Source organism: Paractinoplanes maris (assembly GCF_023544465.1).
Taxonomy (GTDB): Bacteria; Actinomycetota; Actinomycetes; order Mycobacteriales; family Micromonosporaceae; genus Actinoplanes; species Actinoplanes maris.
In genome coordinates, this window is record NZ_JALPVL010000001.1 from 1 (window position 1) to 56,254 (window position 56,254).

55 protein-coding genes (1 of these 55 cut by a window edge) are annotated in these 56,254 nt (G+C 70.2%); 23 read left to right on the forward strand and 32 right to left on the reverse strand.

Going from position 1 to position 56,254, the window contains the following annotated elements; translation table 11 throughout:
- Both NAG42_RS00005 and NAG42_RS00010 read left to right on the forward strand, forming a co-directional pair.
- Window positions 1-618, forward strand: a 618-nt coding sequence (locus NAG42_RS00005; protein WP_250027125.1) for an RNA polymerase sigma factor, incomplete at its 5' end; no start/stop codon positions are given.
- A 245-nt stretch (window positions 619-863) separates the two neighbouring features.
- A complete protein-coding gene (locus NAG42_RS00010; RefSeq protein WP_250001587.1) occupies window positions 864-1,103 on the forward strand; it encodes a DUF7455 domain-containing protein in 240 nt (79 codons plus the stop codon).
- Window positions 1,104-1,302: 199 nt separating this feature from the next.
- On the opposite strand, the gene NAG42_RS00015 is transcribed toward NAG42_RS00010, so the two are convergent.
- From NAG42_RS00015 to NAG42_RS00035, 5 genes are all read right to left on the reverse strand, one after another.
- On the reverse strand, window positions 1,303-1,551 hold the full coding sequence (locus NAG42_RS00015; protein ID WP_284044671.1) for a helix-turn-helix transcriptional regulator: 249 nt from the start codon (window positions 1,549-1,551) through the stop codon (window positions 1,303-1,305).
- The gene (locus NAG42_RS00020) at window positions 1,551-2,042 is read right to left on the reverse strand and encodes a hypothetical protein (protein ID WP_250027127.1); all 492 of its coding nucleotides are present in this window, start codon (window positions 2,040-2,042) and stop codon (window positions 1,551-1,553) included. Before NAG42_RS00020 ends, NAG42_RS00015 begins: the two co-directional genes overlap by 1 nt.
- A gap of 58 nt (window positions 2,043-2,100) precedes the next feature.
- The gene (locus NAG42_RS00025) at window positions 2,101-3,825 is read right to left on the reverse strand and encodes a DEAD/DEAH box helicase (RefSeq protein ID WP_250027128.1); all 1,725 of its coding nucleotides are present in this window, start codon (window positions 3,823-3,825) and stop codon (window positions 2,101-2,103) included.
- Between the two features lie 89 nt (window positions 3,826-3,914).
- On the reverse strand, window positions 3,915-4,529 hold the full coding sequence (locus NAG42_RS00030) for a trimeric intracellular cation channel family protein (RefSeq protein WP_250028286.1): 615 nt from the start codon (window positions 4,527-4,529) through the stop codon (window positions 3,915-3,917).
- Window positions 4,526-4,744: a DUF3039 domain-containing protein gene (locus tag NAG42_RS00035; RefSeq protein WP_250027129.1), complete on the reverse strand. Its 219-nt coding sequence runs from the start codon at window positions 4,742-4,744 to the stop codon at window positions 4,526-4,528. Before NAG42_RS00035 ends, NAG42_RS00030 begins: the two co-directional genes overlap by 4 nt.
- Window positions 4,745-4,917: 173 nt before the next feature.
- Here NAG42_RS00035 and NAG42_RS00040 point away from each other — a divergent pair, with 173 nt between their 5' ends.
- Window positions 4,918-5,868 (forward strand): pseudouridine-5'-phosphate glycosidase, encoded by a 951-nt coding sequence (locus NAG42_RS00040; protein WP_250027130.1) that lies wholly within the window; start codon window positions 4,918-4,920, stop codon window positions 5,866-5,868.
- On the forward strand, window positions 5,868-6,746 hold the full coding sequence (locus tag NAG42_RS00045) for a carbohydrate kinase family protein (protein WP_250028288.1): 879 nt from the start codon (window positions 5,868-5,870) through the stop codon (window positions 6,744-6,746). The genes NAG42_RS00040 and NAG42_RS00045 overlap by 1 nt, the downstream gene beginning before the upstream one ends.
- Before the next feature lie 233 nt (window positions 6,747-6,979).
- Here NAG42_RS00045 and NAG42_RS00050 read toward each other — a convergent pair whose 3' ends face one another.
- The 4 genes from NAG42_RS00050 to NAG42_RS44760 form a co-directional block, all read right to left on the reverse strand.
- Complete coding sequence (locus NAG42_RS00050; protein WP_250027131.1) at window positions 6,980-7,393, reverse strand: DUF3099 domain-containing protein; 414 nt, start codon at window positions 7,391-7,393, stop codon at window positions 6,980-6,982.
- A 127-nt stretch (window positions 7,394-7,520) separates the two neighbouring features.
- A complete protein-coding gene (locus tag NAG42_RS00055) occupies window positions 7,521-8,087 on the reverse strand; it encodes an HhH-GPD-type base excision DNA repair protein (RefSeq protein ID WP_250028289.1) in 567 nt (188 codons plus the stop codon).
- Window positions 8,088-8,272: 185 nt separating this feature from the next.
- On the reverse strand, window positions 8,273-8,920 hold the full coding sequence (locus tag NAG42_RS00060; RefSeq protein WP_250027132.1) for a response regulator transcription factor: 648 nt from the start codon (window positions 8,918-8,920) through the stop codon (window positions 8,273-8,275).
- Window positions 8,917-10,167, reverse strand: a complete 1,251-nt coding sequence (locus NAG42_RS44760) for a sensor histidine kinase (protein ID WP_250027133.1) — start codon at window positions 10,165-10,167, stop codon at window positions 8,917-8,919. The genes NAG42_RS00060 and NAG42_RS44760 overlap by 4 nt, the downstream gene beginning before the upstream one ends.
- Before the next feature lie 121 nt (window positions 10,168-10,288).
- Between NAG42_RS44760 and NAG42_RS00070 the strand changes: the two genes are divergently transcribed.
- From NAG42_RS00070 to dtd, 5 genes are all read left to right on the forward strand, one after another.
- Window positions 10,289-11,023, forward strand: a complete 735-nt coding sequence (locus NAG42_RS00070; RefSeq protein WP_250027134.1) for an ABC transporter ATP-binding protein — start codon at window positions 10,289-10,291, stop codon at window positions 11,021-11,023.
- Window positions 11,017-13,398 carry an ABC transporter permease gene (locus NAG42_RS00075; RefSeq protein WP_250027135.1) on the forward strand — a complete coding sequence of 794 codons (2,382 nt, stop codon included), beginning with the start codon at window positions 11,017-11,019 and terminating at the stop codon, window positions 13,396-13,398. Before NAG42_RS00070 ends, NAG42_RS00075 begins: the two co-directional genes overlap by 7 nt.
- A gap of 158 nt (window positions 13,399-13,556) precedes the next feature.
- Window positions 13,557-13,907: a hypothetical protein gene (locus tag NAG42_RS00080; RefSeq protein WP_250027136.1), complete on the forward strand. Its 351-nt coding sequence runs from the start codon at window positions 13,557-13,559 to the stop codon at window positions 13,905-13,907.
- Window positions 13,908-14,139: 232 nt separating this feature from the next.
- Window positions 14,140-14,808: a phosphotransferase gene (locus tag NAG42_RS00085; protein WP_250027137.1), complete on the forward strand. Its 669-nt coding sequence runs from the start codon at window positions 14,140-14,142 to the stop codon at window positions 14,806-14,808.
- A 138-nt stretch (window positions 14,809-14,946) separates the two neighbouring features.
- Window positions 14,947-15,369 carry a D-aminoacyl-tRNA deacylase gene (dtd, locus tag NAG42_RS00090; protein ID WP_250027138.1) on the forward strand — a complete coding sequence of 141 codons (423 nt, stop codon included), beginning with the start codon at window positions 14,947-14,949 and terminating at the stop codon, window positions 15,367-15,369.
- A gap of 7 nt (window positions 15,370-15,376) precedes the next feature.
- On the opposite strand, the gene NAG42_RS00095 is transcribed toward dtd, so the two are convergent.
- Window positions 15,377-16,150, reverse strand: coding sequence for a sporulation protein (locus NAG42_RS00095; RefSeq protein WP_284044672.1), 774 nt, complete (start codon window positions 16,148-16,150; stop codon window positions 15,377-15,379).
- Window positions 16,151-16,411: 261 nt separating this feature from the next.
- On the opposite strand from NAG42_RS00095, the gene sigB reads away from it, so the two are divergent.
- Window positions 16,412-17,413, forward strand: coding sequence for an RNA polymerase sigma factor SigB (gene sigB / locus NAG42_RS00100; RefSeq protein WP_438872329.1), 1,002 nt, complete (start codon window positions 16,412-16,414; stop codon window positions 17,411-17,413).
- A 199-nt stretch (window positions 17,414-17,612) separates the two neighbouring features.
- On the opposite strand, the gene NAG42_RS00105 is transcribed toward sigB, so the two are convergent.
- Window positions 17,613-20,159, reverse strand: a complete 2,547-nt coding sequence (locus NAG42_RS00105) for a bifunctional acetate--CoA ligase family protein/GNAT family N-acetyltransferase (RefSeq protein ID WP_250027140.1) — start codon at window positions 20,157-20,159, stop codon at window positions 17,613-17,615.
- 52 nt (window positions 20,160-20,211) lie between these two features.
- Entirely contained in the window at window positions 20,212-21,396 is a 1,185-nt protein-coding gene (locus NAG42_RS00110) for an acetoin utilization protein AcuC (RefSeq protein ID WP_250027141.1), read from the reverse strand.
- Between the two features lie 223 nt (window positions 21,397-21,619).
- Between NAG42_RS00110 and NAG42_RS00115 the strand changes: the two genes are divergently transcribed.
- Window positions 21,620-22,336 (forward strand): iron-dependent transcriptional repressor DtxR, encoded by a 717-nt coding sequence (locus NAG42_RS00115; RefSeq protein WP_250027142.1) that lies wholly within the window; start codon window positions 21,620-21,622, stop codon window positions 22,334-22,336.
- Between the two features lie 22 nt (window positions 22,337-22,358).
- Here NAG42_RS00115 and NAG42_RS00120 read toward each other — a convergent pair whose 3' ends face one another.
- On the reverse strand, window positions 22,359-22,916 hold the full coding sequence (locus NAG42_RS00120; protein WP_250027143.1) for a hypothetical protein: 558 nt from the start codon (window positions 22,914-22,916) through the stop codon (window positions 22,359-22,361).
- A gap of 116 nt (window positions 22,917-23,032) precedes the next feature.
- Here NAG42_RS00120 and NAG42_RS00125 point away from each other — a divergent pair, with 116 nt between their 5' ends.
- Window positions 23,033-23,527 carry a hypothetical protein gene (locus tag NAG42_RS00125; RefSeq protein ID WP_250027144.1) on the forward strand — a complete coding sequence of 165 codons (495 nt, stop codon included), beginning with the start codon at window positions 23,033-23,035 and terminating at the stop codon, window positions 23,525-23,527.
- On the forward strand, window positions 23,517-24,416 hold the full coding sequence (locus NAG42_RS00130; RefSeq protein WP_250027145.1) for an alpha/beta fold hydrolase: 900 nt from the start codon (window positions 23,517-23,519) through the stop codon (window positions 24,414-24,416). The genes NAG42_RS00125 and NAG42_RS00130 overlap by 11 nt, the downstream gene beginning before the upstream one ends.
- A 7-nt stretch (window positions 24,417-24,423) precedes the next feature.
- Here the strand turns inward: NAG42_RS00130 and NAG42_RS00135 are convergent, their stop codons facing one another.
- Window positions 24,424-24,828 carry an SRPBCC family protein gene (locus tag NAG42_RS00135; RefSeq protein WP_250027146.1) on the reverse strand — a complete coding sequence of 135 codons (405 nt, stop codon included), beginning with the start codon at window positions 24,826-24,828 and terminating at the stop codon, window positions 24,424-24,426.
- Between the two features lie 41 nt (window positions 24,829-24,869).
- The gene (locus NAG42_RS00140; protein WP_250027147.1) at window positions 24,870-26,057 is read right to left on the reverse strand and encodes an MFS transporter; all 1,188 of its coding nucleotides are present in this window, start codon (window positions 26,055-26,057) and stop codon (window positions 24,870-24,872) included.
- Between the two features lie 182 nt (window positions 26,058-26,239).
- On the opposite strand from NAG42_RS00140, the gene NAG42_RS00145 reads away from it, so the two are divergent.
- Entirely contained in the window at window positions 26,240-27,196 is a 957-nt protein-coding gene (locus tag NAG42_RS00145) for a carboxypeptidase regulatory-like domain-containing protein (RefSeq protein WP_250027148.1), read from the forward strand.
- A 457-nt stretch (window positions 27,197-27,653) separates the two neighbouring features.
- Here the strand turns inward: NAG42_RS00145 and NAG42_RS00150 are convergent, their stop codons facing one another.
- The 3 genes from NAG42_RS00150 to NAG42_RS00160 form a co-directional block, all read right to left on the reverse strand.
- Window positions 27,654-30,566 (reverse strand): vitamin B12-dependent ribonucleotide reductase, encoded by a 2,913-nt coding sequence (locus NAG42_RS00150; protein WP_250027149.1) that lies wholly within the window; start codon window positions 30,564-30,566, stop codon window positions 27,654-27,656.
- Window positions 30,567-30,791: 225 nt separating this feature from the next.
- The gene (gene nrdR / locus NAG42_RS00155) at window positions 30,792-31,304 is read right to left on the reverse strand and encodes a transcriptional regulator NrdR (protein ID WP_250027150.1); all 513 of its coding nucleotides are present in this window, start codon (window positions 31,302-31,304) and stop codon (window positions 30,792-30,794) included.
- Window positions 31,305-31,575: 271 nt separating this feature from the next.
- Complete coding sequence (locus tag NAG42_RS00160) at window positions 31,576-31,884, reverse strand: LysM peptidoglycan-binding domain-containing protein (RefSeq protein WP_250027151.1); 309 nt, start codon at window positions 31,882-31,884, stop codon at window positions 31,576-31,578.
- A 462-nt stretch (window positions 31,885-32,346) separates the two neighbouring features.
- Here NAG42_RS00160 and lexA point away from each other — a divergent pair, with 462 nt between their 5' ends.
- Window positions 32,347-33,132 (forward strand): transcriptional repressor LexA, encoded by a 786-nt coding sequence (lexA, locus tag NAG42_RS00165; protein ID WP_438872330.1) that lies wholly within the window; start codon window positions 32,347-32,349, stop codon window positions 33,130-33,132.
- A 10-nt stretch (window positions 33,133-33,142) separates the two neighbouring features.
- Here lexA and NAG42_RS00170 read toward each other — a convergent pair whose 3' ends face one another.
- Both NAG42_RS00170 and hflX read right to left on the reverse strand, forming a co-directional pair.
- Window positions 33,143-35,278 (reverse strand): hypothetical protein, encoded by a 2,136-nt coding sequence (locus tag NAG42_RS00170; RefSeq protein WP_250027152.1) that lies wholly within the window; start codon window positions 35,276-35,278, stop codon window positions 33,143-33,145.
- Window positions 35,279-35,361: 83 nt separating this feature from the next.
- Complete coding sequence (hflX, locus tag NAG42_RS00175; RefSeq protein ID WP_250027153.1) at window positions 35,362-36,777, reverse strand: GTPase HflX; 1,416 nt, start codon at window positions 36,775-36,777, stop codon at window positions 35,362-35,364.
- Between the two features lie 174 nt (window positions 36,778-36,951).
- On the opposite strand from hflX, the gene NAG42_RS00180 reads away from it, so the two are divergent.
- A complete protein-coding gene (locus NAG42_RS00180) occupies window positions 36,952-38,415 on the forward strand; it encodes an NAD-dependent malic enzyme (protein WP_250027154.1) in 1,464 nt (487 codons plus the stop codon).
- A 42-nt stretch (window positions 38,416-38,457) separates the two neighbouring features.
- Here the strand turns inward: NAG42_RS00180 and NAG42_RS00185 are convergent, their stop codons facing one another.
- Genes NAG42_RS00185 through miaA form a run of 3 tightly spaced genes read right to left on the reverse strand, consistent with a single transcriptional unit; the run spans window position 38,458 to window position 40,948 of the window.
- A complete protein-coding gene (locus tag NAG42_RS00185) occupies window positions 38,458-39,180 on the reverse strand; it encodes a glycerophosphodiester phosphodiesterase (protein WP_250027155.1) in 723 nt (240 codons plus the stop codon).
- The gene (gene dapF / locus NAG42_RS00190) at window positions 39,180-40,010 is read right to left on the reverse strand and encodes a diaminopimelate epimerase (RefSeq protein WP_250027156.1); all 831 of its coding nucleotides are present in this window, start codon (window positions 40,008-40,010) and stop codon (window positions 39,180-39,182) included. Before dapF ends, NAG42_RS00185 begins: the two co-directional genes overlap by 1 nt.
- Before the next feature lie 8 nt (window positions 40,011-40,018).
- Window positions 40,019-40,948, reverse strand: a complete 930-nt coding sequence (gene miaA, locus NAG42_RS00195; RefSeq protein ID WP_284044675.1) for a tRNA (adenosine(37)-N6)-dimethylallyltransferase MiaA — start codon at window positions 40,946-40,948, stop codon at window positions 40,019-40,021.
- Between the two features lie 160 nt (window positions 40,949-41,108).
- Between miaA and NAG42_RS00200 the strand changes: the two genes are divergently transcribed.
- On the forward strand, window positions 41,109-42,317 hold the full coding sequence (locus tag NAG42_RS00200) for a DUF349 domain-containing protein (protein WP_250027158.1): 1,209 nt from the start codon (window positions 41,109-41,111) through the stop codon (window positions 42,315-42,317).
- Between the two features lie 185 nt (window positions 42,318-42,502).
- On the opposite strand, the gene miaB is transcribed toward NAG42_RS00200, so the two are convergent.
- Window positions 42,503-43,987 (reverse strand): tRNA (N6-isopentenyl adenosine(37)-C2)-methylthiotransferase MiaB, encoded by a 1,485-nt coding sequence (gene miaB, locus NAG42_RS00205; protein ID WP_250027159.1) that lies wholly within the window; start codon window positions 43,985-43,987, stop codon window positions 42,503-42,505.
- Window positions 43,988-44,026: 39 nt separating this feature from the next.
- A complete protein-coding gene (locus tag NAG42_RS00210) occupies window positions 44,027-44,452 on the reverse strand; it encodes a hypothetical protein (RefSeq protein ID WP_250027160.1) in 426 nt (141 codons plus the stop codon).
- A gap of 140 nt (window positions 44,453-44,592) precedes the next feature.
- On the opposite strand from NAG42_RS00210, the gene NAG42_RS00215 reads away from it, so the two are divergent.
- The 5 genes from NAG42_RS00215 (at window position 44,593) to NAG42_RS00235 (ending at window position 48,424) form a co-directional block, all read left to right on the forward strand.
- On the forward strand, window positions 44,593-45,336 hold the full coding sequence (locus NAG42_RS00215) for an amino acid ABC transporter ATP-binding protein (protein WP_250027161.1): 744 nt from the start codon (window positions 44,593-44,595) through the stop codon (window positions 45,334-45,336).
- Between the two features lie 37 nt (window positions 45,337-45,373).
- Complete coding sequence (locus NAG42_RS00220; RefSeq protein ID WP_250027162.1) at window positions 45,374-46,234, forward strand: glutamate ABC transporter substrate-binding protein; 861 nt, start codon at window positions 45,374-45,376, stop codon at window positions 46,232-46,234.
- Between the two features lie 61 nt (window positions 46,235-46,295).
- On the forward strand, window positions 46,296-46,970 hold the full coding sequence (locus NAG42_RS00225; protein ID WP_250027163.1) for an amino acid ABC transporter permease: 675 nt from the start codon (window positions 46,296-46,298) through the stop codon (window positions 46,968-46,970).
- Window positions 46,967-47,860 carry an amino acid ABC transporter permease gene (locus tag NAG42_RS00230; RefSeq protein ID WP_250027164.1) on the forward strand — a complete coding sequence of 298 codons (894 nt, stop codon included), beginning with the start codon at window positions 46,967-46,969 and terminating at the stop codon, window positions 47,858-47,860. The genes NAG42_RS00225 and NAG42_RS00230 overlap by 4 nt, the downstream gene beginning before the upstream one ends.
- Before the next feature lie 63 nt (window positions 47,861-47,923).
- Entirely contained in the window at window positions 47,924-48,424 is a 501-nt protein-coding gene (locus NAG42_RS00235; RefSeq protein WP_250027165.1) for a DinB family protein, read from the forward strand.
- Here the strand turns inward: NAG42_RS00235 and rny are convergent.
- From rny to NAG42_RS00270, 7 genes are all read right to left on the reverse strand, one after another.
- Complete coding sequence (gene rny / locus NAG42_RS00240) at window positions 48,398-50,200, reverse strand: ribonuclease Y (protein WP_250027166.1); 1,803 nt, start codon at window positions 50,198-50,200, stop codon at window positions 48,398-48,400. The two genes, NAG42_RS00235 and rny, sit on opposite strands and share 27 nt — an antisense overlap.
- 379 nt (window positions 50,201-50,579) lie before the next feature.
- Window positions 50,580-51,602 (reverse strand): hypothetical protein, encoded by a 1,023-nt coding sequence (locus NAG42_RS00245; protein WP_250027167.1) that lies wholly within the window; start codon window positions 51,600-51,602, stop codon window positions 50,580-50,582.
- Between the two features lie 325 nt (window positions 51,603-51,927).
- Window positions 51,928-52,692, reverse strand: a complete 765-nt coding sequence (locus NAG42_RS00250; protein WP_250027168.1) for a regulatory protein RecX — start codon at window positions 52,690-52,692, stop codon at window positions 51,928-51,930.
- A gap of 15 nt (window positions 52,693-52,707) precedes the next feature.
- Entirely contained in the window at window positions 52,708-53,754 is a 1,047-nt protein-coding gene (recA, locus tag NAG42_RS00255; protein ID WP_250002052.1) for a recombinase RecA, read from the reverse strand.
- A 201-nt stretch (window positions 53,755-53,955) separates the two neighbouring features.
- Complete coding sequence (locus tag NAG42_RS00260) at window positions 53,956-54,156, reverse strand: DUF3046 domain-containing protein (protein WP_250027169.1); 201 nt, start codon at window positions 54,154-54,156, stop codon at window positions 53,956-53,958.
- Window positions 54,157-54,165: 9 nt separating this feature from the next.
- Window positions 54,166-54,948 carry an ABC transporter permease gene (locus NAG42_RS00265; RefSeq protein WP_250027170.1) on the reverse strand — a complete coding sequence of 261 codons (783 nt, stop codon included), beginning with the start codon at window positions 54,946-54,948 and terminating at the stop codon, window positions 54,166-54,168.
- On the reverse strand, window positions 54,945-55,889 hold the full coding sequence (locus tag NAG42_RS00270) for an ATP-binding cassette domain-containing protein (RefSeq protein ID WP_250027171.1): 945 nt from the start codon (window positions 55,887-55,889) through the stop codon (window positions 54,945-54,947). Before NAG42_RS00270 ends, NAG42_RS00265 begins: the two co-directional genes overlap by 4 nt.
- A gap of 78 nt (window positions 55,890-55,967) precedes the next feature.
- Here NAG42_RS00270 and NAG42_RS00275 point away from each other — a divergent pair, with 78 nt between their 5' ends.
- A protein-coding gene (locus NAG42_RS00275) for a TetR/AcrR family transcriptional regulator (RefSeq protein WP_250027172.1) crosses the window boundary here: on the forward strand, window positions 55,968-56,254 show its 5' portion. 475 nt of this gene lie beyond the right edge of the window; 287 of the gene's 762 nt are visible here — the first part of the coding sequence; it begins with the start codon at window positions 55,968-55,970; the stop codon falls past the right edge of the window.

Here is a 56,254-nt window from a genome sequence, read left to right on the forward strand (position 1 = left end):
GGCAACCTGGGCCTCATCCGCGCGGTCGAGAAGTTCGACTACACCAAGGGCTACAAGTTCTCCACGTACGCCACCTGGTGGATCCGCCAGGCCATCACCCGCGCCATGGCCGACCAGGCCCGCACCATCCGCATCCCGGTGCACATGGTGGAGGTCATCAACAAGCTCGGCCGCATACAGCGTGAGTTGCTCCAGGACCTAGGGCGCGAGCCCACTCCTGAGGAGCTGGCCAAGGAAATGGACATCACGCCGGAAAAGGTGCTGGAGATCCAGCAGTACGCGCGTGAGCCGATCTCGCTCGACCAGACGATCGGCGACGAGGGCGACAGCCAACTGGGTGACTTCATCGAGGACTCCGAGGCAGTTGTCGCGGTCGACGCGGTATCGTTCTCACTCCTGCAGGACCAGCTCCAGCAGGTGTTGCAGACGCTGTCCGAGCGCGAGGCGGGCGTGGTGCGGCTGCGGTTCGGCCTGACCGACGGCCAGCCGCGCACACTGGACGAGATCGGTCAGGTGTATGGGGTCACCCGTGAGCGCATCCGCCAGATCGAGTCCAAGACGATGTCCAAGTTGCGACACCCGTCCCGCTCCCAAGTCCTGCGTGACTACCTGGACTAGGGGCATTCGGTCAACAATGCGTGTCCGAATGGTCACCACCCGTACATCATCGGGTGGTGATCAGACCGTTGTGCAGAAGTGATCGTTGACGTGGCACCCTTGGATCACGGCACACTTAGAGCCCAGCACGTGTGACCTCGGTCCCCCCGGGGCACAGTGGGAAGGCCGCAACGGTGCAGGGTGTTGCACGATGGTGAGCAGTAGCCGAGGAACATGTTCATCGGTTCGAACAGAGGAGGAAGGCGATGACCCCGACTCTCACGCCGCCGGCGGGAAGTGTGGCCGGCACCGCAGCCGATGAACGGTGCGACCGCTGCAATGCAGCCGGAAAGCTCCGTTTGACCCTGGCTGGTGGCAGTGAGCTGGTGTTCTGCGGACACCACGCCAACCGTTACGCCGAGGACCTGGTGAAGATCGCAGTGCAGTTCACCGCCGACCCGGAGTTCACCTGGCGCGGCGCCGACATGATGCCCAGCTCCAACTAGTCCCCTATTACCCCCGACTCAGACTTACCGAAGGGGCGCCCACGGTGTGGGGCGCCCCTTTTCCATGCCCGACTTTCCATGCCCGGCTTTTCCATGCCCGGCCGGCTCGCCGGCTAAGCCTCATCCGCCGGCTCCAGGCCCGCCGCTCGCCAGATTCGGGCCCGCCGCCCGCTGTGAGCGACGCTGGCGGGGTGTGGCGTCACAGTGGGGGTTCGGTGTCCCAGAGCTGCTCCACGGTGGCGTGGAGGGCCTTGGCGACCTTCAGCGCCAGATAGACCGAAGGCGCGTAGTCGCCCGTCTCCATCGCGATGATCGTCTGGCGGCTGACCTGCACGGCGCTCGATAGCCCCTGCTGGGTCAATCCGGCTTCCTTGCGGGCGGCCCGGATGCGGACTCCTGCGTCTCCGCTTGCCTCCGGGGCACGCACCGGGCCCGCGGGTGGCGCCATCAGTCCTCGTCCACGGCTAGGGCCTCAGCACGGCGCTTGCGCCGGCTCTGGGCGACCTGAACCACCAGACCGATCACGCCGCCGAACACGCCACCCACGGCCGCGCCCTTCCACGTCGACCCGGCCGGATCGAAGGCATAGAGCGCGCCGACCAGGAAGACCGCGTAGGGAATGCCGCCGACCACCCCCCAGAAGACGCGCTGGGCGTTCCACGAGCGGGGAAGCGTCTCGACGCGGCGCCGCCGCACGTAGAGGTTGCAGATCCACATCGGGATGATCATGAACACCAGCACGATGGCCAGCGGGAGCACGGACGGGCGGCCCAGCGGCCAGACCATGATCGCCGCCGCCCACGGGACCGCGATCCACTGCATCGAGGCCGCGGCGGCGATGCCCTCATACCACCGGTAACGCTCGCGCTCGTCGCCATACCAGTCGCCGTCGACGTTCAGATTCCATCGAACGACCCGGTCGAGAAATGTCGTCGTCATGCGTCCATCATCGCGTTAAGTCCTCTTGACGTCAAGAGGACTTAACGTCAAGAGCGCTTTACATGGTCTGGATGGTCGCGATCCGTTCCTCGAGCTGCTCGATGGTCGCCTGCGCGCTGGGCGGACCTCCGCACAGCCGGCGCAGCTCGGCGTGGATCTTGCCGTGCGGCAGGTTCGTCCGGTGGTGGTGCGCCGCGACCAAGGTGTTCAGCTGCCGCCTGAGGCTGTTGCGCCGCTCCCCCGCGCTCATCGGCGGCGGCGCCTCCCGCTGGGCCGGAGCGGCCGGCTCAGCCGCCTTCTGCCGCTTCTTCGCGGCCAGCTGGTCGGCCTGCCGCTTGTTCAGCAGCACAGACACCTGATCGGCGGTGAGCAGCCCCGGCAGCCCGAGATATTCCTCCTCCTCGGGCGTCCCGGTCAGCGCCCCCATGCCGAACGACGTGCCGTCATAGATGACCTGATCGAGCTCGGCGGTCGCCGACAGGGCCTCGAACTGCTTCTCGAGCTCGCCCTCGGCGCTCTCCTCGCGTTGAGCCCGCTCGAGCAGGTCGTCGTCCAGGCCGTCCTTCTGCTTGGGCAGACCCAGCACGTGGTCGCGCTGGGCCTCCATCTCGCTGGCCAGCCCGAGCAGGTGCGGCACGCTGGGCAGGAAGACCGTCGCGGTCTCGCCCTTGCGCCGGGCCCGGACGAAACGGCCGATGGCCTGCGCGAAATAGAGCGGGGTCGAGGCGCTGGTGGCATAGACACCGACGGCGAGCCGCGGGATGTCCACGCCCTCCGACACCATCCGCACGGCCACCATCCAGCGCTCCTGGGAGGCGGCGAAGGTCGCGATCCGCTTCGAGGCGCCCTCGTCGTCGGAGAGCACCACCGTGGCCGGCTGCCCGCTGATCTCGCCGATGAGCTTCGCGTACGCCCGAGCCGTCTGCTGGTCGCTGGCGATGATCAGCCCACCGGCGTCGGTGATGCCGTGCTCCCGCAGCTTGGTGAGCCGCGCGTCGGCCGCCCGCAGCACCTGGGGCATCCAGTCGCCGCGGTGGTCTAGAGCCGTACGCCAGGCCTGTGCGATCAGATCTTTGGTCATCGGCTCGCCGAGGCGGGCGGCCAGTTCGTCCCCGGCGTTGGTACGCCAGCGCGTCTCCCCGGAATACGCCATGAAGAGCACCGGCCGCACGACCCCGTCGCGCAGCGCCTCGGAGTAGCCGTAGACCGAGTCGGCCCGCGACCGTTGCAGCCCGTCGTCGCCGCGCTCGTAGCTGACGAAGGGAATCGGGTTCTCGTCGGAGCGGAAGGGCGTCCCGGTGAGCATCAGCCGGCGTACGGCCGGTTCGAAGGCGGCCTTGACGCCGTCGCCCCAGCTGCGCGAGTCGCCGGCGTGGTGGATCTCGTCCAGGATCACCAGCGTCGAACGGGTCATCGTGCGCCGCCGGTGCACCGCGGGCGCCATGCCGACCTGGGCATAGGTGAGCACCGCGCCGTGGAAGTCGCGCGACGAGTGGATATCGGAGTTGCGGAAGGCGTGATCGAGCTGGATGCCGACCCGGGCCGCGGCCGTCGCCCACTGCACCTTGAGGTGCTCGGTGGGGCAGACCACGGTGACCGCCTCGACGCTGCCGTCGGCCAGCAACTCGGCCGCGATCCGCAGGGCGAAGGTCGTCTTGCCGGCACCGGGGGTCGCCACCGCCATGTAGTCGTCGCTGCGACGGCGCAGATAGCCCACGAGGGCCTTGCGCTGCCAGTCCCGAAGTGGCGGGAAGGTGTCCAGATCCGGCAGTGGCGGGCTCAAGCTGCGACGATCCCTTCCCTCATGAAAACACCTCCGGCAAGGGACCGGAGGCGGCGTCCAGCATAGCCGCGCGGGCGGCCGGACGCGGGTTACGGCGCAGCCACCGGAGCCGACCACCGCCGGTACAGGGCGATGAGCCTCACCCCGGTGATGAGCAGGGCCGATGCGGCCATCGTGAGCGGATCGGAGAACCCCGCGCCCTGCAGGATCGTGACAATGATCGCGCCGCAAAGGGCCGCAACGGCGTAGATGTCACGCTGCAGGACGACCGGGATCTCCCCGGTCAGCAGATCCCGGGCCAGACCGCCGCCGATCGCGGTGAGCATGCCGATCAGGCACGCGCCGACGGCCGGCACCCCGGCGTCGAGCGCCTTGAGTGTGCCGGTGACGGTGAAGAGCCCGAGGCCGGAGGCGTCGAGGAGCAGCACCGGCCGGCGCCACCGGGTCAGCTGGGGGTGCAGCCAGAAGACGGCGAGCGACGCGACCACCGCCGTCACCGCATAGCGCCAGTCGGCGAAGGCCAACGGTGGCACAGCGCCGATGACCAGGTCACGCACGATGCCGCCACCGAGAGCCGCGATGAAACCGACGAAGGCGACCCCGAACAGGTCGAGCCGCTTCGCGATCCCCGCCGAGGCACCCGAGGCGGCGAAGACCGCGACGCCGATCAGGTCGGCTACGAGAAGCCCGTCGCCAGTGGTCAGAGCTGCATCGCCTCGTAGATCTCCTTGCACTGCGGGCAGACGGGGGATCCCGGCTTCGGCGACTTGGTCACCGGGAACTTCTCGCCGCACAGCGCGATCACGTAAGTGCCCATCACGGCACTCTCGGCGATCTTCTCTTTACGCACGTAGTGGAACATCTCCGGCGCGGTATCGGCGTCCTTGGTTTCCGGACGCTCCAGAATCTCCGTGCTCACGACATCTGCCCTTCGGTTCACGTGGTCAGGATCGTCGAGCCACCGGTCCCCCCGGCCCGCGGCAGCTGACGAAAGCTCCAACCAGCAAGTCTGACACCTCGGGCCGGGCCGGTCCAACGACCAGCTCTGCCGTCTTTGGCCGGGCGGTGATCAGGCACCGTACGGTTGCTGTCGTGACTGACTTCGCGATTCGATACGGCGAGCACGTGACCCGTGCCCGCCGGGACAACCAGCCGGTGGTCGCGCTCGAGAGCACGATCATCTCGCACGGCCTGCCGCACCCGGACAACTTGCGGGTGGCGCGGGAGATCGAGCAGACCGTCCGCGATCAGGGTGCGGTGCCGGCCACCATCGGCATGATCGGCGGCGAGCTCGTCGTCGGCCTCGACGACACCCAGATCGAGCACCTGGCACTGGCCGAGGGCGTGGCCAAGCTCTCGGTCCGCGACCTCGCCGTGGCCGCCGCCCGGCGTGCCGACGGCGCCACCACGGTCGCCGCCACCAGCGCGGTCGCCGCCGCGGCGGGCATCAGCGTGTTCGCGACCGGCGGCCTGGGCGGAGTGCACCGCGAGGCAAATGTCACCTTCGACGAGTCGGCCGACCTGACCACCCTCGCCCGCACACCGATCGTGGTCGTCTGCGCCGGCGTGAAATCGATCCTCGACGTGGGCGCCACGCTGGAGCGGCTCGAGACGCTGGGCGTGTCCGTCGCCGGCTACCGGACCAAGCGCTTCCCCGGCTTCTTCATCACCGACGGCGGCTTCGACGTCGACTGGGAGCTCGACTCGCCCGCGCAGGTGGCCGACGTGATCCGCGCCCGCTCCGACCAGAACGTGGGTGCCGGCGCACTGATCCTGGCCAACCCGCTGCCCACCGACGAGCAACTGGACCCGCAGCTGCACGACCACACGCTGGCCGAGGGCCTGACCCTGCTTGCCCGGGGTGGCATCACCGGCAAGGCAGTCACCCCGTTCCTGCTGAGCCACTTCCACGAGAGCACCCAGGGCAAAAGTCTCGAGGTCAACGTACGCATCATCCTGCGCAACGCCGAGCTCGCAGCCCAGATCGCAGTGGCGACCGCCTCGGACGCGACCGCACCCCTGGGCTTCAGCGTCCCCGCGTGATCGTCGTCGTGGGCGACCTGGTCACCGATGTCCTGGTGGCCCTCGGTGGCCCGATCGAGCTGGGCTCGGACACCGCCGCCGCCATCACCGTGGGCGGCGGCGGTCAGGCTGCCAACACGGCCGCCTGGCTGGCGTACACGGGCCGGCCGGTCACCCTGATCGCCGCGGTCGGTGACGACCCGGCGGGCCGGGAACGGGTGGCCGAGCTGACCGCGGCTGGTGTCCGCTGCGCGGTGCGGGCCCATCCGGGCGCGGTGACCGGCAGTGTCGTCGTGCTGGCCGGCCCCGAAGAACGCACGATGATCACCGACCGGGGTGCGTCCCTGCTGCTCGACCCGGCCGACGTCAGCGCCGCGATCGACAAGACAGACGCGCGCCACCTGCACCTCTCGGGCTACCCGCTGCTGCATGACGGCTCCCGCCCGGCGGGGCTCGAGGCGCTGGCCGCGGCCGGTCGGCGCGGTCTGACGACCAGCGTCGACGCGGCCTCGGCGGCGCCGTTGCGGTCGGTGGGGGCGCAGGCTTTCCTGAGCTGGGTACGCGGTTGTGACGTGCTGCTGTGCAACGCCGACGAAGCAGACGTGCTGGCCGGCCCCGGCCCAGCCGCCGAGCAGGCCCGCCGCCTGACCAGCCACGTCCACAACGTGATCGTCAAGCAGGGCGCCGCCGGAGCCACCTGGGCCTCCGCGGACGGCAGCACCCTCTCGGTGGCCCCCACCCGTGTCGCCATGACGGACCCGACCGGGGCCGGAGACGCGTTCGCGGCCGGCCTGCTGGCGTCCTGGTGCTCCGGCGAAAGCCCCCAGGCAGCCCTGACCGCGGGCGCTTCACTGGGAGCCGAAGCAGTGGCCGCGATCGGCGCCCGGCCCCGCCCTTAGACCGACACAGCGGATCGGACGCGGCGGTCCAGCGTTTCCCACGGCCGCCAAGATCGAGCGATTGCCGGATTCGCCCGGGCGGTCTAGCGCACCCACCGACTGCCGGAGTCGTCGGTCGATCCGGCGCGGCGGTCCAGCGCACCCACCGACTGCCGGAGTCGTCGGTTGATCCGGCGCGGCGGTCCAGCGCACCCAGCGACTGCGGGAATCGTCGGTTGATCCGGCGCGGCGGTCTAGCGTTTCTCTCGGTCGCCGGGCTCGGTGGGGATCCAGCGTTCGCCGGAGTCGGTGGGCTCGAGATCGATGGTCAGGTATTCCGCGGCCTCGGCGGAGTGCCGCGGCAGCGTGGTCTGCGGTTTCGGCTCACGGGCCAGGGCGTCGGCGGCGCGTTCGGCCTTGGTCTTGGGCGGGCGGTCGTTGGCGATCAGCACGGCCGCCCAGGGCAGGAAGACCATGCCGGCGGCACACAGGATCAGCCAGAATCCGAGCCACGGAGGGCGAACACTGATCAGCACCGCGCCCACGATCAGGCAGGCGGCCCGGATGCTCATCATCGACACGTAGCGGATCTGCCGGCTGCGGAACTGGTCGTCCGGACTCTGAGCGGCGTCCGTGATGAGAACCGCTCGGTCCGGCTGCTTCTTCACGATGGGGTCTCCGATCGACAGCCCATCCTTACACCGTTACTGCCGATACGCCCACTGCCTGCGGATCAAGGCCCCGAGATCGACGCGGCAACGTCCGGACCGACGCAGGGCACACCGGCACCGTCAGTCAGCCCTTCGCCGCGGCCTTCATCTCCTTCTTGTAGGAGCGCACCTTGCCCAGCGACTGCTCATCGACGATGTCGGCCACCGACCTGTACGAGCCGTCCTCGCCATAGCCCCCGGCTGCCTCCCGCCAGCCGGCCGGCCGCACCGCGTACTGCTTGCCCAGCAGCGCCACGAAAATCTGCGACTTCTGCTTGCCGAACCCAGGCAGCGACGCGATCCGCTTGAGCAACTCGGCGCCGTCCTCCACCCCGGCCCACAGGTTGGCGGCGTTCCCGTCGTACCGGTCGACCAGGGCGCGGCAGACTTCCTGCACCCGGGACGCCATCGCCTTGGGGAACCGGTGCAGCGCCGGCGGCTTCGCAAAGATCGCGATGAGCGCCTCGACGTCGAACTCCGCCAACTCCGCCGCCGTCGGCGCGTGTCCAAGCCGCTGAGCCAGCACGAACGGCGAGCTGAACGCCTTCTCCAACGGAATCTGCTGATCGAGCACCATGCCGATGAGCAACGCCAGCGGGTCGGTGGACAGCAGCTGGTTGGCCTCGGCGTCGATCGGCAGCGAAAGCGTCATGGCGCTCATCCTCGCAGGCCCGTCAGCCGCCGCGCTGCCGTCCTCGGTCGCGACGGCGAACGGGCTCACCCGCGCCGCCACCTCGCTGTCCGTCCGAAACGCTCGTGTGGGAGACGGCGCGCCCGGGACGGCGTCGGCACGCGGATGGACTGACGTCGCGCACGCCGGGAGGGGCACGGGACCGGTCACCGCAGGCCTCCCTCATAGGCGGCTATGACGAGAGCGGAGCGGTCGCGGCCGTCGAACTTGGCCAGCAGACGGTTGATGTGGGTCTTGACGGTCGACATGCTGACGCCGAGGTCGGTGGCGATCTGGTCGTTCGAGAGACCTCGCGCCACCAGGATCAGCACCTCACGCTCCCGGCCGGTGATGTGCGGCAACGGCGTCACCTGACGCTCGGGCATCTCCACGTAGGCGTCGATCAACTGCCCCTGGGCCGTCGGCGCCAACAGCCGGCCGCCCGCGGCAACATGCCGGATCCCGGCGATGAGCTCGGCCGGCAGCGCCTCCTTCATGAGGAAGCCCTGCGCCCCCGCCCGGAGCGCCCCCAGCACGTACTCCCGCAGATCGAACGTGGTCAGCACGAGCACCCGCGTCTCGACACGAGGGACGCCGTGACAGATCTCCCAGGTGGCCTCGATGCCGTCCATCTCCGGCATCCGGATGTCCATGAGGACAACGTCGGGGCGTTCCCGGCGTACGACCTCGACCGCCTCCCGCCCGGATCCGGCCTCCCCGACACAGACAAGGCCGGGTGTGTGGTCGATCAACAACCGGAAGCTTCCCCGCACCAGCACCTGGTCGTCGGCGACCACGACCCGGATCTCGGTCACGGCTCGTACCGCATGGTTGTCGCCACCGCCCATCCGCCGCCCGGCCGCGGGCCGGCGTTCAGCTCGCCGCCGAACTGCGCCGCTCGCTCCCGCATGCCGATCAGCCCCTGCCCGGCGTCGGACCTCGGCGTCGCGCTTTCGCGTCCAGTTCTTTGGAGATCGGTCCCGCTGGCACCGGTTGTCCTGGCTCCGGATCCCTCGCCCCTGCCGGCCGGCCCGCCGTCGTCGATGACTTCCACGTCCACCTGGCCGTCGCCGGTCACGATCTCGATCCGGCACCGCTGCGCCCCCGAATGCCGGACCACATTGGTCAGAGCCTCCTGCACCACGCGATAGACCGAGAGGGCAACATCGTCAGGAACGTCGTCTGCCGAGACGTCCGCCTCCGTCCGGGTGTCCAACTCGACCGTCAATCCGGTGGACCGCGCCACCGCGACCAGCCCGGCAAGGTCGGCGAGGGTGGGCATCGGGCCCATCGCCGCCTCCGCGCGGATGACACCGAGCGCCCGGCGGATCTCACCGAGCGTCTCGCGGCTGGTGGTGGCGATGACCCGTAACGCTTCGCGCATCTCCTCCGGGTGCTCGTCACCGACATGGTCGGCGATGGTCGCCTTGACCGCGATCATGCTCATGCTGTGCGCGACGATGTCGTGCAGCTCGCGCGCGATTCGCAGCCGTTCCTGTTCGACAGCCAGCGCGGTGGCCTGCTCGGCCCGCGAGGCGGTGTGGGCGCGGCGCTCCCGGACCACACGCCCGGTCGCCCAGCAGGCGGCGGCGACCCACGTCACCAGGCCGGTGCCCATCGCATCGTGCGAAGTCGCCCCGAAGGCCGCCGCCACCGCCGCTGCAGCGGCCACCACGACGGGGACCGACCGGCGACGTCCGATCTGGAGGCCGACTGTGTAGAGGACGAGGCCCACCGGGAAGATCGGCGCGGTGCCGGCGTAGTAAGGGATCGCGCCGGAAGCCACGGCGAAAACGGCGGCCGTGAGAACCGCGACCGCGGCGGCGACCGGCCACGGACGACGAATCGTCACGGGCAGCCCGATGGCGAGCCCGATGAGGAAAGAGGCCCAGCCCGGCTCCGACCAGGCCGTCCCGAACCAGCCCGGCACCGGACCGGTCGGGGGCTCGGCCGCGGCATACCAGCACAGGAGCACGGCTGCCGCGGCCAGCAGTCCGTCGACGGCGATCAGCTGGCCGCGGCTGAACCTCCGCAGGAGGAGGGATGGCGTTGCGGCATTCACGACGGCGACGTTAGCGAGCAGCGATGATCCGTAGCGTCAACCCAGGGTTCGATTTTCTGCCCGTCCCAGTCGGAACCCCGGTTTGACGACACCCGGTCCGCCGGCCGCGAAGCTCGACGCCATGACGACACCGATGGTTTCCATCCGGGATCTGCGGATGGAGTATGGCGCCGGCCCGAGCCGGGTGACCGCACTCGACGGGCTCACCGTCGATCTTCCCGCGGGCAGCTTCACGGCGGTCATGGGCCCGTCCGGCTCGGGCAAGTCGACCCTGCTCCACTGCGCCGCGGGGCTCGACCGGCCCACCTCCGGCCAGGTGGCCATCGACGGCGCCGACCTGGCTGAGCTCGACGAGACCGGGCTGGCTCTGCTGCGCCGGCAGCGGATCGGCTTCGTGTTCCAGGCCTTCAACCTCATCTCGTCACTCACCGCGGCGCAAAACGTCGCACTGCCTCTCCGGTTGGCCGGTCGGCGGGTCACGTCCGGCGAGATCGCCGCCGCACTGGCTGCCGTCGGCCTGGCCGATCGGGCCCGGCACCGACCCGTCGAGCTCTCGGGAGGTCAGCAGCAGCGCGTCGCGATCGCTCGTGCGATGGTCACCCGGCCCGCAGTGATCTTCGCCGACGAGCCCACCGGGGCACTCGACAACCAGACCTCCCGCCAGGTGCTCGAACTGCTGCGCGGCCTGGCCGCCGAGGCGGGCGGGACGATCGTCATGGTGACGCACGATCCGGTGGCTGCGGCGTGGGCCGATTCGGTGCTCCTGCTGACCGACGGCCGTCTGGCCGATCGTCTCGACGGCGCGCCGGCCGAGGTCATCGCCGCTCAGATGGCCCGGGCGGAGGCGGCATGCTGACGCGCGATCGGCTCGGCTCCTTCATCGCCGTGCTCGTCGGAGCCGCTGTGGTCACGCTGACCCTCACGCTGCTGGCATCGGCCGGCCCCCATCGCCCCGATCGGTTCGCCGCGACAGCCATCGCCCTGCAGAGCCCTGGCGTGCGGACCCCGGCCGACCCGTTCCCCGAGTCCCGGCCATGGTCATCCGGCGAGACAGCGGCTCTGGTCGCCAGGCTGGCCGCCGTGCCCGGTGTGCGGGCGGCCGTTGCCGACCACCAGTTCTACGCACAGCCAGTGGTGGGTGGCCGCCCGGTGGCCGAGATCCAGCAGGGGCACGGCTGGGCAAGTTCGGCGCTGGCCTCCGATCACCTCGTGACCGGCCGACCGGCCGTCGGCGCGCGTGAGGTCGTGCTGGATGCGGGTCTCGGCATCCCGGTGGGCGGCGCGGTGACCGTTTTGACGGCCGGCGGCCCAGCAACCTGGACGGTGACGGGCCTGATCGACGCCGCCCGGCTCTACGTGGCCGACTCCGAGGCCGCTCGCCTCGCCCCCGGAGTGCGCGTCATCGGGCTCACCGGCAACCCCGATGCTGACGGGGTGCGCGCCGCGGCGAGCGGCGCCACGGTGCTGCGAGGTGATGAACTGGGGCTTCTGGAGCCACGGTCAGACGCACGCGACCGTTGGATCGGCATGCAGGTGCTGACTGCGATGGTCGCCCTGTCGGTGTTCTCCTCGGCCTTTGTGATCGGCTCCACGCTCGCTCTCTCGGTCAATCAGCGGCGACGTGAGATCGGGCTGCTGCGTGCGATCGGCGCTACGCCGCTCCAGGTTCGGTTCGCTGTGCTGCGCCAAGCGGCCACGGTGGGCTTATGGGGCGGCATGGGTGGCACGGTCCTCGGCCTGCTGCTCGCTCCGGTGGTCGATGACGTCCTGGTCGACGCGGGATTCCAACCCGCGTCGTTCCGGGCGGGTGTCCACTTCTGGCCCGTCGTGGCCGGTGTCGCCATCGGCCCACTGGTTGCCATGACCGGTGGGTTGCTGGCGGCCCGGCGGGCGGCGCGGGTCCGTCCGCTCGAGGCGCTGCGCCGGGCCGAGGTCGAGACACGACCCATGACCCGTTCCCGGTGGGCGGTCGGGCTGGTGTTCGCCGCGGGCGGCACGGCTTCGGGAGCGGCCACGGTGGTGACCGACGACCTCTCGGCGCTGGGCACCTATGCCGTGCTCGGAGCGATGTCCCTGATCGTGTCGGCCACGGTGCTCGCGCCGGCCGTGGTGCCGCTGGTGGTGCGGCTGATCCTGGGAGCGACCGGTGGAGCGCTGAGCACGGTGATCCGCGAGAGTGCCCTGGCCGGATCGCGGCGAACAGCCTCCACTGCCGCGCCGATCCTGCTCACGGTCGCCTTCTCGGTATTCATCGCCGGCAACGTGCAGACTGCGCAGAAGGCCTACGCCGATCGTCGGGAAGCGGCCACCGGGACGCAGCAGGTGCTCCTCCCCGACGGCACGCCCGGCCTGACCGATGCGGCCGCGCCCGCCGGAGATCTCGTCACCGATGTCTACGTGGACGACACAGTGATCACGGCAACCGGGTCACCCTCCGGGCCTGGCGCCGGGGAAGTCGTCCTCAGCGAATCTCAGGCCCGCCGGCTGAGCGTCGATGTAGGCGGCCCACTCGTCGTGACGTTCGCCGACGGTGCCCGAGTCACGCTCCGGGTCTCGGCGCGCTCCGGCTCCGGCTCCGGCTCCGGCTCCGGCTCCGGCTCCGGCTCCGGCTCCGGCTCCGGCTCCGGCTCCGGCTCCGGCTCCGGCTCCGGCTCCGGCTCCGGCTCCGGCGAGATGCTGCTGTCCCGAGAGACCGTGCGCAACCACGACCCGTCGGCGCTGGTGCCGGCGTTGCCCCTCGCTTCAGGAGGTTCCGCCACCGCTCCGCTCGGGGGACGAGTGGTCGACGTCGCGACCTATGCGCGGGAGGCCGACGCCGAGGAGGACCGTCAGGTCTGGATCTTCACGCTGCTGCTCGTCGGCATCTCCGTGGGCTATGGCGCACTCGCCATCGCCAACACGCTGGTCATGGCGACCGCCCGGCGGGCTGACGACTACCGGCTGCTGCGGCTGGCCGGCGCTACCCGGCGGCAGGTTCTGCTGACCGTGGCGGGTGAGTCCGCGCTCGTGGTGGTGGTCGGTTCGGTCCTCGGCAGTGCCGCCGCCGTCTTCGCGCTCCGTGGCGTTACGGCAGGCCTCCAGGCCCAGACCGGCACCTCAGTCGGGCTCACGGTGCCGTGGTGGGTCCTGGCGGCCGCGGTCGGCACGTGCTTCGTCCTCGCTGTGATCGCAGCCACGGTTCCGGCCCGGGCACGTCTGGCCGGTGCCAACCCGCTTCGGGAGCGAGCATGATGACTGTCCGGGACGATGCGGCGGCCAGGGCGCCCGTCCAGCTTGTCGACCATGCACTGAGCGCTCCGCGAGGATCATGGCCAGGCCGCGCACCACCTGGCGGTTTACGGGTCCGCGCTCGGGGCACCACTGGACCGATCTGTCGGAAAGGAAACGAGATGAGCGACTCGCAGGAAGACATCGAGCGGGAGATCGCAGGGAGCGACTACGCCCCCGGCGCCCTGTACGAGCCCAGCACCTATCGGCCCGACAAGGGTGATGACGACGAGGGGCTGTCGAGCACGCTCGCCGCGGGCACCGACACCGACCAGCTCCAGGACGGCGGACCCCACCCGGAGCACGGCATCATGACCACGACCGGTGGCACCGCGGGGCCGAACAGCTTCCGCACGCGCCCACGTTCGGGTCCGGGCGTTGCGAACACGACGACCGGCGACGCCACCACCGGCGCGATGGAGACGCCGGTGGACAGCTACACGAGCGACGCCAGCAGCAACTCGGTCGACTGACCCGGCTGTGACCCGGCCGACCGATCCAACGCGATCGACCGGCCGGTTTCGCAGCGTTCCGGCGGCGGTCCCCGACCGCCGCCGGCCGGGGATCTAACTGGCCTACGGTCATCCGGCCCCGCCAGGCAGCCACCGTTGCGGTCTCACGGCGACAGTCGTCAGAGCTTGATCGTCGACCGCCACGGGTTCGACGGGGCCGCCGGCGACGGCGGGCCGGGTTACCGTCATCGGCGTGACCGGAGATGGGCTGGGCGAGCCGTTTGCGTCCGGACGTGAAGCGGACGTCTATGCACTGGGCGACGGTGTGGTGCTGCGGCGCTATCGGAACGGCGGAGACGCCACGGGTGAGGCCGCGGTGATGGCGTACGCCGCGAGCTTCGGGTATCCGGTGCCACGGGTCTTCCGGGTGGACGGTCCCGAGCTGGAGATGGAACGGCTGGACGGCCCGACCATGGCGGCGGCGTACCTGGACGGCAAGCTCTCGCTGGACGCCTCGGCTCACATCATAGCGGATCTGCTGCGCCGGCTGCACGAGTTGCCGGGCCGCGGCGGTACGGGCTCGATCGTGCATCTCGACCTTCATCCGGACAACATCCTGCTGACCGGACGCGGGCCGATGTTGATCGACTGGGGTAACGCGGGTGATGGCGATCCCGACTTCGACACCGCGCTGACGGCGTTGATCCTGGCGCAGGTCGCGATCGGTTCGATCGAGCACGAGATCGGCGCGGACGCCGGTACCGTCCTCGATCTCCTGCTCCCCTTGGTGCCGGGTGATCCGCTGGCCAAGCTGGACGACGTGGTCGCCTTCCGAGCGGGTCAGTGGACCATGTCGCCGGAGGAAGTCGCCGCCCTCCCCACGGCCGCCGCCCGAGTACGAGGAACCCCGATGACGGCTTGAGGGGCGTGAGGTGGCAAGGGCGGCGCATCGCCGCTACCACGCCGGCGACCGCGGCCTCGGGCGATCGAAGCTGGGACAGTAGGACGCCGAGTGGGGCTGCGTGAAAGGCAACGTCGCGGCCGGAAGAGGAGTTACCAGGTGCGGGCATTGGTGCAGACGGTGAGCCGGGCGAGCGTGACTGTCGACGATGAGGTCGTCGGCAAGATCGAGGAGGGGCTGCTGGTGCTGGTCGGTGTCACGCACGACGACACTGCGGCCAAGGCGGCCGAGCTGGCTCGTAAGACCCACGAACTGCGCATCTTGGACAATGAGGCGTCTGCGGCGGATCTTGGAGCTCCGTTGCTGGTGGTCAGCCAGTTCACGCTCTATGGCGACGCGCGCAAGGGGCGCCGGCCCACCTGGAACGCGGCCGCGCCGGCCGAGGTTGCCGAGCCGCTCGTCACGGCGTACGTCGAAAGCTTGCGCGCCCGGGGCGCGACCGTCGAGACCGGCCGCTTCCGGGCGCACATGCTCGTCGACAGCGTGAACGTGGGACCGCGAACGATCTTGCTCGAGCTCTGAGCGACCGCTAGAAGAACAGCCCGCGGCGCTGGGCCGACTGCCGCAGCCAGTTGTCGAGCTGACCGGCCCAGTCGGTGCGGTCGACGGTCGCGTAGTCGACGTCGAACCGGCCGAAGGCGTCGTGGCCCTCGGTGAACATGCCGCCCCGCTTGTCGACCTCGAGGATGACCTGCAGCTTGTGCGGCGTCGGGATGAACGTCAGCTCGAGCTGGTTGATGCCGCTCGCGTAAGCCGACGGCGGGTAGAACTCGATCTCCTGGTAGAACGGCAGGTGCTGCTCGGCCCCGTACACCCGGCCGCGCTCGACGTCGGCCCGGCTGAACCGGAAACCCAGGCGCAGCAACGCGTCGAGGAGTCGCTCCTGGGCCGGCAGCGGGTGCACCGCCACCGCGTCCAAATCGGACTTGTCGACTGCGCGCGCGATCTCGAGCTCGGTCGTGAGACCCATCGTCATGCCGTGCAGATGCTGCCCGTAGACCTCGGTGATCGGGGTTTCCCACGGCACGTCGAACCGGAACGGCACGTCGTACTTCGCACCGGGGTCGAGCCGGAAGGAACCGGTCAGCCGCTGGCGGTGGAACTCCTGGTCGCTGTTGTACTCGCTGTCGCCGCTCTCCACCTCGACCCGGGTGATCAGCCCGACCGCCAGATATTCGACGTCGACCGCGTGGTCCCCACCGACCACGTGCACCTGGCCCTCGAGGAACCCACCAGGCCGGCAATTCGGGTTGGTCAGCACCGTCTCGACCGACGGGCCACCGACACCGAATGCCTTCAACATCTTTTTGAAGACCACTGAACCATCTCCTCCACGCGGGCGTTTGGGGAACAGTATCGGCGCGCAACACGCGACGAGTACCGGCGAACCGGACACTTGTCGGCTTGGCGACGTCAGGGTTCTCCCTGATTCATGCCACCTGGACGCTTGCCTCACCTCGGTTTAACGCGTCCCAGGCCAAGCTATCGATCACACCGGCACGCAGCGGCTGGGAATGCACGAGACGGTTATCAGCGGGGAGGGGACTGAAAGGTGGTCCTGCAGATGAAGGCATCGGAGTCCAAGGCGGCGGTTGTTGCCGTCGACAACAGCATGACCGACGGTGTCGAGCTCCTGGTCGACCTGGACGCCACGGACGAGCGCGGCGTTTCCGCCGACCTGGTTCGTGCCTACTTGAACGGCATCGGACGCACCCGGCTGCTCACCGCCGTCGAAGAGGTCGAGCTTTCCAAGCGCATCGAAGCCGGCCTGTACGCCGACGAGAAGCTCCCCGAGGCGGCCGACGAGTTGCGACCCCTCCTGCTGATCATCATCGCGGAGGGCAAAGCCGCCAAGAACCACCTGCTCGAGGCCAACCTGCGGCTCGTCGTGAGCATCGCGAAGCGGTACACCGGGCGCGGCATGGCCTTCCTCGACCTGATCCAGGAAGGCAACCTGGGCCTCATCCGCGCGGTCGAGAAGTTCGACTACACCAAGGGCTACAAGTTCTCCACGTACGCCACCTGGTGGATCCGCCAGGCCATCACCCGCGCCATGGCCGACCAGGCCCGCACCATCCGCATCCCGGTGCACATGGTCGAGCAGGTCAACCGCATGGTCCGCAGCCGCCGGGACCTCGCCGCGTCGCTCGGCCGTGAGCCCAGCATCGCCGAGATCGCCGTGGCCATGGGCGTGCCCGAGTTCCAGGTCATCGAGCTCATCTCGTACGACCGTGAGCCGGTCAGCCTCGACCAGGCCGTCGGTGAGGACGGCGAAAGTGCGCTCGGTGACTTCGTGGCGGCGGTCGACCCGAGCCAGCCCGGTCAGGCTGTCGGCTCGGGTGAGCTGCGCAGCGAGGTCGAGATCGTGCTGGCCACGCTCAGCGAGCGCGAGTCGGCCGTGATCCGCCTGCGCTTCGGCCTCGACGACGGTCGCCAGCGCACCCTCGACGAGGTGGGCCGCGAGTTCGGCCTGAGCCGCGAGCGCATCCGCCAGATCGAGAAGGTCACCATGCTCAAGCTGCGCGACCCGGAGCGTTCGTCGCGGCTGGAGGCATACGCGGGTTAAGTGGCATACGCGAACGTGGAGCGACTACATCACCGCCCGGCGGGCTTCGGCTCGGCGGGCGGTTTCGCTTTCTTCTCGTACGACGCGTAGGGGCACTTGCATAAGAGGTCATCAGCGGCCCGGCTGACGCCGCGGGCCGCGCGCGGAGGCTGAGCGTGCGGTGCTGGGTCGGCGCTGAACTCGGTCGGCGCTGGTGGAGTTACGGGGTTCGGAGGCGGCGGGGGCCGGTGTCGGGGCGGCGAGTGGGGTCACCGATCTCGGTGGCGGCGTGCAGGACTGAGAAGCCGTCGGGGCGGGCCAGCACCGGGTTGAGCGACAGCTTGCGCAGGCGGGGGTGATCGTCGGCCAGGCGGCCCACGCGGAGCAGCAGGTCGATGAGCGCCCCGCGGTCGACCGGCGCCGAACCGCGGTAGCCGTGCAGCAGGGGCGCGGCCCGCGGCTCGACGACCAGAGCCTCGGCGGCCCGGTCGGTCAGCGGGGCGGCCCGCCAGGCCAGGTCACCCAGCAGCTCACTGGCCACGCCGCCCAGGCCGAAACCGACGATCGGGCCGAACGCCGGATCCTCCATCACCTCGACGCGGCAGGCCACCCCGGCCGAGACCATCGACTGCACCAGCACGTCCGGGCCGAAGGCGGTGGACAACTCGGTGTAGGCCGAGCGGACGTCGTCCTCGTCGGCCAGGGCCAGGCGGACCGCGCCCAGGTCGATGCGGTGGCGGAGGGCACCACCGGCGGCTTTGAGAGCGACCGGGTAGCCCAGTGTCCCGGCCGCCGCGATCGCCTCGTCGGCGGTGGTGGCCAGCGTGGACGGGACCACGTCGATGCCGTACGCGGCCAGGAGCTCGCTCGGCGGACCGTCGACCAGCGGGGCGTCGGGGTCGACTCCCTCGAGCACCGGGATCACGCCCGGCGGGCGGCGCAGCCAGTCGGCATACGTCGCCACGCGGGCCAGGGCGCGCACCGCCTCCTCGACCGACGGGTAGGCCGGCACGCGGGCCGGCGAGCTGCCGAGCAGGAAGGTCGCCACGGTCGGCTTCTCGCCGGCCAGCGCGACACTGGCCAGGGCCGCGGCGAAGTCGGCGTCCTCGTCGGCGAGCTGGCCGGGCAGCGGCGGCGCGAAGACGACGACCAGGGCGTCGGCGCGCTCGTCGATGGCCGCGTCGGCCAGGGCGTCGGCGAAGTTGTGGGCGCCGGCCTGCGGGCTGATGTCGAGCGGATACCCCGCGGCGACGGTCAGGCCGTTGGCCCGGCAGGCGGCCACCGCCAATTCCGACAGTGCGGACGAGTTGCCGACCACGGCGACCCGGCGGCCGGCGGGCAGCGGCTGGTGGGCCAGCAGGAGACCGACGTCGAACATCTCTTGCACCGTGTCGACCCGGATCACGCCCGAGCGGGCGAACAGGGCGGTGACCGCGTTGACGTCGGGGCCGGGCAGGTCGCCGGCGAGACCAGCCGGACGGGTGGCCGAGGCGACCGCGACCACGGGTTTCACCCGGCTCATGCGGCGGGCCAGCCGGGCGAACTTGCGCGGGTTGCCGAACGTCTCGAGATAGAGCAGGACGACGTCGGTGCCGGGGTCGTCGCGCCAATACTGCAGGAGATCGTTGCCGGAGACGTCGGCCCGGTTGCCGGCCGACACGAAGCTGGACAGGCCCAGCCCGCGACGGTCGGCCTCGGCCAGCAGGGCGACACCGAGCGCGCCGCTCTGGCTGAAGAAGCCGACCCGGCCGGCGGCCGGCAGGCGCGGGGCGAGCGTGGCGTTCAGCCGCACGGCGGGGTCGGTGTTGGCCACCCCCATGCTGTTGGGCCCCACCACGCGCAACCCCGCGGCATGCGCGCCCTCGATCAGCGCTCGCTGGGCGAGGCCGCCCTCGGGGCCCGCCTCGGCGAAGCCCGCGGACACGACCACGAGACCACCCGCGCCACTGGCCGAGGCATCCGCCAGCGCCGCGGCCACACCCTCGGGCGGCACGGCGACCAGCGCGAGGTCGATCGGCATCCCGGCCTCGGTGGCCGAGCGGTAGGCGCGCAGACCGGCCACCCGCTCGGCGCTGCGGTGGACCGGGACGATCGGGCCGGTGAAGCCGCCGTCGCGCAGGTGACCGAGCATGGCCGCGCCGATGCCCTGACCGCTCGCGCTGGCGCCGTAGACCGCGACCGCCCGCGGCGACAGCAGCCGGGCGATCGAACGGGACTCGGTGAGGTGCTCGCGGGACTCCTGCACCTCGCGGGATCTCTCGGTGGGGGCGATCGGGAAGCTCAGGTGGACCACGCCGTCCGCGTACTTGCGCTGGACCTGGTAGCCGAAGTCGCTGAAGACGCGAAGCATGCCCCCGTTCTCGGGGAGCACCTCGGCGACGAAGCGGGTGATGCCGTTGGCCCGGGCCGCCTCGGCGAGATGCTCGAGCAGGACCGAGCCGATGCCGCGGCCCTGATGGGCGTCCTCGACGACGAACGCGACCTCGGCCTCGGGCGACTCGTGACCCAGACGCTCGTAGCGGCCGACCGCCATGATGCGCGGGCCGCTGACGATGACGAAGGCCTCGCGGTCGTGATGGTCGACGTTGACGAAGCGCTCGAGGTCGCGTTCCGGAATGCGCGGATAGGGCGAGAAGTAGCGCAGGTAGCGCGTGCGGTCGCTCATGCGCGAGTGGAACTGCACGATGGCATCGGCGTCGGCGGGCTGGATCGGACGCAGGTGGACGGCACTGCCGTCGGAGAGCAGAACGTCCGCGCTGGTGGTCACGTCACCCTCCTCCTCTCGGCGCTCTTCTGACGCTGCGGTGCGATGCGGGTGGTCAGTCGCGGATGTCGTGGGGGTCGAGGCCGTGCAGGGGGAAGACCGCCATGCGGCTGGCCAGGATGGCGCGGTCGACCGGGTCGGGGGTGGTGCCCGGTTGCCAGGTCTCGACCGGGGGTGGGGTGCCGTCGGTCATCGTCTCGGGCACCGGGACGCCGGGGCAACGCTCGGCGGCGAGCCGGCGCCACGCCGGCGGGATGCGGGTCTGCGGGTCGAGCGGGTCGCCGGTGGCCGTGGCCAGCAGATGGGTCCAGGCACGGGGCACGACCTCGACCAGCGCGTAACCCCCGCCGCCGGTCGCGACCCAGCGGCCGTCGCACAGCTCGTCGGCCAGCTCGCGCATCGCCAGGTGGGCCGCGCGCTGACCGTCGACCGAGAGGCGCAGGTCGGCCAGCGGGTCCAGGCGGTGGGAGTCGGCACCGCACTGGCTGAAGATGATCTCGGGTGCGAACGCGCGGAGGATCGACGGGACGATTGCGCGGAAGGCCCGCAGCCAGCCGCCGTCACCCGTCCCCGGGGGGAGCGGGATATTGACCGCCAGGCCCTCGGCCGCGGGGCCGCCCGTCTCGTCGGCGAAGCCGGTGCCGGGGAACAGCGTCAGCGGCGTCTCGTGCAGGCTGATCGTCAGCACCCGGGGATCGTTGTAGAACGCGGCCTGCACACCGTCACCGTGGTGGACGTCGACATCCACATAGGCCACCCGCTGGGCGCCCTGGTCGAGCAGGCGGGCGATGGCCACGGCCGGGTCGTTGTAGACACAGAAGCCGGCGGCTCGCGCCGCCATCGCGTGATGCAGACCACCGGCGACGTTGACCGCCCGTTTCGTCGTGCCGAACCAGACAGCCTCGGCCGCCGCGATGCTGGCGCCGCAGATGCGCGCGGAAGCCTCGTGCATGCCGTCGAAGACCGGGTTGTCGGGGGTGTTGAGACCCCAGCCGCGAAAGAACGGGTCGATCGGGGCGTGCCGGACGGCATCCAGATAATCCGGGCGGTGGATCCTGGCCAGATCGGCCTCGGTGGCCGGCTCGGGAGTGACCATGCGCACGCCCGGCCGATCGAGAACGCCCAATTCGCGGGCGAGCGCCATGGTGAGCTCGACCCGCACCGGATTGAGCGGATGATCACCCATGTCGTAATCGAGCAGCGCGCTGTCCCACACCACCGTGGTCGTCGGATCAACCATGTCGGTCATGCTGCCACGTGCCCCCGACACTTCTCCGCTCGCGGCGTCCGCCGGGTTGGTCGGGTAGGCTCGCTGCACCTGCTCGGGGCGTCTGTCAACCCCCGGCATCGAGGTATTATCGCTGCTGGGAGGGCCGCATCGTGAAGGAATTCGTCGTCAGCCCGGCTGGCTCCGGTTTCGGGGCGAGGCTGGCGGTCCACCGAGACCGCTTGGAGGTCGGAGCATGAAGGCGTCAGTGCACAACCACGACCTTATCGACACCACAGAGATGTATCTGCGCACCATCCTCGAGCTCGAGGAGGAGGGTGTGCCGCCGCTGCGGGCGCGCATCGCCGAGCGGCTCCACCAGAGCGGCCCCACGGTCAGCCAGACCGTTGCCCGCATGGAGCGCGACGGCCTGCTCACGGTGGAGAACGATCGCCACCTCGTGCTCACCGACGACGGCCGCTCGACCGCGGTCTCCGTCATGCGCAAGCACCGCCTGGCCGAGCTGCTGCTGGTCAACGTCATCGGCATGCCCTACGAGGAGGCCCACGAGGAGGCCTGCCGCTGGGAGCACGTGATGAGCGACTCGGTCGAGAAGAAGGTCTACGAGCTGCTCAACAAGCCGACCCGCTCGCCGTACGGCAATCCCATTCCCGGCCTGGAGGCTCTCGGCGCCCCCGACGACGACGAGCTGCTCGACAGCGCCGCGCAGGTCAGCGTGGGCGAGCGCAACCTCGCGTTCCCCGGCCTGACCGGCAGTGTCGTGGTCCAGCGCATCTGCGAGAGCGTGCAGACCAACGCCGACGTGCTGCGTCAGCTGCACGCGGCGGGCATCGACCCGGGCACCACGGTGACCGTGGCCCAGGAGCGGGACGGGGTGACCATCGACCGCTCCGGCGACAAGATCCGCCTGCCCCGTGAGGTGGCGTCGCGGGTGTTCGTCGCCGCGCACTGAGTCGGTCACCGCGTCACAGGCGTCAGCCGTCGGTCGTGTTCATCGCCTTGGCGAGCGCGATGAGCTTCGGGTTCATCGCGGACACGGCGGCGGCGGGCGCCTTTTGGTCGAACGTGAAGCGCAGCGTCTGGAGCTGCTCGGCCTGGCTGAGCCAGCCCAGCTCGATGGCCGGGCCGTGGCCGGCGGCAGGCGGGGCATAGAGCCGATAGGCCGCCCGGCCGAGCCCCTTGAGTGTCGTGGCCTTCGCCGGTTTCAGGTCGTCCAGAAACTGGGCGGGGGTTGCCGGTGTGGTCTCCACGACCGACAGCATCAGGTCGGGATAGTCGGCGTCCGTGGTCTGCACCACGCAGGTCGAGGTGTCGTCGACCTGGTCGGACGCGGCGACGTCGAACGTGACGCCGATCTTCTGCCGGATGAAGGCGTAGTCCCAGAGGATGCAGGCGCCACCGGCCGACGCGGCCGGCTGCTCGGCGATCGCCACGGGCGGCGGGGCGGAGAACGCCGGCTCGTCCTGAGAGTCGCAGCCGGTGAGCGTGAGCAGCACAACGGCGCCGAGGACGGCGACGGAACGCGTACGCACGAGTGATCCTCCCGAGAGATCCGGGGCACACCGTACTGGAGCGGCCAGGCCCGCGAAAGGCTGCGCCGGACGACCAAGACTTGACACTCGATGTCAAGCGCCACGAGGATGGCTGGGTGAGCCGGGAGGATGCGCTTGTCGAGCAGATCGTGCGCCTGCTCGACGTCCGCCTGCTCGATCCGCTCGAGGTGCTGCTCGAGGGAGACGACACGGTGGCGGCGTTGCGGACGCTGGTGCGGCGGCGGGCCCGGGGCTGGGCGTCGACCATCCGCGACGGTGACGATCAGGCCGCGGTGCCGGCCGTGGCGCGGTTGATCGCGACGCTCTATCCCGGTGACGGGCCGTTCGACCCGCCGGTCTCGTGGTGGGCGACACCGCTCGGCCAGGCAGTGGCGTGGCGGGCCGGCCATCCCTGGTTCGCGTCGATCTCGTACGCGACGGCGGGCGCGATGCTCGGCATCACGCGACAGGGAGTGCATGACCTCGTGCGGCGGGGACGACTTCCCCGCCACCCCGACGGCGGGGTGCCGTCGGCGGCGGTCCGGGATCGTCTCCGCGCTGCCCGTTCGCCCGATTCCTCGGACACCATGGGAGATGATCATGATCAATGACCGGCTGATCGACGCGGGCGACGTGCCGCTCGCGGTGCGCGACTTCGGCGGGGACCAACCGCCGCTGCTGTTGCTGCACGGGGCCGGCGGCAACCTGGCCATGATGACCACGCTGGCCCGGGCGCTGCGGCCGAACCACCGGGTGATCACGGTGGACCTGCGGGGGCACGGGCGCTCGGGCGAGGGGACCTGGACGTGGGACGCGGCGCTCGGTGACCTCGCGGCGGTCTGTGTGCAGATGGAGATCGAGCGGCCGGCCGTGGTGGGGCATTCGCTGGGCGGGATGCTGGCGGCGCTCTGGGGTCAGCGGCACCCGGAGGCGCCCGGCGTCGTGAGCCTCGACGGCAACCCGCCGCCGACCGGACCCGAGCAGCTGCCGGGGCTCGACCCCGACAAGGCGGCGGCCGAGCTGGCGCGACTGCACGCGATCTTCGACCAGGTGGAGGCCCAGGCCGGGCAGGTCATCGAGGCCGACCAGCTGGCCGATCTGGTCGAGCGTCAGCAGTCGGCGGCTCGTGACATGGGCGCCAACGAGAAGGTGTGGCTCGAGGGCTTCCGGCGCAATCTGGTGCACCAGGACGGTGAGACGTCGACCCGTCCGTCGGCCGCGACGACAACTTCCTTGCGTACGTTGATGAACGAGCTCGACCTCGGCCCGGTCTACACCGCCACGTCGTGCCCCGAGCTGGTCGTCCTGGCCACCCGGAATCTGCCTCAGCAGGAGCCGTTCGCGGAACTCTACGAGGCACACCGCCGTTTCCTGCTCGAGCAGGTGCGGGCGGCCGGTCACCCGCGGTACATCCAGCTCGCGGACGCGTCGCACGCCATGGTGATCGAGCAGCCGGCCGTACTGGCCGGCCTGATCACCGACTTCCTCCGCTCGGAGTGAGCGCGCCTCAGGCCAGATAGCCCGGCAGGCGGGTCAGGCAGCTCTCCCACCCGGCGCGGTACATCGCGGCCGTCTCCTCGTCGACCTCGTCGTGGACGATCAGCAGGTCGGTGCCGCCGCCGGCCGGGGTGAGCTCGATGGTCACCCGGCTGTCGCGGTCGTCGCCGGCCCAGCGCCACGACTGCACGATCCGCCGGGGCGCTTCGAGCTCGCGATACTCCCCCGCGAAGCCCAGGTCACCGGCGTCCACGCCGAACCGGCCGCCGACCACCGGGTCGGAGAACGCGCGTGGCTCCATCGCGGCCGGCCAATACCAGGCGGTGAGGGCGCCGGCGTCGGTCAGCGCGAACCAGACCCGCTCGGGTGCGGCCTCGACGCGCGACTTGATGACCGCGGAGCTGTCGTATGCCATGAGCCGAGGCTGTCATTTCCGCGCCGCCCGCGCGACCCCGCTCAGTCGCGGGTGGCCGGCAGTGGCCTGGTGGCTCCGGAGGCGATCAGGCCGATGACCAGCGCGCCGAAAACGCAGAGGATCGCCCGCAACACCCCGAAGTGCTCGGCCAGCAGTCCGATCAGCGGCGGCCCCGACAGGAACGCGCCGTACCCGATCGAGCCGGCCACCGAGACCCGGATCGCGGCTCGCGCGGGGTCGTCGGCGGCCGCGCTCATGCCGATCGGGAAGCCCAGCGACGCGCCGGCGCCCCAGAGCAGAGCGCCCGCGATGGCGACCGGGACGGCGATCTCGGTCACCACGAGCAGCAGGCCGAGGGCGGCCGAGGCCGCGGTGATCCGGAGTGTGACGACGCGGCCCCACCGCTCGATGGCCTGGCCGCCGAAGAGCCGGCCGAGCGTCATGGCCGTGACGAACACGCCGAACCCGATCGCGCCGATGGTGTCGCTCGCGCGGTACCCGTCGACCAGTCCGATGGCCAGCCAGTCGTTCGCCGTGCCCTCGGTGAAGCCGAAACCGAGCATGACCAGGCCGATCAGCACGGTGCGGGGTTCCCGCCAGGCGCGCCCGACGCTCATCGCGGGCTTCTGGCCGGCCGGGAGAGACTCGTACGGCAGGAAGTGGCGCACGGTGGGAGCGGTGACCGCGGCTGCGAGCGCCGCGGTGATGTAGAGCTGGGCCCAGATCGGAAGTCCGGTGGCGGCGGCCACCGCGCTGAAGCCGGCACCGAGCACCGTGCCGAGGCTGAAGCCGGCGTGGAAGCGCGGCATGACCGTGCGCCCGAGGCGGCGTTCGACGTCGGCGCCCTCGACGTTCATGGCGACGTCCCAGGTGCTGTTGCCCATGCCGACCAGCACGAGGCCGAGTCCGGCGAGCGGGACCGAGCCGAGGAGCGTTCCGGTGGCCAGGCCGGTCAGGCCGACGACCATCGACGTGCTGCCGAGGAGCACGGCGCGCGCCGGGCCGACCCGCTGCACCAGCGGACCGGCCAATGGGATGGCGGCGATCGCGGCGGCCGAGAGGCAGAGCAGAAGCAGACCGAAACCGGCGGCCGACAGGTCCAGTCCGTCGCGGACGGCGGGGGCCCGGGCGAGCCAGCCCGCGTACGCGAGACCGTTGGTCGCGAACGTGAAGCCGACCGCGACTTTCGCGCGGCCGAGGCGCCGGCGATCAAGATCATTTGCGGTCACCCACCGAACTTACACGTTAAACCTTTCCCTGCTGGAGCGCCTCCGACCCGTACGGGAACCGGTCGCACCAGCCGTGAGCGATCGACTACCGGGTTCGTGCCGCGAGTCGGGTCATCGGCGTGACGCCTCTTTCACCGCCCATAAGTTCAACGCCAGAACCACTCTCCGAAAGGGACACCACAGTGCAACCACCGAAGATCCTCGCCCGAGCCGTCCTCGCCGCCACGCTGGCCGGCGCCGGAGCGGTCGCGGCCGGCGCGGCACCCGCGCAGGCCGCCGGCGGCACCGGACTTCTCACCGGTATCGTCCGCAACGACCGGGGCGCGGTCGTGGCCAACGCCAAGATCAGCATCTGGCCCACCGTCAACGAGAACGCCAACCCGGTCGCCGTCACGACCACCAGCGCCGCCGGCGCGTGGCGCGTGCCCAAGCTCGACGCCGGTCGCTACAAGATCGAGATCGGACTCGCAGGCTGGTCCGAATACGCTCCCGGCCGCGAGCGGGACTACGCCGACGCCCGCACCTACCGGGTCGCCACCTGGGGCCGCACCTCGGTCAGCAGTGTGGTCGAGCGGGCCGGCTCCTTCGCCGGCCGGTTGACCACAGCGTCCGGCCGACCGGCGGCGGGCGTCAGCGTCACCGTGGACGACTACCGGACCGCCCGGGCGTTCCAGACCACCACCTCGGCCACCGGCCGCTACTCCCTGCCGGTGCCGCCCGGCGGTGACTACGTCGTCAGCTACCGCGACGGCACCTTCCGGCAGTACGCACCGCACACGGTCGACCAGGCTCTCGCCCGCCACTACACGGTCGCCTCCGGTCAGCGTGTCCGGGTCAACGACCGGCTGCTGCGGGCCGCGTCACTGACCGGTCGCCTCGTCGACGCCGCGGGGGCGCCGGTCGCGGGGGCCACGGTCCGCTTCATCTACACCGAGACCGCTGTCGAGCTGGAGACCACCACCGACGCCAACGGCGCCTACCGGTTCCAGAAGCTCAACCCGGGCCCGATCAAGGTCTCGTTCCGCACCGCCGACGGTGTCGGGCAGTACGCGTACCAGGCGCAGTCCTACGACGAGGCCACCGAGTTCCGGCTCAGCCTCAGCAACCGGACCGTCGTCGACGACGCGCTGCTCCCGTAACACCCGGCAAAGACTGAGACCTCTCACGCTCGGGGGGTGAGAGATCTCAAAACGGCGATGCCTCCCACTCGTGACGAGTGGGAGGCATCGCTGTCGGTGGTGCTTGTCGGTCATCTGTCGCGGCGGCCACTACGACGCCCACAAGGACGCGTCGGGCCATCCCATGCGGCGGTCATGCTCGGTCAAGGGCCAGTAGCGCTCGACGGCCCGAAGGTTCCCGGCATCATCGAAGCCTTGCCATGACGGTCAGTTCTGCACGGGTCTCACCGTAGTGCCGTCGTGGGTACTGCAACCCGCCAGGTTTTCGTTGCCTGCCGAACCCCGGTCGTGTCCGTTTCCTGAGCAACGGCAAGTCCCCCGGACGGTGGCGTCCGGGGGACATCCCTTTGGTCAGACTCGCCGACGACTCTTGAATCTCACGGTGCCCCTGGAGGGGACACACTGAGAATGGTCAGTCTCAGCTGCAGCCGGAGGTGGAGCCGCAGCCCTCGCAGACGTAGCAGCTGCCGGCCCGGCGCATCTTGGTGCCGCAGGTGAAGCAGAGCGGCGCGTCGGCGGCCTGGCCCATCACGATCTCGAGCAGCTCGGTGGAGGAGCCGGCCGAGGACGGCGCGGCCTTCTCGGCGTCGACGTCGGCCGTCGGCGCCTTGGCCTCGGCCGGGGCCGAAACCGCTCCGACGGGGGCCGAGACCGGCGCGGACGCTGCCATGCCGGCCAGGTCGACGACCGAGGCAGCCTCGGCGGCGGCTTCGGCCTGGACCTGCGCGGCGCGCTCCTTGGCGGTGAAGATGCCCAGGTCGGCGCGAGTGTCGTACGGCAGGAAGTCGAGCGCCAGGCGACGGAAGATGTAGTCCATCACCGAGGACGCCATGCGCACGTCGGGGTCGTCGGTCATGCCGGCGGGCTCGAAGCGCATGTTGGTGAACTTGCTGACGTACGTCTCGAGCGGGACGCCGTACTGCAGCCCTATCGAGATCGCGACGGAGAAGGCGTCCATGACGCCGGCCAGCGTCGAACCCTGCTTCGACATCTTGAGGAAGACCTCGCCGAGGCCGTCGTCCGGGTAGGACGACGCGGTGAGGTAACCCTCGGCCCCACCGACCGAGAAGGACACCGTCTCGGACGGGCGCTTCTTGGGCAGGCGCTTGCGGACCGGGCGGTACTCGATGACCTTTTCGACGATCTTCTCAGCCTGGGTCGCCAGGGCGGCGACCTCGGCGGCGGCGGCGGTCGCCTTGCCGGACTTGGCCACCGAGAGCGGCTGGCCGACCTTGCAGTTGTCGCGGTAGATCGCCAGCGCCTTGAGGCCGAGCTTCCAGCCCTGGTAGTGGATCTCCTCGATCTCCTCGACGGTCGCCGACTCGGGCATGTTGACCGTCTTGGAGATGGCACCCGAGATGAACGGCTGCACCGCGGCCATCATGCGCACGTGACCCAGCGGGGCGATCACCCGGTCGCCCATGGCGCAGTCGAAGATCGCGTAGTGCTCGGGCTTGAGGCCGGGCGCGTCGACGACGTTGCCGTGGTCGGCGATGTGCTCGACGATCGCCTCGACCTGCTCCTCGGGGTAGCCGATGCTGCGCAGCGCGCGCGGGACCGTCTGGTTGACGATCTGCATCGAACCGCCGCCGACGAGCTTCTTGAACTTGACCAGGGCCAGGTCGGGCTCGATGCCGGTGGTGTCGCAGTCCATCATCAGGCCGATGGTGCCGGTCGGGGCGAGCACCGACGCCTGGGCGTTGCGCCAGCCGTTCTTCTCACCGATCTTGAGGCCGTCCTGCCACTGCTTGGTGGCCTCGCGGACGATCTCGGTGGCGACCGAGCTGGTCGGGCGGATGTCGTCGTTGGCCGCGGCGTGCTTGCGCATGACGCGCTTGTGGGCGTCGGCGTTGCGGGCATAACCCTCGTACGGTCCGACGACCCCGGCGATCTCGGCCGAGCGGCGGTAGGCCGTGCCGGTCATCAGCGAGGTGATCGCGGCGGCGACCGTGCGGCCGGCCTCCGAGTCGTACGGCAGGCCGGAGGCCATCAGCAGCGCGCCGATGTTGGCGTAGCCGATGCCGAGCTGACGGTAGGCCCGGGTGGTGACGCCGATCTTCTCGGTCGGGAAGTCGGCGAAGGCGATCGAGATCTCCATCGCGGTGATGATGAACTCGACGCTCTTGGTGAACTTCTCGACCTCGAAGCCGCCGTCGGCCTTGAGGAACTTCATCAGGTTGAGCGAGGCCAGGTTGCACGACGAGTCGTCCAGCGACATGTATTCCGAGCACGGGTTGGACGCGGTGATGCGGCCGGTCTCGGGGTTGGTGTGCCAGTCGTTGATGGTGTCGTCGTACTGCAGGCCGGGGTCGGCGCACTCCCACGCGGCCTGGGCGATGCCGCGGAACAGCTTCTTGGCGTCGATGGTCTCGATGACCTCGCCGTCGAGGCGGCCGCGCAGACCGAACTGCGAGCCCTCCTCGTACGCCTTCATGAACTCGTCGCTGACCCGGACCGAGTTGTTGGCGTTCTGGTACTGCACCGAGACGATGTCGGAGCCGCCGAGGTCCATGTCGAAGCCGGCGTCCCGCAGCGCGCGGATCTTGTCTTCCTCGCGCGCCTTGGTCTGCACGAACTCTTCGATGTCGGGGTGGTCGACGTCGAGGATGACCATCTTGGCCGCCCGGCGGGTGGCACCGCCGGACTTGATGGTGCCGGCGCTGGCGTCGGCGCCCCGCATGAAGCTCACCGGTCCGCTGGCGGTCCCCCCGGACGACAGCAGTTCCTTGGACGAGCGGATGCGGGACAGGTTCACGCCGGAGCCCGAACCGCCCTTGAAGATCAGGCCCTCTTCCTTGTACCAGTCGAGGATCGAGTCCATCGAGTCGTCCACGGAGAGGATGAAGCACGCGCTGACCTGCTGCGGCGACTTGGTGCCGACGTTGAACCAGACCGGCGAGTTGAAGCTGAAGACCTGGTGCAGCAGCATCCAGGTGAGCTCGTGGTCGAACAGCTCGGCGTCGGCCTGGGTGGAGAAGTAGCCGTGCTTCTCGCCGGCCCGGCGGTAGGTCGAGACGACCCGGTCGATCAGCTGCTTGAGCGACCACTCGCGCTCGGGCGTGCCGACCGCACCCCGGAAGTACTTGGTGGTGACGATGTTCGCCGCGTTGACACTCCACGCGGTCGGGAACTCGACACCCTTCTGCTCGAAGTTGATCGAGCCGTCCCGCCAGTTCGTCATGACGACGTCGCGGCGCTCCCATTCGACCTCGTCGTACGGGTGGATCCCCTCGGTCGTCCAGACCCGCTCGACCCGCAGCCCCCCGCCGGCCGCGCCGTTGCCGTTCGTACGGCTGCGCTGCCGACCTGCTGTGATGCCGTCCCCGGCCATACTGCTCCCCCTCGTTGACACTGCTTCTGCCACTCTCGTCTTTACTTCGTCATCCGCTGAGCTCGTTGCCGATCAAGCTCGTGCCGATCTCAAATCCCTGCCCGTTCAGAGCCGTGCCCCGTTCGGACCCGTGCCCCTTTCAGAGCCGTGCGCCGTTCAGAGCCGTGCCCCGTTCAGAGCCGTGCCCCGTTCAGAGCCGTGCCCCGTTCAGAGCCGTGCCCCCGTTCAGACTCGTGGTGCGCGGCCGCTGGACCGTGGCGCCACCGGGTGGCGCAGGCCGGCCTCACGGGCGATCGTCGCCTCGCGCAGCGCCGTGATCTCCTTTTCGAACTCGTCGAGCGAGTCGAAGGACTTGTAGACGCTGGCGAACCGGAGATAGGCCACCTGGTCGAGCTCCCGCAACGGCGTGAGGATCGCCAGGCCCACCTCGTGGCTGGGCACCTCGGCCGCGCCCTTGGCCCGGACCGTCTCCTCGACCCGCTGCGCGAGCAGCGCGATCGAGTCCTCGTCGACCGGGCGGCCTTGGCAGGCCTTGCGGACGCCGCTCATGATCTTGGTCCGGCTGAACGGCTCGGTGACCCCGCTGCGTTTCACGACGGCGAGCACGGCCTCCTCGACCGTGGTGAACCGCTTGCCGCACTCGGGGCACGATCGACGGCGACGGATCAGCTGACCGTCGTCGGCCTCGCGAGAGTCGACCACGCGAGAATCAGCGTGGCGACAGTACGGGCAGCGCACCGCGAGCTCCCTCCGGAGGCCCCCGCACGGCGATCCGGGCACGCTGAAGCACGGCCGCTTGCTGATCATCACCAGCTCGCGCCGTCAACAGCCTGTGGATAACCGGTGGAGGTAAACCCCAACCTGTGGATGACTTACACCCTTGTAACTACTAGATGTTGGGGTAGACGCTATGCCGGAGCGGACGCGGACGCAAGCTCAGCGGCATGGCGGCGCGCCGTATTTTGCGACTCAACACGAGCGGTGGACCATCGCTCACGGACCGCTCTGATCACGGCGTCCGCGGCAAGATCAAAACATCACCGGGGCGTACGCCGTAGCTCGACAGGCCGTTGAGCCGGCGCAACTCTTCGACGGCCGCCTGACCGTCACCGGCCGGCACGGAACGGGCCGCGATGTCCCACAACGTGTCACCCGACTGGACGACGACCGACGGCGGCGGGCCGGCCGGTGGCTGCTCGGCCCGCGACGCGGTGGTGAACAGCACGGCGCTGGCGAGCGAGGCCAGCACGACGAGCAGACCGAGAACGACCGCGCGCCCACGCCGGGTCAGTCGCAGCGGCGCCGAGGGCTGAGCCATCGAAGACCGAACCATCGAAGGCGGAACCATCGAGGACCGAGCCGCCGAGGACCGAACCGCCGAGGACCGATTTGCCGAGGACCGAACCGTCGCCGGCTGAACCATCGTGGACCGAACCATCGAGTGCCGAGCCGGAGCCCCGCCGACCATCACGCCCCGTGCCCGCCCCGTCATCACACCGTTCGCCACCATGGCGTTCTCCCCACCGGAAGACGATCTTCGTACGGGCGTTCGATCGAACGTCCGTACGACGGTCTATCAGAACAGGCGTACGGAAGTCGAGCACTTCTGGGCGACACGCCGCAAGAAAGTCGTACAGATGTTTGAATATGTCGCACCCCGCTACTACGGTTCTCCCTCAAAGGGGTCAGCCGGGCACACGTCATCCCCACGGCGTGGCGCTCCGGCTCCGCGAGGCAGCACCACGTGCCGACGAGGCACTGGCCGACAGGGAGGGCGGACGTGTCGACCGACGACCGGACGAGCAGCCGGCAACACCAGACCAAGCCAGACAACGGGGCGGCCCTGCGCCGCCGCACACCGAGCCGCGGGCGTGCCGCCGATGCCCCGCAGCTGCGTTCCGTCACTCCGGTGGTCAGCCAGTTCCCCGAGCCGGTCACCGCCGATCTCACCGCGCGCCAGCGCCGCATCCTCGAGTTCATCCGCGACTGGGTGGAGCGTTACGGATACCCGCCGAGCGTCCGCGAGATCGGCGAGGCCGTCGGCCTGGTCTCGCCGTCCAGCGTGGCTTATCAGCTGAAGGCACTCGAGACCAAGGGCTTCCTGCGCCGCGACCCCAACCGGCCGCGGGCCGTCGACGTCCGCTCGCCCAGCGAGATGGTCGACGAGGAGGGCCTGCGCTCGGCGCGACCCCAGCCGGCCTATGTGCCGCTGCTCGGCCGCATCGCGGCCGGTGGCCCGATCCTGGCTGAGCAGGCCGTCGAGGAGTTCTTCCCGCTGCCGCGCGAGCTGGTCGGCGAGGGCGAGGTCTTCATGCTCGAGGTCAAGGGTGACTCGATGATCGACGCGGCCATCTGCAACGGCGACTGGGTCGTCGTGCGGCAGCAGCCGACGGCCAACGCGGGCGACATCGTGGCCGCGATGATCGACGGCGAGGCCACCGTGAAGAGCTATCGCCAGCGGGACGGGCACGTGTGGCTGATGCCGGCCAACCCGGCTTTCGACCCGATCCCCGGCGACGACGCGACCATCATGGGCCGCGTCGTGGCCGTCCTGCGCCGGGTCTGACCGTCAAGGCTTACCGGGGGCCGTATCCGTCGAAGCGGCGGCCCTCGGGGCTCGGCCGGAATTCGCTGTAGCCGTTGCGGGCGACGGGCGGCTGATCGCCGTCGCCGCCGTAGACACCATTACCACCGCGCGGCGGCTGCCCCTGCGGACCTCGTCCCTGCGCGCCGCGTGGGGGCTGACCCTGCGGACCCCGAGGCGGCTGACCTTGCGGCCCCCGCGGAGGCTGACCCTGCGGACCCCGAGGCGGCTGTCCTTGGGGTGCCCGCGCCGGCTGCCCCTGTGGCCCGCGCGGAGGCTGACCCTGCGGCGCCCGCGGTGGCTGGCCCTGGGGCGCCCGCGCCGGCTGCCCCTGGGGACCACGGGGCGGCTGACCCTGCGGCACCCGCGCCGGCTGCCCCTGCGAGGGCTGACCCTGGGGACCCCGAGGCGGCTGGCCTTGCGGCGCCCGCGCCGGCTGACCCTGCGGCCCACGCGGCGGCTGGCCCTGCGGCGCCCGCGCCGGCTGACCCTGCGGCCCACGCGGCGGCTGACCCTGCGGCCCACGCGGTGGCTGACCCTGCGGCACCCGCGCCGGCTGCCCCTGCGAGGGCTGACCCTGGGGACCCCGAGGCGACTGGCCCTGCGGCGCCCGAGGCGGCTGGCCCTGCGGCGCCCGCGCCGGCTGACCCTGCGGCCCACGCGGCGGCTGACCCTGCGGCCCGCGCGGCGGCTGACCCTGGGGGCCACGCGCCGGCTCACCCTGGGGACCACGCGGCGGCTCACCCTTACCGCCGTAGACCCCCGCGCGCGCGGGCTGCGGCTGCCCCTTGGCACCGCCGGAGGCCAGGCCACCCGACGCGGCCCCGCCGTAGACGCCCTTGCCCGCCGGCTGACCGGCACCGCCATAAACGCCGTTGCCGCCGGAAGGACCACCGGCCGCCGCCCCCGGCCGCGCTCCGCCGTAGACCCCGGCTCGCTGCGGCGCGCCCCCGACCCCGATCAACTCGGTCTCGGGATCACCCTTCAACGGGTTCTGGAAGTCGTCGTCATCGGCCGTCGCCGGCGCGGCGGCCACCCGCTTGCGGTGCCGCACGATGCCCATCGCGCCCACCCCGACCAGGATCAGCCCGATCAGGCCGACACCGCCCACGGCGTACGTGATGTCGCTGAGCTCGAGGTTGGCATACCACTTGTCGCCGGTCTCCTCGCCACCGTTCTTGGCGGCCACCGCGACTGTGGTGGCCGGCGTGTAGCGGAGGATGTAGTTGGCCGTCTCGACGTCACCGTTCATGTCGGAGATCGTGTAGAAGAACTTGCCGTCGGGGCTGTAGGTGATCGCCTCGCCGACGGCCTCGTTGGGCAGGCCGGTCGTCCGCGGCCTGCCCTTGATCGCGCCGAGCACGTCGCCGTTCTTCACGTCCCACTCGAGCGCGTCGGTGTAGGTGCGCAGCGCCACCTTTGCCCCGCCCGGGGCCACCGCGCCGCCGCTGATCGTCTGGTTGCCGATGCGGGCGAGCGGGTTGCCGTCGGTCTGCGTGGCCGAGACGGGGAGCTCGGCGACGCGCCGCATCGGCACGCCCACCTCGTTCTTGCTCTTCAGCGGGGCGGTGGGCTGATAGACGTAAGCCGGGCGGCCGATCTCGCGGGTGACGATCAACGGGGTGCCGTCACCGTTGAGCAGCAGCGCCTCGGCGTCGTGGCTGTCGTTTTGGGGGTAGCTGAGCCGGTGGATCGTCGGCTCGGCCGAACCGTTCGACGGCATGGACCAGAGGCTGACGGCCGGGCGGCGCTTGTCGCGGTCGAAGTTGTTGTCACCGATGTCGGCGATCCAGAGCTTCGTGCCGTCGGGGGAAAGGATCAGATCCTCGGGGTCCAGCGGGCCCTTGCCCGAATACTCGACGTCCCGGGTGACCGCGCATTTGGTGTCGAGGAAGAAGATCCGCTTGTGGTCCTCTTTGTCGGTGCTGTCGTTCACCACGACATAGCCCGATTTGGTGGCGACGATGCCGGACGCCTCGTCGATCCTGTCGTCGCCGATCTTGCACATTTTCTTGCCCGCTGCGGCCGGAACGCTGACCGTCGGGGCCGGATCCTCGGCAAACGCCATGGACGGACCGATCATCACCAGCCCGGAGGCCACGATCACCGGGAACACGAGACGCCGCATCCGATCAGTGTCGCATGCGGCGTCCCGTGCTGGTGTTACGCGTCAGTCAACCCCTGGCCGCTTCCACGGCCGAAGTCGCACGCTCAGTATTTGAAGGACTCCAGCTCGTTGGCCAGGCGCTCGTCGACCCGCACCCGCAGCTCGATGCCCTCCTCCACATGGCGGGTCTGGAGCACCTGACCGGTCCGGTGGATCCGGGCGACCAGATCACCCCGGTCATAGGGCAGCAGGACCCGCAGATCGACCGCGGGCTTGGGCAGCCGCTCGGCGATCGCCTGGTGCAGCTCGGCGATGCCCGCGCCGGACTTGGCCGACACGAACACGGCGTCGGGCCACGCGCGCTTGAGCCGCAGCACCGTCTCCTCGTCCGCGGCGTCCATCTTGTTGATCACCAGCAGCTCGGGGATCGTGTCGGCGTCGACCTCGGCCAGCACCTCACGCACGGCGCTGACCTGACCCTCGGGGTCGGGGTGGGCGCCGTCGACGACGTGCACGACGAGGTCGGCGAACGACACCTCCTCGAGCGTGGAGCGGAACGCCTCCACGATCTGGTGCGGCAGGTGCCGGACGAAGCCGACGGTGTCGGAGAGCGTGTAGACCCGCCCGTCCTCGGCCGCGGTGCGCCGGGTGGTCGGATCGAGGGTGGCGAACAACGCGTCCTCGACCAGCACGCCCGCCTGGGTCAGGCGGTTGAGCAGGCTCGACTTGCCGGCGTTGGTGTAGCCGGCGATCGCCACGGCCGGGACCCCGCTGCTCGCGCGGCGCGAGCGCTTGGTCTGCCGGACGGTCCGCATGCCCTTGATCTCGCGGCGCAGCTTGGAGATGCGCTGGTTGATGCGGCGACGGTCGGTCTCGAGCTTGGTCTCACCGGGACCACGCGTCCCGACGCCACCGCCGCCCGAACCACCGGCGCCACCGCCCTGGCGGGACAGCGACTCACCCCAGCCCCGCAGACGCGGGAGGAGATATTGCAGCTGAGCCAGCTCGACCTGCGCCTTACCCTCTTTGCTCTTCGCGTGCTGGGCGAAGATGTCGAGGATCAGAGCCGTACGGTCGACGACCTTGACCTTGGTCTGCTGCTCGAGATTGCGCAGCTGGGACGGGGACAGCTCACCGTCGCAGATGACCGTGTCGGCGCCGGTGGCGATGACCGCGTCACGCAGCTCCTCGACCTTGCCACGGCCGATGAAGGTGGCCGTGTCGGGGCGTGAGCGACGCTGGATCAGGCCCTCGAGCACCTGGGAGCCGGCCGTCTCGGCCAGCGCGGCCAACTCGGTCAGGGAGTTGTCGGCATCCTCGGCGGAGCCCTCGGTCCAGACGCCGACCAGGACGACCCGCTCGAGCCGCAGCTGCCGGTACTCGACCTCGGTGATGTCGGTGAGCTCGGTGGAAAGACCGGCGACCCGCCGCAGCGAGTGCCGCTCCTCGAGCTCGAGTTCCCCGGATGTCACATCCAGCTCGTCGACCTCGAGTACGGGTGCCTGGTAAGTGTTTCGCAAAAGGTGACCTCCTCGGCCCCGATCGTGGCACGTCGCCGTGGTCGGCGCATCCACATAACGTGGCCGGGCGTTCTCGAATGAGTGGCAGGACTATGCACAACGACCCGGATGGAACCGGATATTCCGCGGGGGCAAGATTACGGTGACGCACCCACCAATGTCGGAGGGAACACCGTGGTGACGACCCGCCTGCCGAGCGCAGGATTCTCGATCACGATCCGGATAGCTGTTACCGCGGACGCCTCGTCCATCGGCCGGCTCACCACCTGTGTCGGCGAGGCCGGCGCCATCGTGACGGCCCTCGACGTGGTCGATTCCGACCCCACCCGCGTCCTCGTGGACCTCACCTGCGACACCGCCGACTCCAACCACGCCGACCAGGTCGTCAAGCAGCTGGAGGAGCAGGACGGGGTCGACGTCCGCAAGGTGTCCGACCGCACCTTCCTGCTGCACCTGGGCGGCAAGATCGAGGTCACGTCGAAGGTCGCGCTCCGCAACCGTGACGAGTTGTCCCGGGCGTACACCCCCGGGGTGGCCCGGGTCTGCATGGCGATCGCCGAGAACCCGGCCGACGCCCGCCGTCTGACGATCAAGCGCAACACCGTGGCCGTGGTCAGCGACGGCTCGGCCGTGCTCGGTCTGGGCAACATCGGCCCGGCCGCGGCGATGCCGGTCATGGAGGGCAAGGCCGCGCTGTTCAAGCGGTTCGGCGGCGTCGATGCCTGGCCGGTCGTGCTGGACACGCAGGACACCGATGAGATCGTCAAGATCGTGAAGGCGATCGCGCCGGCCTACGGCGGCATCAACCTCGAGGACATCGCCGCGCCGCGCTGCTTCGAGATCGAGGCGCGTCTGCGCGAGCAGCTCGACATCCCGGTCTTCCACGACGACCAGCACGGCACGGCGATCTGCGTGCTGGCCGCGCTGACCAACGCGCTGCGCGTCGTCGGCAAGCGTCTGCAGGACGTGCGCGTCGTGGTCTCGGGCGCCGGCGCCGCGGGCACGGCGATCATGAAGCTGCTGCTGCGCCAGGGCGTGGGCGACATCATCGCCTACGACCGGAGGGGTGCCCTGCACCGCGGCATGGCCGACATGTCGGAGACCTGGCAGTGGCTGGCCGAGCACACCAACAAGGACAACTACTCCGGTGACCTGCCGGGCGCCATCGCCGGCGCCGACGTGTTCATCGGGGTGAGCGCGCCCAACCTGCTCACCGGGGACGACATCGCCCGGATGGCCGACAAGTCGATCGTCTTCGCGCTGGCCAACCCCGATCCCGAGGTCGACCCGCGCGAGGCCCGCCGGCACGCCGCGGTCGTCGCCACCGGCCGCTCCGACCAGCCCAACCAGATCAACAACGTGCTGGCCTTCCCCGGCGTCTTCCGCGGCATGCTCGACGCGGCCGCCACCGAGTTCACCGAGGAGATGGCACTGGCCGCGGCCCGGGCCATCGCCGACGTCGTGGGTGACGACAAGCTCAACCCCACGGTGATCATCCCCAGCGTCTTCGACCCCAAGGTCACTCCGGCCGTGGCGGCGGCGATCCGGGCCGCGGTGCGCGGGCCGGTCGCGGCCGCGCACAACCCGGCCGCCCTGCCCGAGGCCGAGCTGGACGAGGCCCCACGCGAGACGTTCTGACCCGCGGGACGTTCTGGCCGGAACGCGCGAACGGCGGGTCGCTCAGCGGCCCGCCGACCAGCCGGTCAGCTCGGCCACCCGGTCGGTGATCAGGCCGGCGATGCCCGCGCCGGCCAGCGACGGCCACTCGGTCATGTCGTTGGCCGTCCACGGCATCACCTCGACGCCGCGGCCGGTGAGCGACGCCACCGTGGCGGGGTCACCCAGCACGTCGGCCCTCGACGGGTTGCAGCAGACGACGTCGAGCTCGTCGACCAGCGGCACGGTGTCGGCCTCGAAGCGCAGACGCAGCAGGCCACGGCGGACGGCCGGAGCGACCTCCCGCACCAGCCGGATGACCTCGGGGTCGAAGCTCTGCACGATCGTGCGGTCGACCAGGCCGTACGAGCCGACCAGCTCCATGATCGTCTTGACCTGGGACAACGTCGCCGGCGGCTTGATCTCGAGCAGCAGGCCGGGGCCGGGAGCACGCAGCAGTTCGAGCGTGGCGGTCAGCGTCGGCACCCGCACCCCGGCGTACGCGGGTGAGAACCACGCACCGGCGTCGAGCGCGGCCACCTCGGAGTAGGTGAGATCCCAGACGTGACCCTGCCCCGTGGTGGTGCGGTCGACCGTCCGGTCGTGGATCACCACCGGCACGTCGTCGGAGGTCGTCCGGACGTCGAACTCGATCAGGGTCGCACCGGCCCGCACCGCCGCGGCGAACGCGGGCAACGTGTTCTCCGGGGCCACCGCCGAGTAACCGCGGTGGGCGACGTTGTGCATCAGAGAAGCTCGCCCGTCGCCACCAGCACCGCCGGCCCGGCCAGCCACCAGCGATCGCCGGCGTCGTGGGTCACGGTCAACCGGCCGCCGGGCACGTCGACTGCGACCACGCCGGTGGTCAGCCCGGCCTCGCGCAGGGCCACCGCGCCGACCGCCAGCGCGCCCGAACCGCAGGAGAGCGTCTCCCCCGAACCGCGCTCGTGGACGCGCATGTCGACGTGCAGATCAGCCCCCTCGACCGGGGCGGCCGGCACGACGAACTCGACATTCACCCCGGCCGGGAAGACCGAGCGGTCGTAGCCGGGCTCCACGTGCAGATCGAGCGACGACAACGCCAGCCCGTCGTGCAGACCGCACACCAGATGCGGATTGCCGCAGTCGACGGCCACGCCGGGGAACATCAGCGGGCCGGTGGTGGCGGTGCTCGCCGCGAACACCCGGGGGCTGCGCATGTGCACCCGGATCTGGTCGCCCTCGACGACGGCGAGCACGACCCCGGCCCGGGTGGCGATCGGGATGCCCTCGGCGGCGGGCGTGGCCAGACCGTGGGTCACGAGGTAGCGGACGAAGACGCGGACGCCGTTGCCACACATCTCGGCGATCGAGCCGTCGCCGTTGCGGTAATCCATGAACCACTCGGCCTCGGACGCCAGGCCGGCGGCGGCCGGATCCTTCGCCGCCCGCACGACGCGGAGCACGCCGTCGGCGCCGATGCCGAACCGCCGATGGCACAGGTCGGCGACCTGCGCGGCGGTCAGGTCGAGAGCGCCGTCGGCGTCCTCGATGATGACGAAGTCGTTGCCGGTGCCGTGGCCTTTGCTGAATCGCACGCGGTCCATCATCCCGTAAGGGCCAGGGCGTCCGCCAACAGCGTCGGCGAGGCGCCGTCGAGCCAGGTGATCGACGGGTCGCGCCGGAACCAGGAGCGCTGGCGGCGGACGAAGCGCCTGGTCCCCCGTACGGTGTCGGCCTTGGCCTCGGCCTGCCCCAGCCGGCCGTCGATCTCGGCCAGCGCCTGCTGATAGCCGAGCGCCCGACTCGCCGTCCGTCCCTCGCGCAGCCCCAGCGGGATCAGCGCCCGCACCTCGTCGAGCAGGCCGGCCTCCCACATCAGGTCGACCCGCGCGGCGATCCGCTCGTCCAGCGATGCCGGGTCACGGTCGATGCCGATCTGGGTCGAGGGGTAATGCGGCGTCGGCGCGGGCAGCGTGGCGGTGAACGGCTGCCCGGTCAGTTCGATGACTTCCAGCGCGCGCACGATGCGCCGCCCGTTCGAGGGAAGAATCTTGCCGGCGGCCACCGGGTCGGCCGAGCGCAACCGCTCATACAGTGGGGCCGCACCGGCGATCGCCAATTCTTTCTCCAGCCGCTGCCGGATGACGGGATCGGTGCCGGGGAACTTGAACTCCTCGAGAACCGCCCGGATGTAGAGGCCCGAGCCGCCGACGAGCAGGGGAACCCGCCCCCGGGCCAGGATGTCGTCGATCGCCGCGCGGGCCCGGCCCTGGTATTCGGCGACCGCGGCCGGAAAGCCGACCTCCCAGATGTCCAGCAGATGGTGCGGAACGCCGTCCCGCTCGGCCGGGGTGAGTTTCGCCGTGCCGATGTCCATCCCGCGGTAGAGCTGCATCGAGTCGGCGTTGACGACCTCGCCGCCCAGCTCCTGGGCCAGAGCGATGCTCAGAGCGGATTTACCGGCCGCCGTCGGCCCGGAAACGGTGATCACGCGCGGAACTCCTGCGAACGGCACGGAGCAACGGTAGGACAAGGTTTGGCCACGGTCATCGTCGGGCGCTTCCCCGTAACCGGGTTGGACCTGTGACAATGCGCGAGAAAGAATGCCGTAGAGAAGCTAGGCGTTCGACTGTGCTGTGGCGGTGGTCACCGATCAGGTGAGATCGGTGGTGCCGGGAAGACGAGGATGGGTCATGATCGACTGGACAACCTTCGGGCGCGTGGATGCCGACGGCACCGTGTACGTGAAGACCGCGGAAGGCGACCGTGTGGTCGGCTCCTGGCAGGCGGGCACCCCGGAGGAGGGACTGGCCCACTTCGCGCGGCGCTACGCCGACCTGGTGACCGAGGTCGACCTCGTCGAGGCCCGCCTCAAGTCGGGTGCCGCCGACGCGTCGCACTCACTGAGCAGCGTCAAGCGCCTGCGCCAGCAGCTCGACGAGGCCCACGTGGTGGGCGACATCGAGGGGCTCGCGGCCCGGCTCGACCGCCTGGCCGGCCTGGCCGACGAAAAGGCGGGCGAGGCCCGGGTGGCCCGCGAGCAGGCCCGCACCGAGGCCCTGGCCCGCAAGACCGCCCTGGTCGAGGAGGCGGAGAAGATCGCCGCCGAGTCGACCGGCTGGAAGTCGGCCGGCGACCGCCTCAAGGAGATCCTCGACGAGTGGAAGACGATCCGCGGCGTCGACAAGAAGAGTGACGGCGAGCTGTGGAAGCGCTTCGCCACCGCGCGTGACGGCTTCACCCGCCGTCGCGGCGCCCACTTCGCCACCCTCGACGGGCAGCGCAAGCAGGCCCAGACGGCCAAGGAAGAGCTGGTCAAGGAGGCCGAGAGCCTCTCCGAGTCGTCCGAGTGGGCACCGACCGCCAACCGGCTCAAGGACCTGATGGCCGAGTGGAAGGCCGCGCCGCGGGCCGCCAAGGAGGCCGAGCAGCGCCTCTGGGAACGCTTCCGGGCCGCCCAGGACGCCTTCTTCACCCGCCGCAGCGAGGTCTTCTCGGCCCGGGACGCCGAATACAAGGGCAACCTCGAGCGCAAGCAGGCGATCCTGGCCGAGGTCGAGGCGCTCGACATCGACGCCGACCCGCGCGGCGCGCAGAACAAACTGCGGGACGCCCAGGCCGCCTGGCACGACGCGGGCCGGGTGCCGCGCGAGTCCTCCGCTTCGCTCGACCGTCGCTGGCGGGCCGCCGAGGAGCGCATCCGGGTGGCGATGGACTCGGCCTGGCGCAAGACCACGCCGCAGGACAACCCGTTGCTGCAGCAGATGCGCGAGCAGGTGGCCGAGGCCGAGCAGCGTCTCGAGCGGGCGAAAACGGCCGGCGACCAGCGCCGCATCAAAGAAGCCGAGCAGGCGTTGAATTCGAAGAAGCAGTTCTTGGCGCTCGCCGAGCAGGCCAACTGATCAAGATCTGATTCAACGTCATACGGTACGGAATTCTGGCGCCACCCGGATTGGCCAGGGGCGCATGAATTTCGGGCTCCGCCTCGACACGGCCCGGTCTCTGCGGAGACCGGGCCGTTGCGCCTGTTTCGCGTTATTGCACGGATGGATTCCGCGTTGTGCGCGGCTGGTTTTGCGTTCTGCGGCTAGAGGGAACAGCCGTCGGCCGCTGGGAGCGGGGCGGGGGCGCCGATTGTCGGCAGGCCCAGGGAGACGCCCTTGAGCTTGGGGGTGCGGCCGGCCTCGTAAGCGTCGCCGGCGCGGGTGCGGCGGTGGCTGAGCGGAGCGCCGTCGGCGTTGAGGTGGTGGGGCGCCGCGTAGGTCACCACGGTCTCGACGACGTCACCGGGGCGCGGCGTGAGGTCCCCGGTGGCGAAGTGCACGAGTCGTCCGTCGCGGGCCCGGCCACTCAGCCGGCCCGTACGGTCGTCCTTGCGGCCCTCGCCCACCGCGACCAAGACCTCCACCTTTTCGCCGACGAGTCGCTTGTTCTCGGCCCAGGTGATCTCTTCGAGCAGCTTGATCAGGCGTTCGTAGCGCTCCTGCACCACGGCCTTGGGCAGCTGCTCCTCCATGATCGCGGCGGGCGTACCCGGACGCTTCGAATACTGGAACGTGAAGGCGCTGGAGAAGCGGGCCCGGCGGACGACCTCGAGGGTCTGCTCGAAATCCTCCTCGGTCTCGCCCGGGAAGCCGACGATGATGTCGGTGGTGATCGCGGCGTCGGGCATGGCGGCCCGCACCTTGTCGATGATGCCCAGGTATTTCTCCTGGCGGTAACTGCGGCGCATGGCCTTGAGCACGCGGTCGGAACCGGACTGCAGCGGCATGTGCAGCGAGTGGCAGACATTCGGCGTCTCGGCCATCGCGGCGATCACGTCGTCGGTGAAGTCCTTGGGGTGCGGGCTGGTGAAGCGCACCCGCTCGAGACCCTCGATGCCGCCGGTGGCCCGCAGCAGCTTGCCGAAGGCGAGGCGGTCGCCGAACTCGACGCCGTACGAGTTGACGTTCTGACCGAGCAGCGTGACCTCGAGGACACCCTCGGCGACCAGCGCCTCGACCTCGGCCAGGACCTCACCGGGACGGCGGTCCTTCTCCTTGCCGCGCAGCGACGGCACGATGCAGAACGTGCAGGTGTTGTTGCAGCCGACCGAGATCGAGACCCAGCCCGCGTACGTCGACTCGCGCTTGGTCGGCAACGTCGACGGGAAGACCTCGAGCGACTCGAGGATTTCGACCTCGGCCTCCTGGTTGTGCCGGGCGCGCTCGAGCAGCGCCGGCAGCGAGCCGATGTTGTGGGTGCCGAAGACGACGTCGACCCAGGGCGCCTTCTTGACGATGTCGCCGCGGTCCTTCTGAGCCAGGCAGCCGCCGACCGCGATCTGCATGTCCGGGTTCTTGACCTTCGTCGGGCGCAGATGACCGAGGTTGCCGTAGAGGCGGTTGTCGGCATTTTCCCGTACGGCACAGGTGTTGAAGACCACGACGTCGGCCGACTCGGGGTCGGCGGCGCGCAGGTAGCCCGCGTCCTCCATCAGACCGGAGATGCGCTCGCTGTCGTGCACGTTCATCTGGCAGCCGTACGTGCGCACGTCGTACGTGCGGGGGGCGCCCTGCGTCTGCGTAGTCATGGCAATTGACCAGGGTACGCCGTGCCCGGCCGGCCGTGGTCAGGCGGCGGGGCGCTCGCAGCCGGTGACCGGGCCGGTGCAGGGACGCACGTGCCGCCGCTCCGGGCCGTCGTCGGTCTCGGTCTCGTCGGCGTGCACCAGCTCGAGGCCGCCGTCCGGACCGGCGAGGACGAAACGGGTGGGATCAAGCGTGTCGTCCGGAAGCAGGATCGCCACGCCCAGCCGGACCGCGACCGCGCTCGCCGCGGTGGACTCCGCGATGGTTTCCGGGGCGAGATAGACGTCGATGAGCGTCGGGAAGTCGCCGCCGACGTGATGGACGTCGCACAGAACCGCGGCCTCGGACCCCAGCTGCCCGACCGAGCGCTCCAGAGCCCCCGCGATCGCCCCGTGGACCCACTCGGCGGTAAGGGACGATGCGGCCGCCCAGTTCCAAAGGCCGCCTGTCGGATCCATGTCAGCCATACCGAACATGGTGGACAATGCCCTCTCTTCGCACTCGCTGTGTTACCGCTCCGTGACCATTCTCGGTGTGAACCGATACAAGGGCCCACATAGAGTGTGCCCATCCGGTGATCCGCCAGAACAGGGACGGTGGTCCAGCAGTGTCCGACGAGGCTCTCATCGTCCTCGACCAGGTCAACAAGTACTTCGGCCCGTTGCACGTTCTCGACGACGTGAATCTCACCGTCGCCAAGGGCGAGGTGGTCGTCGTGATCGGACCGTCCGGTTCCGGCAAGTCGACGCTGTGCCGGGCGATCAACCGGCTCGAGCCGATCAACTCGGGGACGATCACGTTCGACGGCAAGCCGTTGCCCGCCGAGGGGCGGCCGCTGGCGAAACTGCGCAGCGAGGTCGGCATGGTCTTCCAGTCCTTCAACCTGTTCGCGCACAAGACGATCCTGCAGAACGTCATGCTCGGCCCGACAAAGGTGCGCAAGGAGAAGCCGGCGGTCGTCCGCGAGCGGGCGATGGCCCTGCTCGACCGGGTCGGCATCGGCAACCAGGCCGACAAATACCCCGCCCAGTTGTCCGGCGGCCAGCAGCAGCGCGTGGCGATCGCGCGCGCCCTGGCCATGCAGCCCAAGGCGCTGCTCTTCGACGAGCCGACCAGCGCCCTCGACCCCGAGATGGTCGGCGAGGTGCTCGACGTGATGACGGCGCTGGCCAAGGAGGGCATGACGATGGTCGTGGTGACCCACGAGATGGGCTTCGCCCGGCACGCGGCCAACCGGGTCGTTTTCATGGCCGACGGTCAGCTCGTCGAGTCCGCTCCCCCGGCCGAGTTCTTCGCCAACCCGAAGAGTGACCGCGCCAAGGACTTCCTCTCCAAGATCCTCACGCACTGAGTCCAGAAGACGAACACGAATTCGAGGAGCTACAGACATGCGCATCACCCGATTGGCAGCCACGCTCGGAGCGCTCACCATGGCGCTCGCGGTGGCCGCATGCGGCGGGGACGACGAGGGCAGCGGCTCGGGCAGCGGCGGCGCGACCGGCGTCGTGGGCAAGGCCTCCGGCGGCAAGCTCGTGATCGGCGTCAAGGCCGACCAGCCCGGCCTGGGCCTGCAGTCCGGCACCACGTACACCGGCTTCGACGTCGAGATCGGCAAGATCATCGCCAAGGGCCTGGGCGTGCCGGAGAGCGGCATCGAGTGGAAGACCACGGTCTCGGCCAACCGCGAGCCGTACATCCAGCAGGGTCAGGTCGACCTGGTCGTCGCGACCTACACGATCAACGACGAGCGCAAGAAGGTCGTCAACTTCGCCGGGCCGTACTTCATCGCCGGTCAGGACCTGCTGGTGCCGACCGCCTCGACGATCACCGGCCCCGAGTCGCTGGCCGGTAAGCGGGTCTGCTCGGTGAGCGGCTCGACCCCGGCCAAGCGGATCCAGACCGACCACAAGGACGCCAAGCTCCAGCAGTTCGACACGTACTCCAAGTGCGTGACGGCGCTGGCCGGCGGAAACGTCGACGCGGTCACCACCGACGACATCATCCTCGCCGGGTACGCCGCGCAGGACCAGTACGCCGGCAAGTTCAAGGTCGTCGGCAAGCCGTTCAGCGAGGAGCCGTACGGCATCGGCCTCAAGAAGGACGACTCCGCGGGCTGCAACAAGATCAACGACATCCTGAAGGCGGCGGCGACCGACGGGTCGTACAAGAAGGCCTGGGACGACACGCTGGGCAAGAGCGGCAAGGCGGCGCCCGAGCTCGACGCCTCCAAGCTCACCAACTGCAGCTGATCTTTTCTTCGATGGCGGGGCCGGGCGACCGGCCCCGCCACCCTTTTAGTCGAAGGTGCCGATGGACGTCTTCTCCGACCCGCTGAACCGGGACGTATACATAACCGGGTTCCTCTGGATCCTGAAAATGACACTCGCCGGCGGCGTCGGCGCGCTGCTGCTCGGCGTGGTCCTCGCCGCGATGCGGGTCTCGCCGGTCCCGGTGCTCCGCGGCTTCGGCACCGCCTGGGTCAACATCTTCCGGAACACCCCGCTCACGCTGATCATCTTCTTCTGCTACTTCGGTCTCTTCACGACGCTGGGCTTCTCGCTCGCCGACGACATCGACCTCAACAACTTCTGGCTCGGCGTGATCGGCCTGTCGGTCTACACCGCGGCCTTCGTCTGCGAGGCCATCCGCTCCGGCATCAACACGGTGCCCGCGGGTCAGGCCGAGGCGGCCCGGGCGATCGGCATGACGTTCTTCCAGACCCTCTCGATCGTCATCCTGCCGCAGGCCGGCCGCGCGGTGATCGCGCCGCTGGGCAGCATCCTCATCGCGCTCTGCAAGAACTCGACCATCGTCGGCACGATCGGCCTGATGGAGTCGTCCAACGCGATGAAGGAACTGATCAACGCGAACGGCGACGCGGTCATCCCGATCTTCCTCGTCTTCGCCGGCACGTTCGCCGTCGTCCTGATCCCCACCGGCTACGCGTTCGGCTGGCTGGCCAACCGCCTGGCGGTGAAGCGGTGAGCACCGACGCTGTTCTCTACGACCACCCGGGGCCCCGGGCGAAGGCCCGCAACCTCATCCTGACGATCGTCTTCGGGATCGCGCTGCTCGGGCTGCTCTACTGGATCTATTCGCGCTTCGACGCCAAGGGCCAGTGGGCGGGCAACCTGTGGGAGCCGTTCACCCAGGCCAGCACGTGGACCGACTACATCTTGCCCGGCCTGCTGGAGACCCTCAAAGCGGCCGCGGTGGCGATGGTGCTGTCGCTGGCGTTCGGCATCATCTTCGCCGTCGGCCGGCTCTCGGACCACTGGTGGCTGCGCATCCCGGCCGGCGTGATCGTCGAGTTCTTCCGGGCCGTGCCCCTGCTCCTGCTGATGTTCTTCATCTTCTTCGGGGTGCCGTTCCTCACCGAGCAGCCGATGTCGATCTTCTGGGCAGTGGTGATCGGCCTGACCCTCTACAACGGGTCGGTGCTGGCCGAGGCCTTCCGGGCCGGTGTGTACTCGGTGCCGCGGGGGCAGAGCGAGGCGGCGTACGCGGTCGGCATGCGCAAGGGCCAGGTGATGACCCACATCCTGATCCCGCAGGCGGCCCGGGCGATGCTGCCGGTGATCGTCAGCCAGCTCGTCGTGCTGGTCAAGGACACGGCGCTGGGCTACATCATCTCGTACGGCGAGTTGATCCAGCTGGGCGTCAACAACCTCTCGGCCAACTTCGCCAACGTGGTGCAGGCGGCGATCGTCGCGGCGATCATCTACATCATCATCAACTCGGCGCTGACCGGGTTCGCCGGCTGGCTCAGCCGCCGCACGCGCCGCAAGGGCCGCGCGCCCCGGGCCGCCGGCGCCCAGATCCAGCAGACCACCATCGAGCCCGGTCTCGGTGGCGGTGGTGGCGGGGCGTTCTAGCCGGGGCTCGGCTGGGCGGCCCCGGCTTGATCCGGGGTCGCCCGCCTTGACATGCTTTTCGTCATGATCTCCGCGGACGACGTCATCAACCAGCCGGAACAGGTCCAGTTCGAGACGTTTCTCGACGAGCACCGACGGGCCCTGCACGACTGCCTCGACGATCTGACCGAGGATCAGGTGCGGCGTTCGCTCGTCCCCTCCCGGACCACCCTGCTCGGTCTGGTCAAGCACGCCACCTTCGTCGAGAAGGTGTGGTTCGACGAGGCCGTCACCGGTCGGTCGCGGACGGCGATCGGCATCCCGTCCTCACCGGACGAGTCCTTCATCCTCGACAACGCCGACACGATCGCCTCGATCCGCGCGGCCTATCTCGACGCCTGCGCGTCGTCGCGGGCCGCCGTGGCCGGCATCGGGCTCGACGACAAGCTGACCGGCAACCGGCGCGGGCCGATCCCGTTGCGCTGGGTCTATCTGCACATGCTGCGCGAGCTGGCGCAGCACTGCGGCCACGCCGACATCCTGCGCGAGCAGCTCGGGCTAACGAGCGAGCTCGGTGACGCGTGACTCGCGGACGACCGTGACCCGGATCTGACCCGGATAGGTCAGCTCCTCCTCGATCTGCTTGGCCACGTCGCGGGCCAGCACCGCGGCACCGATGTCGTCGATGTCGTCCGGGCGCACCATCACCCTGATCTCGCGCCCGGCCTGCATCGCGAAGACCTTCTCCACGCCGACCTTGCCGGCGGCGATCTCCTCGATGCGCTCCAGCCGCTTCACGTACGCCTCGAGGCTCTCCCGCCGCGCACCCGGCCGGCCGCCCGAGCAGGCATCCGCGGCCTGGGTCAGCACCGCCTCGATCGTCTGCGGCTGGACCTCGTTGTGGTGGGCCTCGATCGCGTGGACCACGTCGTCGCTCTCGCCGTACTTGCGGGCCAGGTCGGCGCCGATCAGCGCGTGGCTGCCCTCGACCTCGTGGGTGAGCGCCTTGCCGATGTCGTGCAGGAACGCCGCCCGCTTCATCGACGGGATGTCCAGCCCCAGCTCGGCGGCCATGATGCCGGCGATGTGGGCGGTCTCGATCAGGTGCTTGAGCACGTTCTGGCCGTAGCTGGTGCGGTAGCGCAGCCGGCCCAGGAGCTTGGCCAGCTCGGGGTGCAGGTCGGTGATGCCCACGTCGACCAGCGCCTCCTCGGCGGCCCGGTCGCAGAGCTGCTCGACCTCACCCTTGGCGCTCTCGTAGACCTCCTCGATGCGGTGCGGGTGGATCCGCCCGTCGAGCACCAGCTTCTCGAGGGTCAACCGGCCGACCTCGCGGCGCACCGGATCGAAACAGGAGAGCAGCACCGCCTCGGGGGTGTCGTCGATGATCAGGTTGACCCCGGTGACCGACTCGAAGGCCCGGATGTTGCGGCCCTCACGGCCGATGATCCGGCCCTTCATCTCGTCGCTGGGCAGGTGCAGGACGCTGACCACGCTCTCGGCGGTCTGCTCACTGGCGATCCGCTGGATGGCGTCGACCACGATCCGCCGGGCCCGGGAGTCGGCCGTGGTCTTGGCGTCGCTCTCGATGTCCCGGACAAGGATGGCGGCCTCCCGCTTGGCCTGGGCCTCGATGCTCTCGACGAGCTCGGTGCGGGCCGACTCGGCGGTCAGATTGGCGATCCGCTCCAGCTCGCGGCGCTTCGACACCTCGGCGTCGGCCAGCTCGACCTCCCGGGCGGCCAGCACCGCCTCGCGGGCGGCCAGGTCGGCGTCCATGGCCGCCAGGCGGCGCTCCCGCTCGACCAGCCGCTCGACCTCGTCGGCGTGCTGGCGCTCGCGCTCGTCGATGCGGCCGGCGCGCCGCTCGACCTCGGCCGCCTGCTCCTTGGCGGTCGTGTTGAGCAGGGCGACCTCGCGCTCACCCTGGCGGCGGGCGGCCGTGCGAACCTGCTCGGCGTCGGCCTCGGCCTGGCGGTGGGCGTGCTCGAGGATCGTGTCGGCCTCGCTGTGGGCGGCCTCGAGGACCCGGCGGGCCTCGGCGCGGGCCGAGCTGGCCTCGGCCTTGGCCGCGGCGGCCTCGGCGCGGACGGAGGCGGCCTTGGCGTTGGCGTCGTCAACCTTGGCGTTCGCGTCCTCGACCTTGGCGTTGGCATCCTCGACCTTGGCGTTGGCATCCTCGACCTTGGCGTTGGCATCCTCGACCTTGGCGAGGGCATCGTCGACGGCCTGGCCCTGGCGCTCGTCGGTGCCCCGGGTCTGCAGCCGGCGCAGCGCGCGGCCACCGAGCACCAGGCCGGTCACCACGAGGGCGGCCAGGACGACGAACGCCACCACCAGTACCCAAACCAGGGCGGTCATCTCGCCGTGTCTCCTCTCGCCGCCCGCACGCTGTGAACGCGCACGGACCTGATGCGGGATGCCCGACCATGGCAAAACGACCGCACGCGTCATCGGACCACGTCACCTCGAGGGCGCACGCGGTCGACCGCGCTGCTCATAGGCTCCCCGGCTGTGCGGTCCGCCGCCGGGGGCTTGGTGAGACCCGCTCGGGGCCTTAAGTGATGCCGTAATGTGATGCGATCTATGTTGTGCGTGTTGCATGCGATGGTCGAACAAACCTTGTGTAACGCGAGGCTAGGTCGCGAGTGCCACTTCGGTCAAGGTTCCATGATTCGGCAGCGGATGGGACTTAGGGCACAGACTCGCTTACGCCCAGCTCACAACACTGGTGGGCATTTCAGGCGTACCGGGACCAGAGATCGCGCATCGGGTCCCACTTCTCACCGAGACCCTCTCGCCAGTACGCCAGCAGATACCCCGCGACCGGAGCCTGGGCGTCGTCCCACCAGATGCCGCTGATAGTCCTCGTGGTGCCACTCTCCGTGAGACGGTAGGCATACTCCGCGTAGTTGCCGGTGGTGCGGCCGGAGGGCGATGCCTGCTCGGTGGCCGGGGCGACGCCCGGGGTGAGAGTGCGGGCGTCGGCCGCCTGGCCGGTGACCTTGGCCCGGGCCCTGTCCCGCTCGGCGTCCGACGCGTACTCCACGAAGATCGCGCTCATGCCGTCGAGGGTGCAGCGGACCCGGACCTTCTCGCCGTCGTTGAGCTTGGGGCCGCCCGGGGAGCCGCTGCGCGTGCAGGTCGAGAGGTAGGGAAGCCACCCCTCGGCGATGGTGGTGAGCTTGCTGCCGGCGAAGTCGGGGGTGTTGACCGCCACCTGGTTCCGCTCGAAGACGCCCAGCTCGCCGTTGCCCACCGGCGCCGGCGTGGGCGCGCCCGTGGCGCGGGGGGCGGTGGCCCGGCCGGCGAAATACCCACCGGTGCCGAAGAGAAGAAGGCCGGCCACGAGCCCGGCCAGAATGCCGATGACCAGGCGGCTGCGCTCGGGTGGCGGAGTCGGCTCGATGCGGCGACCGGGTGGGGTGGAGAAGCCGTACGGGGTTTCGGACCACCCCTCCTGACTCTCCCCGCCGGGGTCACCGTGGAAGGGACCGTAGGCCGGGCCGGCTCCGCCGCTGGTCGGATGCGGAGTGCCTGGATAGGGGCTGCCACTCGCGGGGACCGGGTTGTGCGGATCGTCGCCGGCGGCTGTGGCGGAGTCGCTGCCCGGCTGGGCCGGCTCGGGGGTGCTCGAGGTGTCCTCGATCCAGCCGGCCAGCGGTGGAACGTCCGCGTCGGCGGGCTGCCGGGCACCGATCGGCTCGGCGCCCTCCGGGAAGGGACCGTGGCGCCGCATGCCGCTCGGCGAGGACTCGGTCACAAAATCGCATGCTACCAACCAGTGGCGACCACCGATGTCCGGCAGCGATCACCCTCTATATCGGCTCGGCCTGCCGCGACGGATTCGCCACGGCCGGACCAGCACCGCACCAGCGGGGACAGCTGCTTGCCGAAGCCGCGGTGAACCGGAAGTCCCCGATGGTCGCCGCCGCCGAGCGACGCCGCGGGCACATGCGGCGGCGGCTCCCAGTTGCGGCGGCTTTCAGTTGCGGCGGCGCCCAGTTGCGGCGGTGCTCAGTTGCGGCGGTGCTCAGTTGCGGCGGTGCTCAGTTGCGGCGGTGCTCAGTTGCGGCGGCGGCGCTCAGTCAGGAAGTGGGGTCGATGTCGGAGGCCAGGGCGTCGGCGTCAAGCTGGTCGGCGAACTCGGCTGCCTCGGCGTCGCGTGCGGCCAGGGCGTCCTTGACGGCGCGGATGGCGACGCCGGCCGGGTAGCCCTTGCGGGCCAGCATGCCGACCAGGCGGCGGAAGACGGCGTCGGGCGCGCCCGACGCCGTGCGGAGTTTGCGGTCGACCAGGGCCCGGGCGGTCGCGGCCTCGTCGTCGTCGTCGACGGTCTCGAGGGCCTCGCCGGCGACCTCGGCATCGACACCACGCTGCCGCAACTCGTTGGCCAGGGCGCGGCGGGCCAGTCCACGACCGTGATGACGGCTGGCCACCCAGGCCCGCGCGAAGGCCGCGTCGTCGATGATGCCGACCTCGTCATACCGGTCGAGGACCTCGGCGATCACCTCTTCGGAGATCTCCTTGCGGACGAGCACCTTGGCCAGCTCGGCCCGGGTGCGCGGACGCACGGCGAGCTGCCGCAGGCAGATCTCCCGCGCCCGGTCGCTCTCGCTCTGAGCCGGCTGCGCCGCCGCACCGCCGGCGGCACGACCGCGGCGGCCCGCACCGTCATCCGGCGAGGGGGTGCCGCCCGGCGAATCCCGCCGGCGACGGGTGGGAACGTTGCCGCGTTCCGGATCGTCGCCGGCGGGGAGCTCGTCGAGCGGTTGCTCATCGTGGGCGCGGGCGGGGCGGGGTGGGAGAGGATCCCACCCGCGCCCGGAACGCGCGCCCCGTCGGGCCGGCATGTCGGGTTATCCCGATCAGAAGTCGACCGGCGGCAGCTCAGGGCCACCGGCGGCGTCGCCGGTCGTCTGGCCGACGCCCAGCTTCTCGAGGATCTTCTTCTCGATCTCGGCGGCGACGTCGGGGTTCTCCTTCAGGAACTCGCGCGCCTTTTCCTTGCCCTGGCCCAGCTGGTCACCGTCGTACGTATACCAGGCGCCGGACTTGCGGATGATGTTCTGCTCGACGCCGACGTCGATCAGCGAGCCCTCGCGGGAGATCCCCTTGCCATACATGATGTCGAACTCGGCCTGCTTGAACGGCGCGGCCACCTTGTTCTTCACCACCTTGACGCGGGTGCGGTTGCCGACCACGTCGGTGCCGTCCTTGAGGCTCTCGATGCGGCGCACGTCGAGCCGGACCGAGGAGTAGAACTTCAGCGCGCGGCCACCGGTCGTCGTCTCGGGCGAGCCGAACATGACGCCGATCTTCTCGCGGAGCTGGTTGATGAAGATCGCGGTCGTGCCCGAGTTGCTCAGGATGCCGGTGATCTTGCGGAGCGCCTGGCTCATGAGGCGGGCCTGGAGGCCGACGTGGCTGTCACCCATCTCGCCCTCGATCTCGGCGCGCGGCACGAGTGCGGCCACCGAGTCGATGACGATGATGTCGAGCGCGCCCGAGCGGATCAGCATGTCGGCGATCTCGAGCGCCTGCTCACCCGTGTCGGGCTGGGAGACCAGGAGCGCGTCGGTGTCGACGCCGAGGTTCTTCGCGTACTCCGGGTCGAGCGCGTGCTCGGCGTCGATGAAGGCCGCGATGCCGCCATTGCGCTGGGCGTTGGCCACCGCGTGCAGCGCGACCGTCGTCTTACCGCTGGACTCGGGCCCGTAGATCTCGATGACGCGGCCGCGCGGCAGGCCGCCGACGCCGAGCGCCACGTCGAGCGCGATGGAGCCGGTCTTGATGATCGCGGTCTCCACGACCGGTCGCTCGCCCAGCCGCATCACCGAGCCCTTGCCGAACTGCTTGTCGATCTGAGCGAGCGCCAGATCGAGCGCCTTGTCCCGGTCAGGTCCTGCCACCATGTCCGCCACCCCTGTACCCGATTTAACGGTCGTCTTCGCCGATGCGTTTCTGTTCATCGCCACGGGCATCAAGGTAGGCGGTGGGTATGACAAAAATTCGCCGGCCTGCCCGAGCTGTGGATAACTGAGCCGCTGTGGACAATAGCCGAACACGTGTACGACGAACGAGTGACACGCCAGAACGGGTGTACTAAAAACGCCTTATCGCAGGCGGGAGGGCACCCGATCGGGGTACGCGGCTACCACCGCACGCCAGATGGTAGCCGTATCGATACCGTCCGCAATCGCTTGGTTTATCGTCCGGTGGCCCAGCTCGGCAAAAGAATGGTCCGCCGCGATGCTGCGCGCATAGGCGGACCCGAAGGCCTCCGCCAGCCGCGTCCAGAAATCCGTCAACCGCACCCCACGAGCCTACCCACTCCGCAGGCGGCGATAAGCCCGCGCCGACAGCGGCAGGAACACCGCGGTGAGCAGCACCGGCCAGCCGATCGCGAGCCACACCGTGGCATCCGCCAGCGGCCCTTCGGTGATCCCGGTGGGATTGCCGAAGAGCGACCGCGCCGCCGTGGCCGTCGCCGACAGCGGGTTCCAGGCGGCGATCGCGCCCAGCCAGCCCGGCATCGTCTCGGCCGACACGATCGCCGTCGAGAGGAAGCCGATCGGCCAGACCAGCACCTGTACGGCCATCGTCGCGCCCTCGCCGCGGAACGACAGTCCGATGAAGATGCCGATCCACAGCATGGCGAACCGGAAGAGCAGCAACAGGAGCACGGCCAGGACGGCCGAGGCCGGATCCGAGGTGATCCGCCAGCCGATCAGCAGACCGCCGACGATGAGCACCAGCAACTCGACGGCCGAGTTGGCCAGATCGGCCCCGACCCGGCCCAGGGCGACCGACGCACTGCCGATGGGCAGCGAGCGGAACCGATCGGTGATCCCTTTACGCGCGTCGCCGGCCATCGCGGTGGCCGTGCCCTCGACGCCGAACATCATGCTCAGCGCGAGCATGCCGGGCAGCAGGAAGGTGATGTAATCGCCACCGCCGGGAACCGTGATCGCGCCACCGAAAAGAAAGCCGAAGACCAGCAACAACATGATCGAGAAGAGCAACCCGAAGATCGGCGTCCACGGTTGCCGGGCCCAGTGGGCCAGGTTGCGCTGGGTGAGGATCCAGCCGGCTCGTACGGCGGTCATCGCGCAGCCTCCTGATCAGTGGCGGTCAAGGTGAGGAAGACCTCGTCGAGCGTGGGCCGGCGCAGCATCAGGTCCTCAGGGGTGATGCCGGAGCTGTCCAGAGCCCGGACGATCGCGGCCAAGGCGGTGACCCCGGAGCCGACCTCGAAGGTGAGGCTGTGCGACTCCGCGTCCGGCGTGGCCGGGAGCCCGACGGCGGCGGTGAGCTGCTCGGCCACCGGCTCCAGAGGCGTGCCGGCGGCGATGGTCACGGTGACCCGGTCGCCGCCGATCTGGCGCTTGAGCACGGCCGGGGTGTCGTCGGCGACGATCCGGCCGTGGTTCATGACCGAGATGCGGGCGGCCAGCTGATCCGCCTCGTCGAGGTACTGCGTGGTCAGCAGGACCGTGGTGCCGGCCTCGGCGACCTCGCGGACGGCCGCCCAGACCTCGTTGCGGCCCCGCGGGTCGAGGCCCGTGGTCGGCTCGTCGAGGAAGAGCACCGCCGGGGTGAGGATGAAGCCGGCGGCGATGTCGAGCCGGCGGCGCATGCCACCGCTGTACGTCGAGACGGCCCGCTCGGCCGCCTCGGTGAGCCCGAACATGTCGAGCAGACGGTCGGCCCGGGCCCGGGCGTCCACTGTGCTCAAGCCGTAGAGGCGGCCGAACATCACCAGGTTCTGCCGGCCACCGAGGATCTCGTCGACCGCCGCGTTCTGCCCGATCAGGCCGATCCGCCGGCGTACCTGGGGGGCCTGGGTCCGTACGTCGAAACCGGCGACCCGGGCGGTGCCTCCGTCGACATCGATGAGCGTGGCGAGTGCCTTGACCGCCGTGGTCTTGCCGGCGCCGTTGGGGCCGAGCAGCCCGTGGATCACGCCGGGCGCGACGGCGAGGTCGAAACCGTCGAGCGCGGGCACGTCCCCGTACCTCTTGCGCAGCCCCTCTGCCTGGAGATTCACGCTGTCTCCTTAACTCCGTATGCCACACGGTATTTCGGTGCGGAGTACACCGTACACCCCACGGGGTAATCTCGGCACATGGAAAATCAGGACGTCGACCGCACGCTGAGCCTGCTGTGGCGACGCGTCCTGGGGGTGCCGCAGGGCTCGCGCGGGCCCAAGCAGCGGTTCAGCGTCGACGAGGTGATCCGGGCCGGGATCGCGGTGGCCGACGAGGAGGGGCTTCCGGCGTTCTCGATGCGCAAGGTCGCCGATCGGCTCGGGCTCAAGCTGATGTCGATCTACACGTACGTGCCGAGCCGGGACGAGCTGATCGGCCTCATGGTCGACGAAGTGATGGGTGAGCCGGGGCTACCACCGCACGA

Excerpts from the sequence above, each read along its gene's own strand:
- NAG42_RS00135 (WP_250027146.1), bottom strand. The coding sequence starts at position 24,828 with ATGGCATACGACAGCTCCGCGGTCATCAAGTCGCGCGTCGAGGCCGCA.
- NAG42_RS00075 (WP_250027135.1), top strand. The coding sequence starts at position 11,017 with ATGCTGACGCGCGATCGGCTCGGCTCCTTCATCGCCGTGCTCGTCGGA.
- NAG42_RS00160 (WP_250027151.1), bottom strand. The coding sequence starts at position 31,884 with ATGGCTCAGCCCTCGGCGCCGCTGCGACTGACCCGGCGTGGGCGCGCG.
- NAG42_RS00070 (WP_250027134.1), top strand. The coding sequence starts at position 10,289 with ATGACGACACCGATGGTTTCCATCCGGGATCTGCGGATGGAGTATGGC.
- NAG42_RS00170 (WP_250027152.1), bottom strand. The coding sequence starts at position 35,278 with ATGCGGCGTCTCGTGTTCCCGGTGATCGTGGCCTCCGGGCTGGTGATG.
- NAG42_RS00210 (WP_250027160.1), bottom strand. The coding sequence starts at position 44,452 with ATGGCTGACATGGATCCGACAGGCGGCCTTTGGAACTGGGCGGCCGCA.
- NAG42_RS00080 (WP_250027136.1), top strand. The coding sequence starts at position 13,557 with ATGAGCGACTCGCAGGAAGACATCGAGCGGGAGATCGCAGGGAGCGAC.
- NAG42_RS00015 (WP_284044671.1), bottom strand. The coding sequence starts at position 1,551 with ATGGCGCCACCCGCGGGCCCGGTGCGTGCCCCGGAGGCAAGCGGAGAC.
- sigB (WP_438872329.1), top strand. The coding sequence starts at position 16,412 with ATGAAGGCATCGGAGTCCAAGGCGGCGGTTGTTGCCGTCGACAACAGC.
- NAG42_RS00235 (WP_250027165.1), top strand. The coding sequence starts at position 47,924 with ATGATCTCCGCGGACGACGTCATCAACCAGCCGGAACAGGTCCAGTTC.
- rny (WP_250027166.1), bottom strand. The coding sequence starts at position 50,200 with ATGACCGCCCTGGTTTGGGTACTGGTGGTGGCGTTCGTCGTCCTGGCC.
- NAG42_RS00220 (WP_250027162.1), top strand. The coding sequence starts at position 45,374 with ATGCGCATCACCCGATTGGCAGCCACGCTCGGAGCGCTCACCATGGCG.
- NAG42_RS00130 (WP_250027145.1), top strand. The coding sequence starts at position 23,517 with ATGATCAATGACCGGCTGATCGACGCGGGCGACGTGCCGCTCGCGGTG.
- NAG42_RS00185 (WP_250027155.1), bottom strand. The coding sequence starts at position 39,180 with ATGCACAACGTCGCCCACCGCGGTTACTCGGCGGTGGCCCCGGAGAAC.
- NAG42_RS00055 (WP_250028289.1), bottom strand. The coding sequence starts at position 8,087 with ATGACGCTTTCGCTGCCGATCGACGCCGAGGCCAACCAGCTGCTGTCC.
- NAG42_RS00115 (WP_250027142.1), top strand. The coding sequence starts at position 21,620 with ATGAAGGCGTCAGTGCACAACCACGACCTTATCGACACCACAGAGATG.
- NAG42_RS00010 (WP_250001587.1), top strand. The coding sequence starts at position 864 with ATGACCCCGACTCTCACGCCGCCGGCGGGAAGTGTGGCCGGCACCGCA.
- NAG42_RS00095 (WP_284044672.1), bottom strand. The coding sequence starts at position 16,150 with ATGTTGAAGGCATTCGGTGTCGGTGGCCCGTCGGTCGAGACGGTGCTG.
- recA (WP_250002052.1), bottom strand. The coding sequence starts at position 53,754 with ATGGTGGCAGGACCTGACCGGGACAAGGCGCTCGATCTGGCGCTCGCT.
- miaB (WP_250027159.1), bottom strand. The coding sequence starts at position 43,987 with ATGACTACGCAGACGCAGGGCGCCCCCCGCACGTACGACGTGCGCACG.
- NAG42_RS00150 (WP_250027149.1), bottom strand. The coding sequence starts at position 30,566 with ATGGCCGGGGACGGCATCACAGCAGGTCGGCAGCGCAGCCGTACGAAC.
- NAG42_RS00110 (WP_250027141.1), bottom strand. The coding sequence starts at position 21,396 with ATGGTTGATCCGACGACCACGGTGGTGTGGGACAGCGCGCTGCTCGAT.
- NAG42_RS00225 (WP_250027163.1), top strand. The coding sequence starts at position 46,296 with ATGGACGTCTTCTCCGACCCGCTGAACCGGGACGTATACATAACCGGG.
- NAG42_RS00250 (WP_250027168.1), bottom strand. The coding sequence starts at position 52,692 with ATGCCGGCCCGACGGGGCGCGCGTTCCGGGCGCGGGTGGGATCCTCTC.
- NAG42_RS00200 (WP_250027158.1), top strand. The coding sequence starts at position 41,109 with ATGATCGACTGGACAACCTTCGGGCGCGTGGATGCCGACGGCACCGTG.
- NAG42_RS00020 (WP_250027127.1), bottom strand. The coding sequence starts at position 2,042 with ATGACGACGACATTTCTCGACCGGGTCGTTCGATGGAATCTGAACGTC.
- NAG42_RS00265 (WP_250027170.1), bottom strand. The coding sequence starts at position 54,948 with ATGACCGCCGTACGAGCCGGCTGGATCCTCACCCAGCGCAACCTGGCC.